This is a genomic window from Mycoplasmopsis gallinarum DSM 19816, assembly GCF_000621085.1.
GTDB lineage: Bacteria > Bacillota_I > Bacilli_A > Mycoplasmatales > Metamycoplasmataceae > Mycoplasmopsis > Mycoplasmopsis gallinarum.
Genome location: NZ_KK211211.1, coordinates 1 through 57,671, shown reverse-complemented (window position 1 = coordinate 57,671; position 57,671 = coordinate 1). Strand labels below are relative to the sequence as shown.

Annotated in this window: 54 protein-coding genes, 2 tRNA genes and 1 other RNA gene (1 of these 57 running past the window's edge); 42 read left to right on the top strand and 15 right to left on the bottom strand. The window is 25.6% G+C overall.

Annotation, left to right across the window (positions count from 1 at the left end; genetic code table 4):
• On the bottom strand, positions 1 to 917 hold the beginning of the coding sequence (gene topA / locus Q346_RS0103210) for a type I DNA topoisomerase (RefSeq protein ID WP_027333036.1). Its footprint begins 955 nt before the window's first position; the window shows 917 of its 1,872 coding nt (coding positions 1-917); its start codon is at positions 915 to 917; its stop codon lies off the left edge, out of view.
• Between the two features lie 185 nt (positions 918 to 1,102).
• Between topA and rpsF the strand changes: the two genes are divergently transcribed.
• The 4 genes from rpsF (at position 1,103) to Q346_RS0103190 (ending at position 2,931) form a co-directional block, all read left to right on the top strand.
• Positions 1,103 to 1,498, top strand: coding sequence for a 30S ribosomal protein S6 (gene rpsF / locus Q346_RS03945; RefSeq protein ID WP_051521812.1), 396 nt, complete (start codon positions 1,103 to 1,105; stop codon positions 1,496 to 1,498).
• Between the two features lie 41 nt (positions 1,499 to 1,539).
• On the top strand, positions 1,540 to 2,073 hold the full coding sequence (locus tag Q346_RS0103200; protein ID WP_027333035.1) for a single-stranded DNA-binding protein: 534 nt from the start codon (positions 1,540 to 1,542) through the stop codon (positions 2,071 to 2,073).
• 11 nt (positions 2,074 to 2,084) lie between these two features.
• Positions 2,085 to 2,360 carry a 30S ribosomal protein S18 gene (rpsR, locus tag Q346_RS0103195; RefSeq protein WP_027333034.1) on the top strand — a complete coding sequence of 92 codons (276 nt, stop codon included), beginning with the start codon at positions 2,085 to 2,087 and terminating at the stop codon, positions 2,358 to 2,360.
• Positions 2,361 to 2,475: 115 nt separating this feature from the next.
• Positions 2,476 to 2,931: a Sua5/YciO/YrdC/YwlC family protein gene (locus tag Q346_RS0103190; RefSeq protein WP_027333033.1), complete on the top strand. Its 456-nt coding sequence runs from the start codon at positions 2,476 to 2,478 to the stop codon at positions 2,929 to 2,931.
• A gap of 84 nt (positions 2,932 to 3,015) precedes the next feature.
• On the opposite strand, the gene Q346_RS0103185 is transcribed toward Q346_RS0103190, so the two are convergent.
• Together Q346_RS0103185 and Q346_RS0103180 are read right to left on the bottom strand one after the other, a co-directional pair.
• Positions 3,016 to 4,626 carry an ABC-F family ATP-binding cassette domain-containing protein gene (locus tag Q346_RS0103185; protein WP_027333032.1) on the bottom strand — a complete coding sequence of 537 codons (1,611 nt, stop codon included), beginning with the start codon at positions 4,624 to 4,626 and terminating at the stop codon, positions 3,016 to 3,018.
• Position 4,627: 1 nt separating this feature from the next.
• The gene (locus Q346_RS0103180) at positions 4,628 to 5,869 is read right to left on the bottom strand and encodes a trigger factor-related chaperone (protein ID WP_027333031.1); all 1,242 of its coding nucleotides are present in this window, start codon (positions 5,867 to 5,869) and stop codon (positions 4,628 to 4,630) included.
• 105 nt (positions 5,870 to 5,974) lie between these two features.
• Between Q346_RS0103180 and Q346_RS0103175 the strand changes: the two genes are divergently transcribed.
• From Q346_RS0103175 to Q346_RS0103125, 11 genes are all read left to right on the top strand, one after another.
• Complete coding sequence (locus tag Q346_RS0103175; RefSeq protein WP_027333030.1) at positions 5,975 to 8,572, top strand: coiled-coil domain-containing protein; 2,598 nt, start codon at positions 5,975 to 5,977, stop codon at positions 8,570 to 8,572.
• Between the two features lie 37 nt (positions 8,573 to 8,609).
• A complete protein-coding gene (locus Q346_RS0103170; protein WP_198763699.1) occupies positions 8,610 to 9,548 on the top strand; it encodes a nucleotidyltransferase in 939 nt (312 codons plus the stop codon).
• On the top strand, positions 9,532 to 10,134 hold the full coding sequence (locus Q346_RS0103165; protein WP_027333028.1) for a hypothetical protein: 603 nt from the start codon (positions 9,532 to 9,534) through the stop codon (positions 10,132 to 10,134). Before Q346_RS0103170 ends, Q346_RS0103165 begins: the two co-directional genes overlap by 17 nt.
• A 159-nt stretch (positions 10,135 to 10,293) precedes the next feature.
• A complete protein-coding gene (gene infC / locus Q346_RS0103160) occupies positions 10,294 to 10,869 on the top strand; it encodes a translation initiation factor IF-3 (RefSeq protein ID WP_051521811.1) in 576 nt (191 codons plus the stop codon).
• A gap of 140 nt (positions 10,870 to 11,009) precedes the next feature.
• A complete protein-coding gene (gene rpmI / locus Q346_RS0103155; RefSeq protein WP_027333026.1) occupies positions 11,010 to 11,198 on the top strand; it encodes a 50S ribosomal protein L35 in 189 nt (62 codons plus the stop codon).
• Positions 11,199 to 11,248: 50 nt separating this feature from the next.
• A complete protein-coding gene (gene rplT / locus Q346_RS0103150) occupies positions 11,249 to 11,599 on the top strand; it encodes a 50S ribosomal protein L20 (protein ID WP_027333025.1) in 351 nt (116 codons plus the stop codon).
• A 45-nt stretch (positions 11,600 to 11,644) separates the two neighbouring features.
• Positions 11,645 to 12,502 carry a tRNA pseudouridine(55) synthase TruB gene (truB, locus tag Q346_RS0103145; RefSeq protein ID WP_027333024.1) on the top strand — a complete coding sequence of 286 codons (858 nt, stop codon included), beginning with the start codon at positions 11,645 to 11,647 and terminating at the stop codon, positions 12,500 to 12,502.
• Positions 12,503 to 12,510: 8 nt separating this feature from the next.
• Positions 12,511 to 13,359, top strand: a complete 849-nt coding sequence (locus Q346_RS0103140; RefSeq protein ID WP_036438090.1) for a YcsE-related riboflavin metabolism phosphatase — start codon at positions 12,511 to 12,513, stop codon at positions 13,357 to 13,359.
• 138 nt (positions 13,360 to 13,497) lie between these two features.
• Positions 13,498 to 13,815: a cupin domain-containing protein gene (locus tag Q346_RS03940; protein ID WP_036438087.1), complete on the top strand. Its 318-nt coding sequence runs from the start codon at positions 13,498 to 13,500 to the stop codon at positions 13,813 to 13,815.
• A 10-nt stretch (positions 13,816 to 13,825) separates the two neighbouring features.
• Positions 13,826 to 14,710: a UTP--glucose-1-phosphate uridylyltransferase gene (locus tag Q346_RS0103130; protein ID WP_027333022.1), complete on the top strand. Its 885-nt coding sequence runs from the start codon at positions 13,826 to 13,828 to the stop codon at positions 14,708 to 14,710.
• A gap of 18 nt (positions 14,711 to 14,728) precedes the next feature.
• Positions 14,729 to 16,255: an endonuclease/exonuclease/phosphatase family protein gene (locus tag Q346_RS0103125; protein ID WP_027333021.1), complete on the top strand. Its 1,527-nt coding sequence runs from the start codon at positions 14,729 to 14,731 to the stop codon at positions 16,253 to 16,255.
• Between the two features lie 39 nt (positions 16,256 to 16,294).
• Here the strand turns inward: Q346_RS0103125 and Q346_RS0103120 are convergent, their stop codons facing one another.
• The 6 genes from Q346_RS0103120 to Q346_RS0103095 form a co-directional block, all read right to left on the bottom strand.
• Positions 16,295 to 16,597 (bottom strand): Smr/MutS family protein, encoded by a 303-nt coding sequence (locus Q346_RS0103120; RefSeq protein ID WP_027333020.1) that lies wholly within the window; start codon positions 16,595 to 16,597, stop codon positions 16,295 to 16,297.
• Positions 16,597 to 17,415, bottom strand: a complete 819-nt coding sequence (gene mutM / locus Q346_RS0103115) for a DNA-formamidopyrimidine glycosylase (RefSeq protein ID WP_027333019.1) — start codon at positions 17,413 to 17,415, stop codon at positions 16,597 to 16,599. The genes Q346_RS0103120 and mutM overlap by 1 nt, the downstream gene beginning before the upstream one ends.
• A gap of 91 nt (positions 17,416 to 17,506) precedes the next feature.
• On the bottom strand, positions 17,507 to 18,820 hold the full coding sequence (locus Q346_RS0103110) for a glucose-6-phosphate isomerase (RefSeq protein ID WP_036438084.1): 1,314 nt from the start codon (positions 18,818 to 18,820) through the stop codon (positions 17,507 to 17,509).
• On the bottom strand, positions 18,813 to 19,583 hold the full coding sequence (locus tag Q346_RS0103105) for a hypothetical protein (RefSeq protein WP_027333017.1): 771 nt from the start codon (positions 19,581 to 19,583) through the stop codon (positions 18,813 to 18,815). Before Q346_RS0103105 ends, Q346_RS0103110 begins: the two co-directional genes overlap by 8 nt.
• A 23-nt stretch (positions 19,584 to 19,606) precedes the next feature.
• Entirely contained in the window at positions 19,607 to 20,068 is a 462-nt protein-coding gene (locus Q346_RS0103100; protein WP_027333016.1) for a hypothetical protein, read from the bottom strand.
• 5 nt (positions 20,069 to 20,073) lie between these two features.
• Positions 20,074 to 20,406: a S1 RNA-binding domain-containing protein gene (locus Q346_RS0103095; RefSeq protein ID WP_027333015.1), complete on the bottom strand. Its 333-nt coding sequence runs from the start codon at positions 20,404 to 20,406 to the stop codon at positions 20,074 to 20,076.
• A 303-nt stretch (positions 20,407 to 20,709) separates the two neighbouring features.
• Here Q346_RS0103095 and Q346_RS03935 point away from each other — a divergent pair, with 303 nt between their 5' ends.
• The 8 genes from Q346_RS03935 (at position 20,710) to Q346_RS0103055 (ending at position 32,435) form a co-directional block, all read left to right on the top strand.
• Entirely contained in the window at positions 20,710 to 22,122 is a 1,413-nt protein-coding gene (locus Q346_RS03935; protein WP_051521810.1) for an MAG3090 family protein, read from the top strand.
• 73 nt (positions 22,123 to 22,195) lie between these two features.
• Positions 22,196 to 23,557, top strand: coding sequence for a glycine--tRNA ligase (locus Q346_RS0103085; RefSeq protein WP_027333014.1), 1,362 nt, complete (start codon positions 22,196 to 22,198; stop codon positions 23,555 to 23,557).
• Positions 23,558 to 23,604: 47 nt separating this feature from the next.
• Complete coding sequence (gene dnaG, locus Q346_RS04045) at positions 23,605 to 25,683, top strand: DNA primase (RefSeq protein ID WP_051521809.1); 2,079 nt, start codon at positions 23,605 to 23,607, stop codon at positions 25,681 to 25,683.
• Positions 25,684 to 25,735: 52 nt separating this feature from the next.
• Complete coding sequence (locus Q346_RS0103075; protein WP_051521808.1) at positions 25,736 to 27,283, top strand: RNA polymerase sigma factor; 1,548 nt, start codon at positions 25,736 to 25,738, stop codon at positions 27,281 to 27,283.
• 1 nt (position 27,284) lies between these two features.
• The gene (locus Q346_RS03925) at positions 27,285 to 28,070 is read left to right on the top strand and encodes a Nif3-like dinuclear metal center hexameric protein (protein WP_051521807.1); all 786 of its coding nucleotides are present in this window, start codon (positions 27,285 to 27,287) and stop codon (positions 28,068 to 28,070) included.
• A gap of 52 nt (positions 28,071 to 28,122) precedes the next feature.
• The gene (locus Q346_RS0103065; RefSeq protein ID WP_027333012.1) at positions 28,123 to 28,614 is read left to right on the top strand and encodes a dUTP diphosphatase; all 492 of its coding nucleotides are present in this window, start codon (positions 28,123 to 28,125) and stop codon (positions 28,612 to 28,614) included.
• Positions 28,615 to 28,629: 15 nt separating this feature from the next.
• Positions 28,630 to 31,344 carry a magnesium-translocating P-type ATPase gene (mgtA, locus tag Q346_RS0103060; RefSeq protein WP_027333011.1) on the top strand — a complete coding sequence of 905 codons (2,715 nt, stop codon included), beginning with the start codon at positions 28,630 to 28,632 and terminating at the stop codon, positions 31,342 to 31,344.
• 8 nt (positions 31,345 to 31,352) lie between these two features.
• Complete coding sequence (locus tag Q346_RS0103055) at positions 31,353 to 32,435, top strand: M42 family metallopeptidase (protein ID WP_027333010.1); 1,083 nt, start codon at positions 31,353 to 31,355, stop codon at positions 32,433 to 32,435.
• Between the two features lie 74 nt (positions 32,436 to 32,509).
• Here Q346_RS0103055 and Q346_RS0103050 read toward each other — a convergent pair whose 3' ends face one another.
• Positions 32,510 to 33,316, bottom strand: a complete 807-nt coding sequence (locus Q346_RS0103050) for a TIGR00282 family metallophosphoesterase (RefSeq protein ID WP_027333009.1) — start codon at positions 33,314 to 33,316, stop codon at positions 32,510 to 32,512.
• Positions 33,317 to 33,398: 82 nt separating this feature from the next.
• Here Q346_RS0103050 and whiA point away from each other — a divergent pair, with 82 nt between their 5' ends.
• From whiA to Q346_RS0103015, 7 genes are all read left to right on the top strand, one after another.
• Positions 33,399 to 34,232 carry a DNA-binding protein WhiA gene (gene whiA / locus Q346_RS0103040; protein ID WP_027333008.1) on the top strand — a complete coding sequence of 278 codons (834 nt, stop codon included), beginning with the start codon at positions 33,399 to 33,401 and terminating at the stop codon, positions 34,230 to 34,232.
• A complete protein-coding gene (gene holA, locus Q346_RS0103035) occupies positions 34,232 to 35,179 on the top strand; it encodes a DNA polymerase III subunit delta (protein WP_027333007.1) in 948 nt (315 codons plus the stop codon). Before whiA ends, holA begins: the two co-directional genes overlap by 1 nt.
• Positions 35,180 to 35,196: 17 nt before the next feature.
• An RNA gene (gene rnpB, locus Q346_RS04110) (RNase P RNA component class B) lies at positions 35,197 to 35,472 on the top strand.
• Positions 35,473 to 35,576: 104 nt separating this feature from the next.
• A complete protein-coding gene (locus tag Q346_RS03920) occupies positions 35,577 to 37,280 on the top strand; it encodes a M28 family metallopeptidase (RefSeq protein ID WP_051521806.1) in 1,704 nt (567 codons plus the stop codon).
• Between the two features lie 198 nt (positions 37,281 to 37,478).
• Positions 37,479 to 38,291, top strand: coding sequence for a hypothetical protein (locus Q346_RS03915; protein ID WP_036438081.1), 813 nt, complete (start codon positions 37,479 to 37,481; stop codon positions 38,289 to 38,291).
• A gap of 9 nt (positions 38,292 to 38,300) precedes the next feature.
• Positions 38,301 to 39,404, top strand: coding sequence for a redox-regulated ATPase YchF (ychF, locus tag Q346_RS0103020; protein ID WP_027333006.1), 1,104 nt, complete (start codon positions 38,301 to 38,303; stop codon positions 39,402 to 39,404).
• Between the two features lie 15 nt (positions 39,405 to 39,419).
• Positions 39,420 to 40,061, top strand: a complete 642-nt coding sequence (locus Q346_RS0103015; protein WP_036438079.1) for a DUF6037 family protein — start codon at positions 39,420 to 39,422, stop codon at positions 40,059 to 40,061.
• A gap of 195 nt (positions 40,062 to 40,256) precedes the next feature.
• Here the strand turns inward: Q346_RS0103015 and Q346_RS0103010 are convergent, their stop codons facing one another.
• Together Q346_RS0103010 and Q346_RS0103005 are read right to left on the bottom strand one after the other, a co-directional pair.
• Entirely contained in the window at positions 40,257 to 41,090 is an 834-nt protein-coding gene (locus tag Q346_RS0103010; protein ID WP_027333004.1) for a deoxyribonuclease IV, read from the bottom strand.
• Entirely contained in the window at positions 41,083 to 41,907 is an 825-nt protein-coding gene (locus Q346_RS0103005) for an HAD-IIB family hydrolase (RefSeq protein ID WP_027333003.1), read from the bottom strand. Before Q346_RS0103005 ends, Q346_RS0103010 begins: the two co-directional genes overlap by 8 nt.
• A 113-nt stretch (positions 41,908 to 42,020) precedes the next feature.
• On the opposite strand from Q346_RS0103005, the gene Q346_RS0103000 reads away from it, so the two are divergent.
• Positions 42,021 to 42,107 (top strand) — tRNA-Leu (locus tag Q346_RS0103000).
• Between the two features lie 4 nt (positions 42,108 to 42,111).
• Positions 42,112 to 42,187, top strand: a tRNA-Lys gene (locus Q346_RS0102995).
• A 76-nt stretch (positions 42,188 to 42,263) separates the two neighbouring features.
• Here the strand turns inward: Q346_RS0102995 and Q346_RS03910 are convergent.
• Together Q346_RS03910 and Q346_RS0102985 are read right to left on the bottom strand one after the other, a co-directional pair.
• Positions 42,264 to 45,884 (bottom strand): DEAD/DEAH box helicase, encoded by a 3,621-nt coding sequence (locus Q346_RS03910; RefSeq protein ID WP_081774431.1) that lies wholly within the window; start codon positions 45,882 to 45,884, stop codon positions 42,264 to 42,266.
• A gap of 38 nt (positions 45,885 to 45,922) precedes the next feature.
• Positions 45,923 to 46,645 (bottom strand): phosphotransferase, encoded by a 723-nt coding sequence (locus Q346_RS0102985; RefSeq protein ID WP_027333002.1) that lies wholly within the window; start codon positions 46,643 to 46,645, stop codon positions 45,923 to 45,925.
• Between the two features lie 107 nt (positions 46,646 to 46,752).
• Between Q346_RS0102985 and lepA the strand changes: the two genes are divergently transcribed.
• The 10 genes from lepA (at position 46,753) to Q346_RS0102935 (ending at position 56,741) form a co-directional block, all read left to right on the top strand.
• Positions 46,753 to 48,543 carry a translation elongation factor 4 gene (lepA, locus tag Q346_RS0102980; RefSeq protein ID WP_027333001.1) on the top strand — a complete coding sequence of 597 codons (1,791 nt, stop codon included), beginning with the start codon at positions 46,753 to 46,755 and terminating at the stop codon, positions 48,541 to 48,543.
• A gap of 1 nt (position 48,544) precedes the next feature.
• The gene (locus Q346_RS0102975) at positions 48,545 to 49,021 is read left to right on the top strand and encodes a hypothetical protein (RefSeq protein ID WP_027333000.1); all 477 of its coding nucleotides are present in this window, start codon (positions 48,545 to 48,547) and stop codon (positions 49,019 to 49,021) included.
• A 90-nt stretch (positions 49,022 to 49,111) separates the two neighbouring features.
• A complete protein-coding gene (locus tag Q346_RS04255) occupies positions 49,112 to 49,243 on the top strand; it encodes a hypothetical protein (protein ID WP_272936439.1) in 132 nt (43 codons plus the stop codon).
• A gap of 39 nt (positions 49,244 to 49,282) precedes the next feature.
• Complete coding sequence (locus Q346_RS0102965; protein ID WP_027332999.1) at positions 49,283 to 50,884, top strand: type 2 periplasmic-binding domain-containing protein; 1,602 nt, start codon at positions 49,283 to 49,285, stop codon at positions 50,882 to 50,884.
• A 9-nt stretch (positions 50,885 to 50,893) separates the two neighbouring features.
• On the top strand, positions 50,894 to 51,049 hold the full coding sequence (locus Q346_RS04180; protein WP_155946939.1) for a hypothetical protein: 156 nt from the start codon (positions 50,894 to 50,896) through the stop codon (positions 51,047 to 51,049).
• Positions 51,050 to 51,091: 42 nt separating this feature from the next.
• On the top strand, positions 51,092 to 52,471 hold the full coding sequence (locus Q346_RS0102955) for an ABC transporter ATP-binding protein (protein ID WP_027332998.1): 1,380 nt from the start codon (positions 51,092 to 51,094) through the stop codon (positions 52,469 to 52,471).
• Positions 52,455 to 53,294, top strand: coding sequence for an ABC transporter permease (locus Q346_RS0102950; RefSeq protein WP_027332997.1), 840 nt, complete (start codon positions 52,455 to 52,457; stop codon positions 53,292 to 53,294). Before Q346_RS0102955 ends, Q346_RS0102950 begins: the two co-directional genes overlap by 17 nt.
• On the top strand, positions 53,287 to 54,189 hold the full coding sequence (locus Q346_RS0102945) for an ABC transporter permease (RefSeq protein ID WP_027332996.1): 903 nt from the start codon (positions 53,287 to 53,289) through the stop codon (positions 54,187 to 54,189). Before Q346_RS0102950 ends, Q346_RS0102945 begins: the two co-directional genes overlap by 8 nt.
• Positions 54,182 to 55,807, top strand: coding sequence for a type 2 periplasmic-binding domain-containing protein (locus Q346_RS03905; RefSeq protein ID WP_051521805.1), 1,626 nt, complete (start codon positions 54,182 to 54,184; stop codon positions 55,805 to 55,807). The genes Q346_RS0102945 and Q346_RS03905 overlap by 8 nt, the downstream gene beginning before the upstream one ends.
• Positions 55,808 to 55,892: 85 nt before the next feature.
• A complete protein-coding gene (locus Q346_RS0102935; RefSeq protein WP_027332995.1) occupies positions 55,893 to 56,741 on the top strand; it encodes a hypothetical protein in 849 nt (282 codons plus the stop codon).
• Positions 56,742 to 56,830: 89 nt separating this feature from the next.
• Here Q346_RS0102935 and Q346_RS04210 read toward each other — a convergent pair.
• Positions 56,831 to 57,671 (bottom strand): MAG3240 family lipoprotein (locus Q346_RS04210; RefSeq protein WP_027332994.1); only part of this gene is annotated, 841 nt, incomplete at its 5' end.

The following is a 57,671-nucleotide window of genomic DNA, read 5'->3' as shown; positions in this document are numbered from 1 at the left end:
CTATCGGTTCTTGGATAACTTATTAAACCTCCATTGCCATAACCTTCATATAATTTTTGAGCTGCCATTTGAGTAGCCAATGAAGTGTATGGCGACTTACGATATAACATGGCTTGTTTTAAAGGTGTAATGCTTGCCATTTTTCTTTGAGAACTTTTAATACCAGTTACTATTAATTCTTTTTGTGGTTGAATTTCTAGTTCTTTTTTTATGCTTTCAATTTGCTCTGAACTAATTCATGTTTTTTCATTAGCATTATTAGATTCAATATTTAAATAAAGTTCAATTGATTTATTGTCTTTATTAACTAAAGCATGTAATTTACTATATTGAACTGGAATGAAAGCTTCAATTTCTTTTTCTCTATCTACGATTAATTTTAAGGCAATTGATTGGACTCTACCTGCACTTAATGTGGTGGCTGAATTTTTAATTTTTTTCCTCATTAAATTAGAAAGATCAAAACCAATTAAACGATCAAGCATTCTTCTAGCTTTTTGTGCACTAACTAAATGATTATCAATTTTGCCTTTATTATCAATTGCTCTTAAAATAGCATCTTTTGTAATTTCGTTATATTTAATACGATAATATTTATCTTCAATTTTTAATTCAGTGATTAAATTTTCTCCAATTGCTTCCCCTTCCCGATCGGGGTCAGTTGCAATTAAAACTTCTGATGCGTTTTTAACGGCTTTTTTTAATTGACTAACTACATTTTTTTTGCTTGGATCAAGAATATAAATCGGTTCTCAAGTATCTAAATGAATACCAAATTTAATATCTTTAGTAGAGTTAGATCTTGTAGAAAGTTTAAAAATGTGGCCGACTGAAGCCATTACTTCGTATTCATCACCTAAATATTTTTGAATAGCATTTATTTTATTTGGAGATTCGACTATTACTAGTTTATTCATAAATATAAAGATACCACAAAAAGATAAAAGCTTTAAAACTTAATTTTTAATTATTAATAAAAAGTTGATAAATTTATTAGTCAAAAAAGAACATATAAATATAATAATGAAGGTATTTAATTATATAAATACTTAATTAAATGCTTCTTGGCTTAATTAAGCCCATAGACCAAAAGGAGAAATAAATGAACAAATATGAAATTATGCTTCTTGTTGACATTAAAGCAGATCCAGAAATTGGTTTTTCATTAGTAAAAAGTGTTTTTGGTGAAGCTAATGTAACTAAAGCAGAAAAATTAGAATTGACTAATTTAGCTTACAGAATTCAAAAATCAGAAAAAGCTCACTATTTATTATTCGAAGTAAATTCAGAAAGCAAAAATATTGCTGAATTTACACGTCGTAGCAACATCTTAAAAGAAGTTTTAAGACAATTAGTAATTAACTTAGACACAGAAAAAGGTTATGGAAAAGTAAGAAAAGTTCGTGCTAAAAAATCTTTTGACAAAACTAACTTACGTCCAAGAACTAATTCACAAAATACAAAACCAGCTGAAAACAAAGAATCAAAAGCTGAATAATTTAACAATGATTAATTTATAGAATAAGGAAACAAAGTATTATGAACAAAGTTATTTTAATCGGCCGTGTTGCAAATGATGTAAGAATTTTTACTACTCCAAGTGGTATTAAATACGCAAGAACTTCAATTGCTGTTTCAAGAAGAACAGATGCAACCAATCCAATCACTGATTTTATTCCAATTATTGCTTGAAGATTTAATGCAGATACTTTAAATAATTATGCACCCAAAGGTTCATTAATTTGTATTGAAGGATCAATTAATGTTTCAAGATATGAAGGTAAAAACGGTTTAACTACTAGTTATGATGTAGTAGTAGACAATATTACTTTATTAGAATCAAGAAGAATGAGAGAGGAAAGAGAAAAAGAAAATTTACAAGCTAGTGGAGCAAATAATTTTTACTCTGAACCTAAAACATCTCAATATGAAGCAGTCAAAAGTCCTACTAAAAATATCAAACCAAATTTTGAATTTCCAAAATTTGAAGATGATGAAGAAGAAGTTGAATTTGATGGCAGAAATAACGGTTTCTTTATTCCTATGAATGACGATGACGATGACATCAATTAAGGAGAATTATAATGGCTAAAATACAAAAAAAACCTGGTTTTATTAGACGTCGTAGATGTGAATTATGTGAAAACAAAGTTAATTATGTTGACTACAAAGATGTAGAATTTTTAAATAAATTTGTAACTGGAACAGGTCAAATTAAAGCACATTCAGCTACTGGAACTTGTGCAAAAGATCAAAGAAAAGTTGCAACAGCTATTAAAAGAGCACGTTTTATGGCTTTAATGCCTTATTCAAAAGATCGTGTTCGTGTAGTTAAAAGTCAAGTTCAAAATAATAATTAATATGAAAAAAAGACAAAATGAGCGATCATTTTGTTTTTTAATTCATTTTAATTGATGTTTAATACATTTATCATATAAAATAGTTTATAAATTTGAGATTGAAAGACAGTGAATTATGAATGATATATTTATTTGTTCAACAGATACAGTAACAGGCATTGGCGGACCTATTAACCAAAACACTTTAGATAAAATTTATGAATTAAAACAAAGACCTAAAAACAAAAAAATTATGATTGTGGTTGGTTCAATTGAACAAGCCAGAAATTTTAAAGAATGAAATACTGAAGCAGATCAATTTGCACAAAAATATTGACCTGGCGCTTATTCAATAGTAATTAATAATCAAGGATTCAGAATGCCTAATAATAAAATGCTTTGTGATTTTTTATTAAAAAATGGTCCAATGTATTTAACTAGTGCAAATATCTCAGGCCAAAATCCAATCAAACTTTCTGAAGCTTCAAAAGTTTTTCCAGAAGTAAAAAATATTTATGATTTTGGAGAAAGTAAACAAAGTAATGAGGCAAGTAAAATATATAATTTAGATATAAATGAATGAATTAGATAGTGAGTTAAATCTTATTAATCATTTTTTAGAAATTAAAAACCAAGAAAATCTTGGTTTTTAATTTTATGTTTATATTTTGAATTATTAATAATCCATAATTTTTTCATATTCATCAAGTGTGCCATGATAAATAAAACTTTTATCAGGAGCAATTTCTAAAATTACATTTGCTACTTGATTTACCAAAGCTCTATTATATGTTGTAAAAATTGCACCACCTTTATATTTTTTGAGCCCATCGATAACACTATCGATACTTTCAGCATCTAAATGATCTAAAGGTTGGTCTAAAATTAGGAAATTGGCTTCAAGAAGCATCATTCTTGAAAACATCAATCTAGCTTTTTCTCCTCCAGAAGTTACAGCAACTTTTTTAAAGACTGTGTCATTAGAGAAAAGCATTCTACCTAAAAATCCACGCATTCTTGAATCACTAACATCTTTAGTCTCTTCAGTTGAATTTTCTAATGGTCATTGTGAAATTCAATCTAAAATAGTCATATCTTCTTGAAAATATTCTTTATTATCATTTGGAAAATAAGTAAATTTAATTGTTTGACCTCACTTAATTTCTCCACTGGTAGGTTGTATTTTACCAATTAAACATTCTAAAAATCTAGTTTTGGCGATATCATCTTCACCAATCACTACCATTTTTTCACCCTTTGATAATGTAAAAGAAACATTCTCAAACAAAGTTTTTCCATTTTCTTTATAAGTTAAATTTTCAACACTTAAAATATCTTTTCCAGGCTCACGATTAATATCTCAATTAATGTATGGATATTTTCTATTAGAAGGTTTAATTTCATCTAAAGTAATTTTTTCTAGAGATTTTTTTCTACTTGTAGCTTGTTTAGATTTAGAAGCATTAGCAGAGAAACGTGCAATAAACTGTTTCAATTTCTCGATTTGAACTTCTTTTTTAGCATTTGATTGCTTCATTAATTCACGTGCTAATTCACTACTTTCTTTTCAGAAAGAATAATTACCGGTGTAAATTTTTGCCTCATTATAATCAATATCAACAATATGGGTACAAATATTATCTAAAAAGTCGCTATCATGACTTACAACAATAACAACATTTGGATAATCTGCTAAAAAGCTCTCTAATCATTTAATTGCTCTTAAATCCAAATGGTTAGTTGGCTCATCCATAATTAAAATGTCTGGATTGCCAAATAAAGCTTTTGCTAACAACACTTTAATTTTTTGATTAGCTGTTAAAGTTGACATTTGTGCATCTCATTTTTCTTTAGGAATTTGCAAACCAGATAATAATTCTTGAGCATCATTTTCTGCAGTTCAACCGCCTAGTTCGCCATATTTTTCTTCTAACTCTCCTGCTCTAACATAGTCCTCTTCAGTTGCATCAGGATTGGCATAAATAGCATCTTTTTCTTCTTTAATTTTATATAAATCTGTATTACCCATTACAACAACATCAGTAACGATCATATCATCATAAGCATTATGATCCTGGCTAAGCACACTTAAACGACGATTTTTTTCAATGATAATTTGGCCACTTGTAGGTTCAATTTCGCCGGCTAAAATTTTTAAAAAAGTACTTTTACCTGCGCCATTTGCCCCAATAATTCCGTAGGTGTTACCTTCAGTAAACTTTAAGTTCACATTTTCAAATAGTTTTTTATCACTAAAAATTTTGCTTAATGATTGTACTTCTAACATTTTATTTTTCCTCCCCTTTTATTTTCGTTTCTAAATTTAAATAAATTTCATCCTTTAAATAGTTATAAAAAAGTTCATTGTATTTTCTACATAAAAATAAAGCAATTTTTTGACTTTTCAATAGATTTAAAAATCTGTTTGAATCTAAATTTTGACTAAGATTTTGTGTTCTTTCTAAATATTCCCAATTTTCTCTTAATTCTTCATTGCTAATAGTCATATTGTTTTCTTTAAAAACAAAATACTCAACTAAATTTTCAAAAATTTGTAGTTTAGTATTTTCGTCAATTTTGTCGACAATATTTTTAATTGCTAAATCTGAACTTTCTCTTAACTCAGTAATATTTTTTCCTGCAATTGGTGTATTTCTCATTTGCTCTAATTGACTAATTCTTGATAATTCTAAATTTAAATTTTCAATTGAATATTGCACAGAATTATTTAAAAATAGCTTGTTTATAGTTTCTTTGTAAAAATAAAGAAGTTGATTTAAGTCATATTCTAATCTAAAATCTTTGAAAATACTATCTCTTAAATCTTCAATGTTATCTAAATTCTGAAGATTCATATTTTTTAATTTTTCATCAGTTAATTCTTCTTTTTCTTTTCTTTGAATATCACGGACAAAAATTTTTCAATGTCTATTTTCTGGGTCATTGATTGAAAAAGTTTCGCCTGTCTTTTTACCAATTAAAAAATTTGCAATACTAAAGTTATTAGTCTTAACAATATTAACTGCAAAATTGCTTCTTCTATCAACCACTTTTTCTTCTTTAGTAACTTCAAAATCAATAAAGGCTAAATCATTTAACTCTGCTTCAGTCGAAATTGACTTTAAAATAGGATAATTTTTAATAAATTCTTTGAAATTTTTATCTAAAATTTCAGTTGATAAAGGCTCATAATCAAAGTTAATTGTTATATTGTCAAAATTTAATTTTTGAATCTCTTCATATGGGTAAAATGAAATAGAAATTTTAGCTACAAATTCATTATTATTAATTTTTTCTACCAAAACTAATGGTTGGATGGGATTCAAAGCCCTAGGATAATCGTTATCGATTTCAGTCTTCAAATTTTGCAAAATTTTATCTACATAAGTTTTAGTTGCAAGTTCTAAAATTTGATTTTGATTAATTTTTCTTTTTTCAAGTAAAGCTTTACTTAAAACTTCATTTTGAACTTTTTTTCATTCACTATTTGATAAATTAATTTCAATGGTTTTTGTAATATTATTAATCATTTATAACTCCAGTAAAAAATAAAATTCTTATTTTTTATTATAATAAAATAGTATATAAATAAAGAAATTATATTTATAAAAAGAATAAAAATTGTGGAGAAAAAAATGAAAAGTAAAAAAGCATTACTTACTACACTTGGTGTTTTAACTGGGGTAGCAGGAATAGGTGCAGTTGCTGCATTATCAATCTTATTGGCTAAAAATAATAACGCTAAATCAAAAGAACAAGCAAATGAAACAAATGCTTTAAAATTGAAAAAATTAATCATTGAAGCAAATGATGAATTGCAAAGACACATTGTGGTTAATGCAAGCCAAATAGAACAAAAAAATCTAAATAATGAATTTAGTCAAGCTATTAATGTTGCGGAAAATGTTTTAATTAATACCAAAGATGAAGCCAAAATTAAAGAAGCTTTAGATGCTTTAAATACTGCATATACTAATTATGTAAAAGGAATCGCAAAAATTAAAGGCGATGAAATTAAATCAAGAATTTTTGCTGAATTACAAGCAAAAATTGCTAGTGCATTAAACAATTTTGAAAATGAAGAAATTAAAAATGAACCAGAAGCTGAAAAACAATATCAAAGTCTTTTGGAATTTTCAAATAGCAGTGATGCTAATCAAGTACCTAATGAAAACATTCAATCAAAATTGGCAAAAATTGAAAAAATGCAAGCGGCTTTAGACAATTTCAATAATTCAATTAAAGAAATTAATAATCAAAAAAATGCTCTTGTTAATACCTATGATACTAAATACAACTTTTTAGTAAATGATTTAATAGGTTCAATTTTAACTAAAGAAATTTATGCTGATGTTTTAGCAGAAGCTAACGAATTCAAAGATTCATTAACTAAATTAACAAGAACTGAAAATACTATTGCTCAATACCAAGAAGAAATAGCAAAAATTGAAGCTAAAATTACTAAATTAACAGAAGAAGTTCGTGCAATTGATGAGAAAGAAGCACAAAGAATTGAATTGTTAAATTCTCTTAAAAGCATAGTTTCTAATGTTGAAACTTTAATGCATGACTATGAAATACCTGAAGCTACTGACCCTAAAGACCAAGTAGTAGTTGAAATTTTAGCTAAATTAAATGAAGGTGTTGAAGATGCAAAAAGTGTTTATGAATCAAAAAATAATGATGATATTTCTACAAGATTGCGTTTATTAACTGCATTATATGATGAAAAGAAAACTGCTTTAGAAACTAACAAATCAAGCATTGCAACTAAAAAATCAGAATTAACTAACTCAGTAACACAAGCAAATGAATTAATACAAAACAATGAAAATGAAGATGATGCAGAAATGAAAACTAAAATTGATGCATTAAAAGAAAAAATTCAAGAAGCAGAAACTGCAGTTGCTAATCAATATATTTCATTAGAAGCTGCTACTTCAACTATGGAAGCATTAACTGAAAAACTTAATGATTTAAATCAATATGTTGAAAGTTACAACAATAAAAAATCATTAATTGAATCAGTTAAAGCTCAATTAACTCCATTGAAATCAACATCAGAAACTCTTAATTCAGATGCAGAATCACTTAAAAATTTACCAGAGGGTGATGCAAAAAATAAATATGACCAAGAAGTAAGTCCAAAAATCACTCAATTAAATGAAAAATTAGCTTCTCTTGAAGAATTAGCAAATAAAAAACCTTCAGAAATTGAAGATACATATCAAAATGATTCAACCACTTTAGTAACCGAAATTTCTAATTTAGAAACCGAGCTTCAAAATGCAATTGAAGAAGTAAAAAGATTGAAATCTGAATCTGAAACATCTGAATCTGAAACAAATGATAGAGAACAATTACTTAATGCACTTAAAGCAACAGTTGCAAAAACACAATCATTAATTCAAGAATATCAAATTCCAGAAGATACTGAGAATAAAGACCAACTTGTAGTTGATAGCTTAACTAGATTGCAAGAAGGTGTTACTGATGCAGAAAGTGTTTATAATTCAGAAGATAATGATCAAATTTCAACCAGAGAAAGATTATTAAATTCATTATATGAAGAAGAAAAATCTGCTTTGGAACAAAATAAAGCAAATATTCAATCTAAAAAAGATGAATTAAATACCTTAATCACTGAATCTGAAGAATTAGTTAATAGATATAGTAATCCAGACGAAGAAGATGAAGGATTAAATGCAAAAGTGCAAGAATTTAATCATAGAATTCAAGAAGCAAAAGGCGCTAAAGATAATCAATATATTTCATTAAATGATGTTGAAGCTAGTTTGTCTAATTTAGATTCTGCAAAACGTGAATTTGAACAATATGTTGAAAAATATGAATCTAATAAAAGACTTATAGAAGAGGCTAGAGCAAAATATTCACAATTAGAACCAGAAAAACATTCACTTAATGGAAGAATTCTTTCTTTAGGTGAAGATCTTAAAGAAGGCGGCTCAGCTAAAGCTAAATACGAAGAATTACAAGCTAAATATCAAGAATTTGACAATGAAATATCTAATTTACTTAATTTATCAACTCAAAAGCCTTCTCAAATTAATGATTCATATCAAGATGAAGTAAATAGTGCAGAAAATAACATTAATGCTAAAAAATCTGAAATTGAATCTTTAATTAACGAAGTTGAACAATTAAAACAACAAGAAGCAGAACAACCAACTGAAAATTCAGAAGAAACACCAGGTGAACCAACAACTAATTAATTAGATAATTAAATTTAAAAAGCACAAAATGTGCTTTTTATTTTACAATAAGTATATGCCAGTTGGAATAGTAGTTGAATATAATCCCTTTCATAATGGCCATTTAAGACAATTAAATTGAATTAAAAGAAAATGACCAAATGAAAAAATAATTATTGTAATGAGTGATAAATTTACTCAAAGAGGAGAATACAATGTTCTTTCCTTTCGAAAGAGAAAAAGTATTGCCCATAATTTTGGTGTTTCAAAAGTACTTAAATTAAAATTTGAAGAAAGTTGTCAAGCGGCACACATTTTTGCCCGAAACTCCATTTTAAGATTAAATAAGTTTGGTATTGATAAATTAGTTTTTGGTTCTGAAACTGATAATGTTGATGAAATGATTTATTTAGCTAAATTTTTAAAATCTAATCAAAATAAATATAATGAATTAGTTAGAAGTAAAATGAAAAAGGACAAACTAGCATATCCAAAGGCAACTTCTGAAGCTTTAAAAGAATTGACTGGTAAAAATTTTACTTTACCAAACGATATTTTAGGGTTCGAATATATCAAAACAATAGTTGAATTTGATTTGCCAATTACTCCTTTTATAATTCATAGAAATATTGGTTTTCATAGCACAGAAACACATAATAATTTTGCATCTGCTTCTTTAATTAGACAATTAGCTTTTAATAATAAAGATTATCAAAACTACATACCTTATAAAAAAATTAAATTAAAAAATAAAAATGAGTACTTATATAAAAAATTTAAGAAAAAAATCCTGAAATTAAAAACCGATGATTTTAAAAAAATTCCTTTAATTTCAGAAGGAATAGAAAATTTATTAATTAAAAATTTGAATGAATTAACATATGAAAATTTTATAAATAAATGCACTTCCAAACGCTATACAGCAAGTCGAATTAAACGAATAATAGCTTGAATAGTGAATTATAGAAAAGGAAAAAAATATGAAAAAATGAATTAAAAATAATCTAATTGTTTTTGGAACTGTTTTCGCTTCTTTACCCATTGTTTTTAGTTTTTCATGTCGAAATAATTCAAGTGCTAAAACTGATTTTGACAATGATATGAACAAATTAGAAAATGAAAAATCTTATGCCATAGAAATAAATCAAACAAAATTAACTGAAGAAGTAAATCAAATACAAAATTTAGCCGCAAATAATGAATTATTGTTTAACGGACAACATTTAGTTGACGCAGAAAACAAAATTCCAATTTTACCGGCAAAAATAGCAGATTTCACTGCTGATTATTTAGTAGCAAGAAAATTAATTAGTTTTAAATTTACTAATGAAGAATTTAGTCAAAAATATGACTGAAAAATTAGTGATTTTTACGAAGATAGATTTAAACCAATTTTAAAAATTGAAATTTGAAATAAAACTAATAGTTTCTATAAAAAAAGAATTGCTATTGAAATAACAGGAACAATCAATTATGGTCAAAAACATAATCATATGGCTTACAATGAAATTAAAAAGAGAGATTTAACTATAAATGAGGCATATTGATACAATTTAGACCAAAATGGAAATTATAAAAATTAATTTTAAATAAAAATAAGGAATGTGCTAAAATACAAGAGCAATTTTTAATTGCAGAAAGTGGAATTATCCCACCTGATGTTCAAAAGAACTTGGGTCAATCGCTACAATTAAATTTTTAATCGTAGTTAAAAGTTAATTTATCTATTTAAGGAGTCGATTATTTCATTTAACAATAAATCAAAAAAGCCTACAGCAGAGCACTACATTAATGAAAACATTCCCTTCAAAAAACTAATTGTTGTTGACAATGAAGGAAATAAAAAAATAATGGAAACTCATGAGGCGCTTACTGAAGCTAAAGATCAAAAATTAGATTTAGTTTTAATTGCAGTAGAACCAAAACCTGTTGCAAAAATTATGGACTACGGGAAGTTTAAATACGAAAGAAAGAAAAAACAAAAAGAACAAAAAGAAAAACAAACAACTATTCAAAATCGTCAAATAAGATTAACTCCAATGATTGGAGATCATGACTTAATGACAAAAGCAAAAAAAGCTCGTGAATTTTTACTTGATGGTGATAGATTAAAAGTTAGTTTGAAATTCCGTGGGCGTGAAATGACACGTCAAGAATTAGGACATGCAACTTTACAAAAATTTTATAAATTTGTAGAAGACATAGCTGATATTACAAAAGAACCTTCTTTAACCGATCGTTTTCTTGATATGTATTTACAACCTAATAAAGTCAAAATTGTTAAATATAAAAAAGAAAGTGAAGCATCACAAGAGTAATTTATTTTGTGATATTCATACATATTTAATAAAAATATGCATAAAATATTAATTCAACTTTTTAATAACAAACTTCTAATATTTAGTAGAAATTAAACAATAAGATTTAAATAGTTTAGTTAAAAATTAAAGGAGAATTTATGCCTAAAATGAAAACCAAAAGCGCTTTAAAAAAGCGTATTAAAATTACTGGAACCGGTAAAGTTATGCGTGAACAAGCATATCGTTCACACTTGGCACAAAATAAATCAACCAAACAAAAACGTCATGCACGTAAATCTGCATTAATGCATGCTTCTGACATTAAAAGATTCAAACAAATGTTCTAGTTTTTTATTGTCGTACTTTAAATTTATTTAAAACAAAATAAGGAGAAATTATGAGAGTAAAAGGCGGAACAGTTACTAGAGCAAGACGTAAAAAATGAATAAAATTAGCTAAAGGTTATTTTGGCCACAAATCAATCGGTTTTAAAGTTGCTAAACAAGCAGTTGTTAAATCTTGAACTTACGCATTTAGAGATCGTAAACAAGTAAAAAGAAACTTCAGAAAATTATGAATTGCTCGTATTAATGCAGCAGTTCGTGCACAAGATTTATCATATTCAGTATTTATTAATGGTCTTAAAAAAGCAAATATCACAATTAACCGTAAAATGTTATCAGAATTAGCTATTAATGAACCATCAGTATTTAACCAATTAGTTGAAATTGTTAAATCTGGAAGATAATCTTAATAAGAGAGCATTAGCTCTTTTTTTTAACCCTATATTAAAATGTTCTATTTAATAAACAAAACTAAAAACATTTCATCATTTAAAGCAATTCGCGATTTTGCAAATAAACTTAACATAAAAAAAATAGGTCATAGTGGTACATTAGACCCTATGGCAACCGGGCTATTATTAGTAGCTACTGATGAAGATACTAAATTAATTTCTTATTTAAAAAATAAACAAAAAACTTATCTGGCTACAATTCAATTCGGAGCTCAAACTGACACTTATGATGCCGAAGGTAAAATAATTAAAATTTCAAATGAGAAAGTCAGAGAAGAACAAATTGAAAAAATAATTAGTTGATTTTATGATCAAAAATTACAAAAACCTCCAATTTATAGCGCTAAAAAAATAAATGGACAAAAAGGCTATGAATTAGCAAGAAAAAATCAAACAGTAGAGTTAAAAGAACAAGAAATTAAGGTTTCAGAAGTAAAAATAAATGAATTTGATTTTGCTAAACAAGAATTAAAAGTCGAACTTGAAGTTTCAAATGGAACTTATATTCGCTCTTTAGCCAATGATTTAGGTTTATATTTAAATACTTTCGCCTATTTAAGTGGCCTAGAAAGAACTAAAATTTCAACTCTAGATAAAAAATTATTAAATGAGAGTGAATTTGTTAAAATTGATGTTGAACCTCTTTTATCTTTGCCTATTTTAAAACTTGATTTTAAAATTATTCAGAGATTAAAAAAAGGTCTTTCTCATACATTTATTAATAATAATTTTTCTGATAGCAAATACTTTCTTGTAGATGAAATCAATCCAAAAGAAATATTGGGAATAGTTAATTTAACAAGCAAAGAATTGAAAGCAGAAAAACTTTTCGGAAATAAATTACAAAAATATTAGGAGTATTAATGAAACTCTCAAAAAATGAATTAAAAAGCAACATTAAAATGGCAGCTTTTGATGTTGATGGAACCATTATGGCATTCGGCCATCCAGAATTTACTGTTAAAATGAAAGAAACTTTCAGTGATTTAGCAAAAAATCATATTTATTCAATTATTGCATCAGCTAGAGAATTTGTTACAATTGGAAACTTTCTTGAACAATTACCTACTTTAGATTATTTTATTGGTGCTAATGGAATGTTTATTTATGACTATAAAAATAAAAAAATGTTATACGAAAAACCAATGAAATATGATGAAATGATGCTAATTTATCAAAATATTTTAAATGATCCAAATTGCGAAGGTTTTAATATTGTTGATTTAAAAAACGTTTATTATAGCGATGGAATGAATATTGATACTTGATTTTTAAAACCACATCAAGCTAAATTGAAACCTATGTCTCAAATTGAAGAAATAGACAAGGAGCATATTCATATTATTACCCTCAGTTCTTATGATGAACAAACAACAGAAGCATTAGCACAAAAAGTAGAAAAAATAATTGCTGAGCATAATTTAGATTTAGAAGTTAATTCAAGATGACATAAAGGATTATTTGTAGCTCCAAAAGGAATTTCTAAATTCAATGCTTTGGAAATTTTGGCTCAAAAATTAAACTTAAGTGCAAGTAAAAATTTAATTGCTTTTGGTGATAGTGGTAATGATTATGAAATGATTGAAAATGCTGCTTATGGAGTAAGAGTTGGAAATCATGATGAACATTTAAAAACAATTGCTGATGATGCTGCGATGAATCCAATTGATGATGGCGTTTATTACAAATTAAAAGAATTAAACTTAATTTAACAAAACATTTATAAAACAAAAACTTATAAATGTTTTGTTTTTTTATTCATTTAGATCTAATATTGCTATTTGATTAATCGTTCTTATTTACTTTATTAGCTTAAATAAATCAATTTAAAATAAGGTAAAATTTAATTAATGAAAAATTTAGAAGTACATAATTTATATAAAATAGTCAAGAAAATTTCTAAAAATCAAGAAATAAACTATTTAGTGACTAAAAAAGATGATTTTGAATTAGAACTAATTTTTTCTAATCATACTAAAACTACATGATTAAGCGATAAAAGGTATGAATATGTGTTTTTGATTAAAGGTAAAGCTGAAATTGAAACCGAAAATAAGCAAAAAATTAAATTAAAAAGTGGAGATTTTTTCTTAATTCAACCTAATTTAAAACATCAAGTTGTGAAAACTTCTAAAAAAGCCATTTGAATTGCAATTTATCATAATTAAAGGAATTAAAATGAATAAAAAAGTTAAAAAATTAATTATTCCAGCTGCAGGGTGAGGAACTAGATTCTTACCCATGACTAAAATAATTCACAAAGAATTAGTACCAATTTTAAATAAACCAGTTATTGATTTATTAGTTAATGAAGCTATAGAATCTGGAATTGAGGAAATTATCATTATAATTAGCCCACGTAAAAAAGATTTATTAAAATACTTTGCGGTAGATTCAGATTTACAAGATGAATTAATACATAAACATAAAGAAGAATTATTAAAAATTGTAAAAGAAACCAACAAATCTCAAATTATCACTAGAGTTATTCAAAATGAACAACATGGTCTTGGCCATGCATTGGCAGTAGCAAAAGATTATGTTAATAATGAACCATTTGCTGTTATTTTAGGTGATGATTTAATTAAATCTGAAGTTCCTGTAATAAAACAAATGATTGATTTTTATAATGAAAATAATCAACCTAATATTTTAGGAGTGCAAACTGTTGAAGCAGAAAATGTTCACAAATATGGAATTGTTAAACCATTGAATGAAAATGAAAAAAATAACAAATATTTTGAAATAGAATCTGCTGTTGAAAAACCAAAATTAGCAAATGCGCCATCACATAAAGCAATTTTAGGTCGTTATATTTTTAATCCTGAAATTTTAGATATTTTAAGTGCAATTGAATATGATGGCAAGAACGAAATTCAAGTAGTAGATGCCTTCAAAAAATTGCAAAATATGTACAATCAAAAAATTTATGCTTTTGAATTTGAAGGCACAAGATATGATCTCGGTTCTATGGAAGGTTTTGTTAAAGCGAATATTGATTATGCTTTAGCTAATCCAGAAATTAAAGATAAAATTTATGATTTTATAAAAAATAAAATTTAATCCATAGGAGTCTCAATTATGTCAAAAAAATTTAATTTATTTATTTCTGCTTTATCAGTTAGTTCTTTGCCTTTTATTGTTCTTAGTTGCAATAAAAATGAATCAAAAGAAGAAAGTCCAAAAGAAGAAAGTTCAAAAGAAGAAAGTAAAGCTTTAGTTGATCCAGGTACAACCGAACCTTCTACTCAACCATCTCAACCAGCTCAACCTACTATTCAACCTGAAACTGAGAAAAGTGTCAATCAACCAACCGAAGAAAATTTGAATTCAATGCAAGTCAATTTCACTTTGAAAGAAGAATTTGCAGATGAAAAAATTCATTATTTAAATTTATCTAATCCATTGACTTATTTAGATTATTCTTTAAATAAAGAAAAATTTGATATTAGTATTGATGGCAAACCATCATTAAATAATGAAACTAAAAGTATTAATTTTAACTATAAAATAGTTAAAAAAATTGATAATACTTTTTCTGATATCAAATCTTTTGATTTTCATGATCCTATTTTCTTTGAAAAATATTATTTAAATAAAATTAGAATCGGACTTTGAAATGTGCTTAATTTTAGTTTAACTAACACTAATCGTAATTGAGTGGCTTTAAAAACAAAAGCAATCTCTGCATTAATTAATTATTTACAAATTGATGTGCAAGGTTTGGTTGAAGTTGATAATGAAGAAGCTGTAATTGAATTAGTTAGACAATTAAATGAATTAAATGAAAATGCAAAATGAGATTATTTAATTTCGAAAGATGATGAAGGCGGAATAAATGTAAGAAATCAAAATAGAGGTCAACACGAAAAGGTTGCTATTTTGTTTAAAAGAACTAAAGTTAGACCACAAAAATTTAAAAATAATAAAGTTGGGACTTCATACAATAATGAAAATTATGAACAAAAATGGTCTAATTTTAATATAGGTTATGTTCGCCCTCCATACGGTGCTAAATTTGAATCAAACGGAATCAATGTTGAAGATTTTACAGTTGTTTTCAATCACTTTGACAGTCCAGATAATAACACCAAATTTGGAGAAGGACAAAGAGAAAACTCAGTAAAACTGGAAAATGCACGTCTTAAACAAGGTGGACAAGAATTAGATGAAGCCTATAACTTAGTTAATTTAATGACATGATATGATGATTTGGATGAAGATAATGATGATTTAATTTTTTCTGGCGACACAAACATTAAAACCGGAAATGAAGAAGTTGCTTTTGATTCTATTAAGAAAAAAGGTTTCAAAAGTTTAATTCCTGATATTCCAGAAAATAACACTTCTTTAAATACTAATTGAGGCTATGCAAATGCCTATGATAAAATTTTCTACTCTGGAAATAAAAGAACAGAAAATGCCAACTTTTTCCCGTTATATAATTATTTTAAAGAAATTGCTAAACCAATAATTGAAAACATAAACACCTTTGAAGAATGAGTGGAATTAGCAAAAAGTGTTAATAAGAATTACAAATCAGAAAGTTCATATATTAGATCTTTAATTAGCGATCATTCGCCTGTATATTTTGACTTTGTTTATTAATAATAATTAAAAAATATGAGAATTAAAATCTCATATTTTTTAATTATATTTATCATCTAAATCCAAAACAGGATATTCATCAATTGCATAATTTTCAAAATCAGTATTCTGATTATTTAGATGGTTAGTAATTAAAATGGCTCCACCATCATTAACAACTTCTCAAGTTAAATTACTATAATTACTTAATTCTTCAATAGCTAAAATTCTTAAAGCTCCAGTGCCTTTGCCAGTTATTATAGTAGAAAAAACTATTTCATTTTCAATAATTTCTTCAATAAATAAAACTATTTTGCTTATTGCTTGTTCACGTTTTAAACTATGTAGATCCAAAGTTTTCATTATTTTTGACACACAGGACAAAAATAAGTGCTTCTTTGTCCAATTTCAACTCTCTCTATTTTGTTATGACAAATCTGGCATTCTTGATTTTCACGCATGTGAACTTTGAGTTCATTTTGATATTGACCTTTTATTCCATCAACAGATGAATAAGATTGAATGCTTGAACCGCCTAATTCAATTGCACGATCGAGAATCATTTGACTATTTTTTAAAATAGTTTGAACTTCAGTCAATGATAATTCATTTGCTTTTTTAAATGGATTAATTTGTGAAGCAAAGAGAATTTCATTAGCATAAATATTCCCAATTCCTAAAATAATACTTTGATCTAATAAAGCATTTTTAATAGGAATTTTTCTTTTTTGTAATTTTTGATAAAACTCATCCAAAGAAGTTTTATTTGGTTCTTTAGCTAAATTTTCTAAAGGCTTACCAACAAATAAATCATCTTGTGTTTTTATATAAAATGTTCCGAATTGACGTGCGTCATTGTAATATAACGCTGAATCATCGTCAAAAATAAAAACTAAATAATCGTGTTTAGTTAAATTGCGTAAATATTTATGAGTGAAATATTTTCCAGTCATTCTTAAATGACTGAGTAAATATTTCTCATTACTTAATTCAAAAATAATATGTTTTCCTAAATTTTTAATATTCAAAATTTTTTCATTTTTTAAAAATGCTGAAAATTCTGCAATTGATGCATTTTTTAGCATTTTTTCACGATAAACTTGAACATCTTTAATTGTTTTATTTTTAATTTTGCTTTGTAAAGCTTTTGTAACGGTTACAACTTCTGGCATTTCTGGCATAGTTAATTAATTATAAATAATAAAATAAAAAATAAATAGAAACATGAAAGTATAAATAAGAGCAAAATAAAAATTCGCTTTTAAGCGAATCTTAGTTTAAATCTTTTAATTTTCTAAACATATTTGTTTTATAAACTTCAACTCCAGGTTGATTAAATGGATTGATACCTAATAAATAAGCACTCATTGCTAGAGCACGTTCAAAAAATTGGAATAAATAACCTAAGGTATATTCATTTTTATTTTCAATTTCAATTCAAATATTTGGAACTTCACCAACTTCAAAATGTGCATCGATTGTACCCTCAAATGCAGTTTGATTGACTTCTGACATTTTCTTGTTATTTAAAAACTTTAGTTGATCAAGATCAATATTATTACTTTGTAAAGTTATATCTTCATTACTATTTTTAAAAGTTAAAACCGTTTCAAATAAAATTTGATTATTACCTTCTTGAATTCATTGACCAAGAGAATGTAAATCAGTAGAAAATAAAGCACTTGCTGTGAAAAGACCTTTTGAATTTTTGCCTTCACTTTCGGCAAAAAGTTGTTTTCATCATTCAGCAAAATAAATTAATTTTGGTTCGTAATTTACAAACATTTCGATTAAATAATTATATTTTGATGCCAAAATATATCTTGCAACTGCATATTGATATGCATTATTTTGACTAAGATCCTGTACATTTGCATCAATATTAGCGGCTCTAGCACCATTTAAAATTTCTTCAATATTTAATCCTGCTAACATTAAAGGGAAAAGTCCAACCGGGCTTAAAACGCTAAATCTGCCACCAACATTATCAGGGATAACTAACGTTTCATATTTCATTGTTTTAGCAATATCAAATAGAACTCCTTTTTTAGCATCCGTAGTTGCTACAATTAGTTCTTTTGAAACATTAATTCCCACTTTATTCTCAAGCACCTTTCTAAACTCGCGAAAAGCAATAGAAGGTTCCAAAGTTGTACCACTTTTGGAAATTACATTAATAGCAAAATTTTTATTTTGAACATATTTTAAAGTTTCTACCAATGCTTCTGCACTTAAAGAATTTCCTGCAAAAACTAATTCCATTCCATTTAAATTTTGTCCATAATTACCATAAAAATATTCATATCCTGCTTTGGCTCCTAAATATGAACCACCAATTCCAATTACAACCACTGTATCAATTTTCATTAATTTTCATTTGTTGTAAATTTCTTGCATTCTTTTAATTTGTTCCAAATTAAAAGAATCGGTTGGTAAATCCAGTCACCCTAATCAGTTATTTTCAGCTACATTTTTGGTAATAAGATTATTATGTATTTTATTTACTTCTGTTTGATATTCCATAATTTCATTAAGAAAATTGGTTTTAACTTTATTTAAATTGATTTTTAAAATTGATTTACTCATAATCTATCCTTTCAAAAGTAAAGGGACTGTAATTTTTCAAGTAAGCTTGAAAAATATTATTTCAATAAATAAAAGCAATTAAATTTCCTAGACTTTTTTCGCTTTTTTCTTTAATTTCAATTGATATTATGGGGCATCTAGCAACATTTCTTAATACTTCAAGCACACTTAGATTAACTAAATTATTAAAATTAGAAAATAAATTAACATTTGTTTTAACTTCTAAATCTTTCAATAGCAGTTCATCACTCAATTGATAATCAAAAAATTCTTTGTTTAAGGCAAAATATGTCACAAAATAATTTTGATTTTCCATAATTTTTTGTCCATAAGTTTGCAAATCTTGATTAACCAAAATAGAAATTGGAAAAATTCGATTTAATTGATTATTGAAATTCAAAAAGGCCTGTCATTTAGTGAATTTAATAGTTGCTTCTTGATTATTTAAAACTAAATTAATTTTTTTATTTTTCACAATTTGATTATTTATTAAAGCAAATTGTAAAGCTTTGTTAAATTTAATTTCATAATTTTGTCAATAAGTGTTGGATTCAATATAACCAGTAATTAAGGCATCAATATTGATTCCTTTTAAATAAAGCAAAATTAAATTAATTGGATTTAATAAAGCAAAATTTGAATTAAAAATAGAAGGAATGAAGAATTTTTGCTTCTTTGATAAATCAAACATTTCAAATTCGTTTTGCAAATTTTCTTTGGTAAGATAAAAAATTTTTTGATTTAAATTTGTAATTTTATTCAAATTTTTAATTAATTTAAAAGCATTTAAGATAAATTGTTTAAAATTTTCAGCAAATTTATCAAAACTAATAATGAAAATAAAACATTATTGTTTGAAAAAAGATTTTTTTTAGTTTTTAGTTGCTTGATTAACTGATTAGTTGAGTAAGTATTAGAAAAAAAATGAAATTTGATGCGATTATTTTGCAATAAATCATTATTTAATAAAAAAGATTCGATAACTTGAAAATTATTTTCACTAGTTCCATCGCTAAAAATTACAATATCTTTTATTGGATAACTTAAAATTTCTTTTACAAAATTTTTAATCGGTTTGATTGTTTGTTTATTGTAATTAAGGTACATTTCATGAAAAATAAAATTTTCATAACCTGGTAAATTTCGATTACTCATTTTTTTGAATAAAAGATTTACTTTTTCTTGCAGTCATTCGTCTTCTAGATTTAAATTAAAATTGTATGCCTTAAGTTTTAATTGATTTGACATCTATATTACTCACTTTTTAAATCTTTTTCAATTGAATTAAATAAAGTTTCAAAACCATGTTTAGTGTGATTTAATCGATCTGTAAATGGAGAATTACAATACCTAGGATGATTCAATTTAAAATTACCAAGTCCAAAATTCTTTTCTGGATAAAAAGCTTGTGCAACAAAGTTGATTTTTTCATTTAATTTAAAATCACTTAAAACATGAATTTTTTTACTATCCGAAATATTGGCTAAAGGAATAAAAAAAGTTACATTATGTCCAATTTTTACACTTAAGCCCGTATCTGCTATTTTTTTAATTTGTCCAAATAAAATATCGCCTTTTTTATACATAATGTATTTAATTATAATAGTTAGTAAACTAATTTTTTCAAAATAACTAAAAGTCTTAATTGAAAAAACTTTTTTGAATAATTCTTTTGATTAAAAAAATCAAAAAAATAGGAGTTAAATTAGCTTATCTGCCTATAAAAAAGCAAAAAACAAAAATTTAGTTTTTTTGTTTTATTTTTCAAATTATTTATATATATTTAATAAACTTAAAAAGTTTTTACTTTATAATTAAAAACATAAAGTCAAATAAAAATAAAATATTCAATTTACCTATAAAATAGGCATTTTTTCGAAAGGCAAAATATGAAAAGACTTAATTGTACTTATGAAGTATCAAAAGATGCACAATATCCTTGATTACTTAAACACCCAAAAATTAAATCAGGTTTAGCAAAATTTAAAACTAGACAAGAAGCACTTGAATGATATATGTTATTAAATTTTGAAACTGCAATTTGATTCCAAAATGAAAAAAGAATTTTCGCAGGTCAATTAACTATTGATAATGATGATAAAAAATGATTCTACTACATCAAAACAGCAGGTTTTGATGGTGGTGCTACTTATGAAGGAATGTGTGAGGAATTAAACATTAATCCTAAAAAATTTACTCACAATAATGATGAAGCAGCAAAAAGATTAAAAAATCTTGATTTTGTATTGTTACATGATCCAAACACTTATTTCCCACCAGAATTAGAAATTGCCAAAAAAGAACGTAAAGATGTTGTTGATGTTGAAGCACTAAGATCAGAAATTGAAGAATTAAAATCAGAGTTACAAGCAAGAGAAGAACAAACTGCAGAAATTTCATTATTAAAAGAAGAACTTGAAAAATCAAGAATTCACACAAATGAAGTTGAAGACAAAGTAAATATTACTGAAAAAACTATTGTAAAAACAATCTATGAATATGATTTATCAAAAGCAAAAGATACAGTTGAATATAGAGAATTTATTAATTTAGATTCAAATGATTATATTGCTGCTTTGGTTTTATATTTAAACAAACTTGAAACAGTTAGAGATAATTTAGTTGAAACTGTTGTATCAAAAGCTGAATACGCTAGAATTGAGAAGAATTTTAATGATTTAGCTCACCAAATTGTTTCATTAAATGACAAAGAATTCAAAAATAAACCTTATTTACAAAAAATTATTGAAAAATTAAATAATGTTGAAACAGAAATTTTAAACAGCTTAACTGTAAAAGAAGATTTAAATGATGAACCTGTAAATAATGCATACTATTACAATAAATCACGTAGTTTAAATATTCCTGTTTCTTATGAAACTTCATTTGTTTTAGTTGGTTTAATTCATGCTGGTTTTGTTCCAAGATCAGAATATCCTTATCCAATTGATTATGTAGCAAATGATTTTAATTATGGAATTGTGGTATTAGAAAAAGAACCTACAACAGTTACTAAAGCTTCTGTTTGTGAATCTAAAAAAGAAGAATGCAATGGATGTGAATCTAAATGTGCATGTGCTGAAAATTGCAAATGCGATGACAAAGACTTTTGAAATAATCAAGCATTAGCACAAAGATTAGACGGGGAAGCAAATGAAAATGCACTTGTTAGTGAAAAAGAATCTGGTTGATTTACTTTCTGAGTAATTTTCTTGTTATTAATTCTTATCGGTTTAGTAGTAATTGCAACATTAGCATTATTACAATACTTCGGCGTAGGATTATATTTCCCAGTAAACTAATTTAATGGTAAAAAAGCCCATTGTAAAATAGGCTTTTTTACTTTTTTATATATAGAAATCATGTGAGGAAAAAATGAAAAACACTGATAAAAATGTAGTTAAATTAATTAATCATTTAAAAGCCACTGGATTTGTTTTTCAAGGTAGTGAAATTTACGGAGGTTTAGCTAATACTTGAGATTATGGACCATTAGGCGCGTTATTAAAAGATAACATTGAAAATTTTTGAAAAAGAGAATTCATTACAAAAGAAAAAAATAATTATCTTTTAGATTCAAAAATTTTAATGAACCCCCAAGTATGAGTAACAAGTGGACATGTGTCAAATTTTAACGATCCTTTAATCGAAAACAAAATTAATGGCAAAAGATATAGAGCTGATAAATTAATTCAAGAAATTAATCCGGATTTGGTGCCTGAAACAATGTCTTTTGTTGAAATGAAAAATTTTATAGTTGAACATTTTCCAACTTATGAAAATGCTAAAACTAATTGATCTGACGTAAGAACTTTTAATTTAATGTTCGAAACTCGGCAAGGTGTAACAGAAGAAACTAAAAATAAAATTTATTTACGTCCTGAGACTACGCAGGGAATTATGGTTAATTTTAAAAATGTCCAAAGAGCAATGAGAGCAAAAATGCCAATGGGAATTGGACAAGTTGGAAAAAGTTTTCGTAATGAAGTAACTCCTGGTAATTTTATTTTTAGAACAAGAGAATTTGAACAAATGGAATTGGAAGTTTTTTGTAATCCAACCGAAGCAAATGATTTACATGAATATTACATTCAGAAATCTGTTAATTTTGTTAAAAAGTTAGGACTTCAAAATGAAAATATTCGTTTAAGAAAACACGAAAAAGAAGAATTAGCTCATTATTCCGACGCTACAAGTGATATTGAATATTTATTTCCATTTGGTTGAGGTGAACTTCTTGGAATCGCAAACAGAACTAATTTTGATTTAAAATCACACATGGAAGCAACTGGTGAAGCTTTAGATTATTTAGATCCAGTAACTAATGAAAAATATATTCCATATGTTATTGAACCTTCAATGGGATTAGATCGTTTAATGTTTGCTATTTTAATTGATGCATATGATGAAGAACAAATAACTGAAAATGACACCAGATTAGTTTTAAAATTAAATCAAGAATTGGCACCATATAAAGTTGCTATTTTACCTTTAGTTAAAAAACTAAATGAAAAAGCCCAAGAAATTTATAATGCTTTATTAGATAAAAATATTTCAGTTGCATATGATGAATCTGGTTCAATTGGTAAAAGATACAGAAGACAAGATTCAATTGGTACACCATATTGTGTAACTATTGATTATGATACTTTAAATGATGGATGTGTAACCATCCGTCATAGAGACACAATGGAACAAAAAAGAATAAAAATTGAAGAAATATTTAATTTTTTCTAAATTTCATTTAAAAACTAAATATTTCTAATTAAAAATAAAGGGGTACAATGAAAAATATTTCTTCTTTAATAAATGAAATATTATCAAAAGCAGACATTGTAAAAATCATTGAAGAATATATTCAGTTGAAAAAAAATGGGCGCAATTATGTGGCAATTTGTCCTTTTCACAATGATACAAGTCCTTCAATGCAAATTTCACAAAGTAAACAAATTTTTAAATGTTTTGCTTGTGGTGTAGGCGGTAATGCCATCGCTTTTATTTCAAAATATAAAAAAATCCCTTTTTACAGTGCTTTAAATTATTTAGCTGATAAATATGGAATTAATTATGATTCAAATTTATTTGCAGTTAATGCACAAAAAATTGAATATACAGAACAACAAAAAAAGATAATTGAACTTTTAGATAGAGTTAACAATTTTTACAAGATTAAGTTTCAATTAGATAAAACATTAGTCAATGAAAAGTTAAAACAATTTGCTGAAAAAAGACAAATAAGCGAAAAAATTGCTGATTATTTCAATATTGGATATGCAGATGAAAAATCATTTACCGATTTTTTCAATGATGATTTAAAAGAAAATATTGATGTTTTTGTAGGTGCTACACTTTATGATTTGAATACAAAAAAATTAACTTTCAGAAATAGAGTTACTTTTGCGATTCAAAATGAAGAAGGACATGTTGTTGGTTTTAGCGCTAGAACTTTAGAAAAAGAAGAAAAACCGAAATACATTAATAGTGCAGAAACTGAGTTATTTCAAAAATCAAAAATTTTATATAACTTTTATAATGCGAATCAATCTTTAAATAATAATACAATCATTATAACTGAAGGTTTTTTTGATGTAATTGCTTTGTATAAAGCAGGTTTTGATAATGCAGTTGCTTTAATGGGTACTGCATTAACTAAAAACCATTTAGAATTATTAAAAAATAAGCAAGTAATTTTATTTTTAGATGGAGATAGTGCCGGACAAAATGCTACATATAAGAGTTTATTATTTCTTTTAGAAAACAATATTTTGCCCAAAATTGTTAATAATAAAAGTACAAATGACCCAGACGAACTGTATGAAGAAAAAGGGGCAGAACATTTACAAAAATTGCTTAATAAAACAATTACAGCCTTCGAATTTGCATTTTATTATTTGATTAATAAACACCAAATTGACTTTAGTCAAATGAGCAAAAATATAACAGGGATGGAAAGTTTTATTAATTTCAAAATTGAATTAGTTGAAGTTTTAAAATATGCAAATGATGAAATGAAAATGTATTTTCAAGCTTATTTTAAAAACAATTTTGATTTTGATTTAGTCATTCCGAAATTAAATCACACAAATCAGATTTATAAGATTAAAAAAGATCAATTTACAATCGGTAAAAAGAATATTAATAAAAATTTTAGTTATAAAAATAATGTTGTTAGTTATACAAAATCTAATTTTAATGTAATTAAAGAGCAAGAAGAGATGATCAATGTTTTACAAACATTATATTATATGGTATTAAATCATCCTGATTTATATAAGATTTTTTATGAAATGGAATACCCTAGATTACAACTTAATGATGGGATTCAAATTAATTTATTTTTAAATAATAATGATGATTGAGAATTGTTTGAAGATAATGAAAGTGAAGGAAAAGAATTTTTATTAGCAGAACTTTACGCAAGATTAATGACTAATAAATTTTTAAAAGAGGAAGAACTTACACTTTTAAAAATGGAATATCAAAATTTATTTGATTCTATCTCAGAACAAACGAAAGAAATAATTAATTCATCATACGAAAACGCCAAAATAGATAACGAAAAATGATATCAAGAACAACTTTTTGAATTAAATACAAAACAACATTTAGCTAATTTTTTAAAAAATGAAAAAAGTGAAAATGATGAAAAAGATCTAAAAGAAATAAATAAATTAAAAGAAGAAAGATTACTAATTTTAAAAAGTGCTCTAATTGACAAAATTTATAATGAAATAGATAGATTAACTGCAATTTTATATAAAAATATTGAAAAAAAATATAGTGCAGATTATACAAATGAAAAAATGTTAAAAAGAACAAAAGATTATCGTGATAAATGGGAAAAAATTTATTCAAAAAAATAATTTTAAATTTAATATATTAAAATATTTAAATTGATTTTAATAAGGAGTGATCATGGGGAGACATAAAAAGGAAGTTAAATCAACTATTAATTTAGTTGAAAATAGTTTGGATGATGCTATTCAACTGGTGAAAAACTATGCTAAACATGAAGGTTTTGATAAATTACAACAAAGTGAAGTTTTTGACTTTTTAAATAAAAATAATTTAGAAATTCCTGATGAAAATATGGATGAATTTTTATCTTCATTAATCAAAGAAAATGTTTTATCAGATGAAACAGATGAAGGTGATTTATTCAATGTTTCTGAAGAAGATCTTGATGCGGAATTAAATGCATTGAGTGAGGAAGAATTAAATCTTGAAATAGAAGATGAAGATGATGATTTTTCTGATGAAAATTTAGAAGAAGAAAACGAAGATTATAAAAAAGAAGAAAAAGAAAATGCAAAAAAGAATGACATAGAAGAAGACTTCGACACAGAAGATTTATCTTTATCATTGGATTATGAAGGAGACGATTTTGAGGAATATGATTCATTTGGTAGCGATGAATATTCTGATGAAAGTTCTTATGCAGAAGATGAAGATGATTTTCCAGTTAAGAACAAAAAAAATTCTAAAAATGATGATTTAGCAATTATTGATTACGATACAGAAGAAATTAATATTGATGACTTAGGTGATGGTAGAAAAAGTGCTAAAGAATTAAAAAACAAGTTAACTGAGACTAATGACATTGTCAAGTGATATATGCGTTGAATTGGTAAATACGGAAAATTATTATCACAAGAAGAAGAGCAACAACTAGCTCAACAAATGGAACTTGGTGGTCTTAGAGGTAAAAGAGCAAGAGATAAATTAATCAAAAGAAATTTACGTTTAGTTATTAACAACGCAAAAAAATATAAAAATAGAGGGTTAAGTTTTATCGATTTAATTTCAGAAGGAAATTCTGGAATTGTTAAGGCAGTTCAAAAATATGATGTTTCTAAAGGTTTTAAATTTTCAACCTATGCAACTTGATGAATTAGACAAGCTATAACAAGAGCTGTAGCAGATCAAGCTAGAACAATTAGAGTTCCAGTTCATATGGTTGAAACCATCAATAAAATAACCAAAATTGAACGTGAATTGCAACAAGAAAATGGCGTAGATCCGACTGATGAAGAAATTGCTGAAAGATATGGTAACGGATATACTGCTGAAAAAGTTAGATATATAAGAAAAATTAATATTGATCCAATTTCACTTGATAAGCAAATAGGAAAAGAAAATGATTCATCTTTTAGTGATTTTGTAAAAGATGAAAATGTTATTAATCCAACTGAATATGCATCACAAAAAGAATTAAATGAAACTTTAAACATCATTTTAAAAGAAACTTTAGATAAAGATGAATACGTTTTAATTTGTAAACGTTATGGTGTAGGCGAAGATCCTGATAATAACAATGAAAAATATAAAATCCATTCTTTAGATGAACTAGCCAAGGAACGTGGGGTTTCTAAAGAAAGAATTAGACAAATAGAAAACAAAATTTTACGTAAGTTGAAAAATAACAATAAACGTGGAAGATACTTAAAAGATTTTTTTAGATAAAATGAGAATTAATACATTAACAAATTATTTATTAGGAAAATTTCCCTTAAGTGAAGCTGAAATTTGAGATCCTTCTGGTTTTTCTCTTAAATTTAATACAAATCAAAGATTGACTGGAGTAGTTTTATCAATAGATTTAACTTCTGATGTTTTAGAATTTGCAATCGCTAAAAAATGTAATTTAATAATTACTCACCACCCTTTTAAATTTTTAAAAACTTGAGATGATGAATTTAAAAGCTGTCCATATAAAAAAGATTTAGTAGCTAAATTAAGTCAGCATAAAATTTCGGTTATTTCTTTTCATACTAATTTTGATAATGCTAAATTAGGAACTTCAAAAGTTATTGCTCAAAAAATGGGATTTAATAATTTCAAAACTTATTCTGAAAATTATCCTTGCATTGTACAAGAAAAAATTAAGGCTTTTGAATTAATTAATTTAATTAAAAATAAACTAGATTTGACAGCTTTACAAATTAATTTTGATAAAAACAATTTAATTAATGAATTTGCAATTTTAGCTGGTAGTGGACCAAGTGATTTATTGTTGCAAATTCATCAAAATTTAAATATAAATTATTTCATCACTTCAGATGTGCGTTGAAATCAATGAATTTTATATGAAGAGGAAAAAATTAATGTAATTTGTATTCCACATTTAGTTGAACAAATTATGATTAATGAGTTTGAAAGATTGATTAATTACTTTTTGAAAATTGAACAAAAAACAGAAAGTATTCAAATATATTCATATAAACAAGAGGAAAAATATCACAATGTTTAAGAATGTCATTGCGATATTTTTTTATTATTAATTTTATTTATATAATAAACATATGAATTTAAAAAATATTTACGAAATGCAAAAAGAATTGGATAAAAAAATCGGCGAAAGAACTGATTTAAATTTACCTAAACCAAAAAAATCAAAAAAAGCCCAAGTTTTGGCTTTATTAGTTGAAACAGCAGAATTTGCCAACGAAGTGCAATCTTTTAAATACTGAAAAGCAAATAAACAAATCAATGAAAACAAAATTTTAGAAGAATTTGCTGATGTATTACATTTCTTAGGATCACTAGGGTATCAATACAAAGTCGATAGTGATATCGAACCTCTTGTTGCTTCCGAAGATGTAAATGATCAATTAAGTGTGTTATTTTCAAGTATTACAAATGCAATGCACAATTTAAATAAATATGTTATAGCTGAAATAATTGCTTTAGCTTTGGGAACTGTAAAAATTTTAGGATATTCTAATGAAGAAATTTTAAAATGATATGAAATAAAAAATAAAATTAATCACGAAAGAATATTAAATAAATACTAATTTATTGGAGGTCATATGTTTAAATTTGTTAAAAAAAATAACAAAAATGATCTTAATAATAATGAAATAAAGAACAAATTAAAATATTTTTCAGACCAAAAAATTTCAACTGTTTTTGAAGAATTAAATTCAAGTGATAAAGGTCTCAAAGATAGTCAAATTGAAATTAATCAAAAAAAATATGGCTCAAATAAATTGATTAAAAAAGGAAAAGGAAATATTTGAAAATTAATTTGAGAATCATTTTTTAATCCTTTTTCAATTATTTTAATTATTTTGGCTTTTATTTCAGCAATCACCAATATTATTATCCCTTTATCAAAACATCAAAGCATCGAATATTCTGATTATGCAACAGTTATAATCATTACAATTATGGTTTTGGTAAGTGGCATATTACATATAGTAAATGAAATTAGATCATCTGCAAGCGCAGAAAAATTGGTTAAATTAGTCCAAACCACAACAAGAGTAGAACGTGATGGAATCTTTTATGAAATTCCATTAGAAGAAGTAGTTGCTGGTGATATAGTAATTTTAGCAGCCGGAGACATAATTCCTGCGGATGTTAGAATTTTGAGTGCCAAAGATTTATTCGTATCTCAATCTTCATTAACTGGAGAATCAGATGCTATTGAAAAACATTCTCGAAACCAAAACAGAGATGCTGATGCGAACATTACTGATGCTTCAAATCTTGCTTTTATGGGTTCTAATGTTATTTCAGGCTCTGCAAGAGCAATTGTTATTATGACTGGAAATAAAACTTATTTAGGACAAATTGCACAAAAAATAAGCGAAAAAGGACCTAAAACAGATTTTGAAAAAGGAATTAGAATAATATCATTAATTTTAATTTCAATTATGTTAATAATTGCTCCATTTGTATTTTTAATTGTTGGTTTTAAAACTAATGACTGAATTAATGCGCTTTTCTTTACTATTTCTATTGCAGTTGGTTTAACACCAGAAATGTTACCAATGATTGTTACAAGTACTTTAGCTAAAGGTGCTTTATCTATGTCAAAAAAACAAACAATTGTTAAAAATTTGAATTCAATTCAGAATTTTGGGGCAATGGATGTTTTTTGTACCGATAAAACCGGAACTTTAACAATGGATCAAGTTGTTTTAGAAAAACATTTAGATATTAATGGTCAAGAAAATATCAAGGTTTTACAATATGGATTTTTAAATAGTTTTTATCAAACAGGACTTAAAAATTTATTAGATATTTCAATTATTAATCGAACAGAAGAACTATCTGACAAAAATCCAATTTTGCAAAATTTAGAAAAACAATACACAAAAATAGATGAAATACCTTTTGATTTTCAAAGAAAAAGAATGTCTGTTTTAGTAAAAGATAAAAGTGAAAAGATTCAATTAATTACAAAAGGTGCCATTGAGGAAATGCTTAGCATTTCTAAATATATTGAAATCGACAATAAAATAGTTGAGATTAATGAAGAAACCACAAATAAAATTTTAAAAAGAGTAGATAAATTAAATGATTCCGGAATGAGAGTTTTAGGAATTGCACGCAAAAATACTGAAAATTTAGCAGGCAATTTATCAATTAATGATGAAAATGAAATGATTTTAATTGGTTATTTAGCCTTTTTAGACCCACCAAAAGAATCAACTGCAAGTGCAATTAAAAAACTTCATGATTTAGGTGTTAATGTAAAAATTTTAACAGGCGATAACGCTAGAGTAACAAAAGCAATTTGTGAAAAAGTTGGAATTAAAGCAGAAAAAATCTTACTTGGTAAAGACTTATTAAAAATGAGCGATGAAGAATTAAAAGCGATTGCTTATGATTACGATATTTATGCCAAATTAAGTCCAGATCAAAAGGCTAGAATTATCGAAGCTTTAAAACAAAATAAACATGTTGTAGGCTACATGGGAGATGGAATTAATGATGCTCCAGCTATGAAAGTAGCAGATGTATCAATTTCTGTAGACACCGCTGTAGATATTGCTAAAGAAACTGCAAATATCATTTTGCTAGAAAAAGATTTAAATGTTTTAGCGACTGGAATTATTGAAGGACGTAAAACATATACTAATATGAATAAGTACATTAAAATGACAATTAGTAGTAACTTTGGAAATATTTTAAGTATTTTATTTGCTACTTTCGCAATTAATTGATTTCCATTTTTACCAATGCTACCTATTCAAATTTTATTTTTAAACTTAATTTATGATATTTCTTGTGGAGCAATTCCGTGAGACAATGTTGATGATGAATTTATTACTAAACCGCGAAAATGACAACCAATGTCAATCGTCAAATTTATGCTATGTTTTGGTCCAGTATCATCAATTATTGATATTAGCTTCTTTTTACTAATGAGATTTGTATTTATTCCTAACGTAATGCATATTACTAATATTAATTCAGCAGAATTCGCAATTTTATTCCAAACAGGTTGATTTATTCTTTCAATTTGAACTCAAGCATTAGTAGTGCATTTTATTCGAACCAAAAAAATTCCGTTTATTCAATCAAAAAGTTCAAATATGTTAATTTTATTAGGATTAAGTGCAATTTCTATTATTACGGTTAGTCCTTTAATTCCTGGATTATCAAGTGCTTTAAAATTGCAACCTTTACAACCATTATTTTATTTAATGCTAATTGGTTTAGTAATTAGCTACATAGTATTAGTATTATTAGTAAAATGAATTTATGTTCGTAAAACGAAAGAATTATTATAGGAGAAATCATGTCAAATTATGAAACTTTAAAAAATAAATTGAAAAATTATATGGCAATTGAAGCAATGAGCAGATATGAAGAGCCTGTGGCTCAAATGCTCAAAGAGAATACTAATCATCCTAATTTTACTTATTCAAGAGATAATTTAGGTTCATTAATTATTAAAAAAACTTCTCAAAAAGCTAATGCGCCTAAAATTATGATTGCAGCGCATATGGATGAAGTAGGTTACTTAGTTCGTTCAATCGAAGAAAATGGTGATTTATTACTTTCAGTAGTTGGTGGTGTATGACCTGCTGCTATAATTGGAACCAAAGCCAAAATTGTGACTAATCGCGAAAATAAAATAATTTATGGAGTTTTTGGTCACACTTCAATTCATATTATGGAAAGAGAAAAAGTATCTAAAGTTCCAAGCACAAAAGAAATGTATGTTGATTGTGGTTTTAAAAATAAAGCAGAAGCAATTGATTTCGGAATTGAAATTGGTGATCGCGTTTATATTTCTGGCGAATATATTGAAATGCCTAATGATTTAGTTGGTGGAAAAGCAATGGATAATCGTGCTGGAGTAACTATTGTTGATATGTTAGCTAATAATATTGCTAATTTAAATTTAGATAGTGAGATTTACTTAGTTGGAACTGTGCAAGAAGAAGTGGGCTGTAGAGGAGCAAAAACTTCAGTTTCTTTAATTGAACCTGATTTGGCTTTTGCGATTGATACAGGTGCTTGCCACGACACAACAGGAGCTATTAAAGGAACTCCAGTTTTAGGCAACGGAGTGGCATTATTAGTTCAAGATGGTGGAATTATCACTAATCCTAAATTCACAGAAATGTTAATGTCAATTGCAAGAAAACACAATATCCCAACTTATAAATATATTGCAGAAGGTGGTTCAACCGATGGTGCAGCTTTACAATATGGCAAAGGTGGAGTACCAACTATTACCCTTTCAATCCCTCAAAGATACTTACATTCACCAATTGGAGTTGCTTCTTTAAAAGATATTCAAGCAACATTAGATTTAATTACAGAATTTGTCAAAGAATTTAACCAAGAAAAATTGCAAGAAATTTTAAACTAAAAATTGGCCTTGAGCCATTTTTTTATTGAATTTAAATATTGTAAAAAATGACACATTAAATCAATAATGTATCATTATTTAATATTAATTGCCTTAATTGAATTATTTTGTTTATTAATAGTGTTAAATTTCATTAATACAGCATTAAATTGAGATCTATTTTTAGAAACAGTAAATCGAACATTAGCACCAAAACGCATTTTTTGATATACATCATTAAAATTTGCACCAATAGCACTATCAATTGGCCCACACATCCCAGCATCAGTAATATAACAAGTCCCTAAAGGCAATACGTGTGCGTCATTAGTTTGCACATGAGTATGTGTGCCAGCAAAACCATCTACTTTACCATCTAAATATAAGCCTAAAACATATTTTTCACTAGTTGTTTCAGCATGAAAATCAACAAAATGAAAATCAGCTTTTTCCTCATTATTTAAAATAGAGTCTATTTTATCGAAAAAATTATTCGCTTGGTTTTCTTTTCAGGGGCTTAAAAGCGGATTAAAAGAAAGCCCCATTAAAGATGTAATTCGTAAAGTTTTGTTTTTTAAATTAACTATTTTTGTACCAAAACCCGGATAAGAATTTGAAACATTAGCAGGTCTAACTAAATCACCATTATTTATAAATGAAAGAATTTCGCTATTGGCTCAAACATGATTACCCATAGTAAAAAAATCTACACCTGCCTCTTTTAAAGTTAAATAATCATTTTTATTTAAACCTTTTCTTCCGGAAACATTTTCACCTTGAGCAATCACAAAATCAATTTTGTATTTATTTTTTAATTTAGGTAATGTTTGTTGAACAATTTCAATTCCAGGAGCGCCAAAAATATCCCCAATGAATAAAATTGTTAATTTTTTATTTTTCATTTTAAAAATCTTTTCTACTTATATATTTTTAATATATTTTACATTTAATAAATATAATAAATTATATTTAAAAGGATAAAAAATGAATTTTACAACTGAAATAAAAAATGAAATTATAAGTATCAAGAGAACACAAAAAGAAATGCTTGAATTTTTAATTGGTTTATTAAGCGCTAAAGCCGTCAATGATTTAGAACAAAATTTAATTTTAAAATTTTTAAATAACACCTTTAAAGAAGAAACAATTAAAATATTGGAAAAATTGAATTTAAAATTTATTTTGGACAAAAGCAGTATTTTAATTTATAAACATCAAGTTAATTTTGCTTTGCCAATGAAAAATTTATCGCATTTTTTTGCAGGTTTTTTCTTTGGTTCAGGATCAGTTGCAAATTTAAATCAAACTTCTTATCACTTACAATTATCCAGTCCATATGAAAATATCATTAATGAAATTTTGGTGAAATTAAATTCTTATAATTTAGGGTTTTCTTTAGTAAAACATAATAATAAATATGTAATTTTTGTTAAAAAAAGAGAAAAAATTTCTGAGTTTTTAATGAGAATTTTAGCTCATAAATCTTTTTTACGTTTCGAGGAAGAATATATTGAAAGAGATTTCAATAATTCTTTAACCAGATTAACTAATATGGATATTTGCAATTTAGAAAAAGTTGCTCAAGCCAATGTAATTAAAAATCAAAATTATGAAATTGCTCTTAAAAATAAATTGTTAAGCGATTTTAGTGAAAAAGAAATAAAAGCGTTCGAAATACTACATGAAAATTTAAATTGAAGTATGTCTATGATTCTTGAAGAATTAGAAAAAAATAATATTAAAACTTCCAAAAGTTCATTAAATTATTGATTTAATAAGTTAGCTAAAAAGGTTGAATTATTTAAAAAAGGAGAATAATGCATTTAATTATCGGAGATTCATTATTTTTGATTAATCATAAAATTAAACAAATCAAGGAAACGAAAAAAATTAAAGATCTTGAAAAAATAGACTGCAGTGAAAATTTTGATTTAAATGATTTATTTTTAGCAACTAATTCTAATTCATTATTTAATGAAACCAAAATTGTTGCAATTTGAAATTTTCCATATTTTGTTAATAAAATCGCAGAAACAGTTAAAAAAGATCTTTTATCTTTTATTCAACAAATAGAAAATAATGAAAATGAAATAATTTTTGTAATTCCTGATTTGATTGAATTAAATAAATTAAATAATAATTTTTTTACTAAATTTATTTTGGAAAATGCCAAAATAATTGAAATTAAAATTCAAAATGAACGTGATTTAAGTAATTTGATTATTGATTATGTAATTTCTAAAAAAGGAACTATTGATTTTTTAGCAAGTAAATTATTAATTGAAAAACTAAATGGAAATATTGATTTAATAATAAATGAAATTAATAAATTATTACTTCTAAACCCCTTAATTAATTCTAAAGCAATCGAAAACAGTGTTCAAGCAATCATAAAAGACGATCCTTTTGCATTAGTTAATGCACTTAAAACTAATGATTTTTCGACAATTTGAAAAAAATATAAAGAACAGCTTTCACTTGGTTCAGAAATAAATTTACTAATTTCTCAAATAGCTCAAACTTTAATTTTGGCGCATCAAATTTATGGATATAGTAAAGTTCAAAAAAAATTAGAAGATTTAGCAAGAGATCAGAAAATTAATCTTTATCGCTTAAAAAATATTAACTATCTTTTAAAAAATTTAGGAATTAGCAAAATTAAAAACTTATTAAAAGATTTAGCTAAACTAGATTTAAATATCAAAAAAGGAATAATAGATGCCAAAATTGGATTTGAAAGACTTTTGATAAAAAATTTCTATTAAATTAGATATAATGAAAAAGCATTGGCCAACAGCTGCTTTTTAAGTAGAGGAAAGTCCACGCTAGCACAATCTGAGATGATTGTAGTGTTCATGTTGGATCTAATAAATCCAAGCTTAGACGACTAGTGCCACAGAGACGAGAATTGTGAAACGCGGTAAACTCCATGAGCTAGAAACCCAAATTTTGGTAGGGGAACTTTTTCAAGAGAATTCAATTAAGAAAAAGAATTATCTTTTTTGATAATTAGATAAATTGTTGGCGCTCTTAAGAGTACAAAACGTGGCTTATAGATGCAAAAGCACCATTTTAGGTGCTTTTTTTATTTCTTTTTTTCAAATAAAGAAAAGAGAAAAAAATAAAAATTTATAATTTATATAAATGTTTTGAAGGAGAAATATGAAAAAAAATGTAGTTTTAACTCTTAGTAGTTCAATTGCTGTTTTTGGAACAGTTGCTATTGCAGTAAGTTGCAATAAAGATAAGGAAGAAAGTAAAAATACTATTTCAAATGTAGATTATGAAAAAACTGATGTAGGAAATTTTTATAATAAATTTGAATTAGAAAATCACGGACGTATTGCTGGAAATATTTCTAATGTTTCTAATTATGATGAAAGTACATACAAATTTAGAGATTTACAAGATCCAAATAAAAAAAGTTTAGATTCAAATGATATTGTTTTTAAATATGATTTAAACACTACAATTACAAATGATGTAAACAATTATGGTAGTTACCATGCATTTTTATGATTAAAAGAACAAGTAAAACAAATGAATTATGCTAATTTAAATAGCACAGATGTTATTACTTATCCTGAATTGCAAGATGTTCAATTGCAAAGTGAAAGTAAAATCTATAAAGGAAAAACTTATCAAAATTACAAAATGGCTACTAATGAAAATGTAGTTAATATTTTAAAAGAAGCACGTTTTGAAACTCAATCAAGTTATTATGAAACTGGAATTACTATTCGCAAAAATGAAGAATTTAAAAATCAAGTAATTGAAAATATGTTAAATAAAACAGGATATCAAGGACAAGGATTTTTATTCCATGCAAAAGATAAATTAAGAGATGGCAAATATATGGCGAATAATTTGGGAAATAATTTAATTGTTTCAATTCAGCCAGAAAATCCAGGAATTACAGAAGAAAACAAAAGTCAATTAAAAGATTTATATATTGTTGCTCACTATGATTCAACAACCTCAAGCACCAATCACCTTTCTTGAGGGGCTACCGATAATGCAACTGGAGTTGCTTCTGCTTTAGCATTATTAAAATATTATTCAACTGCTGAAAATAGAGCTAAATTAGGTACAAGATTGCATGTGATTTTTGTAGATGCAGAGGAATTAGGCAAATATGGTTCAATTGCGTTTGTAAAAGAATTTATGGAATCTAAAAAAGAAACTTCAGGAGAAAATGAAGTTGAAACCAACAAATTATTATTAAGTGCTGCTGGAATGATTAATTTCGATACAGTAGCCGGTGGTGATAATATGTATGTTCATTCACCAAATTCAAACCCTGATGTTGATGTGGTTAAGGGCAATATTTCTTCTTCAATTAGAGATCAAATTAATGCAATTTCAAGAATTAGAGCCAAAGATAAAAATGATATTGAATTAGAGTTAGAAATTCACCCACAATTTGAAAAAAATAGTTATCGTGCTGGAGAAACAGGCGATTGATCAGACCATATGCCATTCTACCAATATGCTAATATTCCAATTGCCTATGTTGAATCAACTAATTTTAATGTCTTTTCAAAATTTAATGAATATGATGGTTATGCTCAAACCAACAATCCAAATGCTTGAATAGATAAAGATGGAAATAAAATTAATTTAGTTCCAAAAGCTAAAAATGGTTCAAATATTGTTTTATGAGACTTACCTGAAGGCGTTAGCATGGAAAATGTGGTAATTGCAGGAGACATTTGACACTCAGATTTAGATAGATATGATTGAGTTAAAGAAAATGTTGGTAACAAAATTTATAAACAATTAGACACTGTTGTTGAAACAGTTAAAGAATATTTAACTTCAGTTTGACATATTTCTTCAAATCAGACAATAGAATTAACAATTTAATTTTAAATAGACGAGATACATAATGTATCTCGTTTTTGTATATAATTTTTTTATGAAAATTAATAAAGAAAATTCTAAACAAATTTTAGATTTTTTGAATGTCACTAAAGTTAAAAGGAATTTATAACTTACTTAGTATTGCAAAAATTAATTTTCAAAAATGACAATTTTGAATAATTTAGGACTAAAATAGTTTTAATGAAAATAATTAATGATCAATTTTATACTAAAGAAAATGTTGTTGAATTATGCAAAAAATCTTTATTGCAGTTTAATAATTATGATGTTTTTATTGAACCCAGTGCAGGAGAGGGTGCATTTTTAAATATATTTGCTAACACTTTAGCTTATGATATCGATCCAAAACAAACAAAAATAATGAAACAAGATTTTTTAGAATTAGACTTAAATTTTAATAATAAAAAAGTGTTAGTTTTTGGAAATCCGCCTTTTGGTTCGCGTTCAATTTTAGCTAAAAAATTCATAAAAAAATCTATTTCATTAGGTGCAAATGCAATAGCTTTTATTCTTCCAAATATTTTCAAAAAAGCAATAAATCAAACATATAGGTTGTTTCCGGAAGAATGAAAATTAATTAATATTATTGACTTGCCTAAAGAAAGTTTTTATGTTTATGATAAGAATCAATATATAAATTATCATGTGCCTTGTTCATTTTTTGTTTGAATCAAAAATGATATGTCAAATTTACCTAATTTGAGAAAAAATAAGATCAATTTAGAAATCAAAGAATTTATTTTTGTTAAAAGAAATAGTTCAGAAGCAGATTTAACAATTAATGGAAATAGTGGAAAAGTTCGTTTTCCACATGAAATAACTAATCCAAAATCCGAACACTTTATTAAAATTAATACAAATTTTGATTTAATGGAAATTAAAGAAAAATTAAATAATTTAATTTATCCAAAATATTCATCAGTTACTGGTGGAAACTATTGAATAAATCAAGATCAAATTAAAGAAGCTTGAATTGAAAAATATTATAAATAAGGAGCAAATATGTCATTAAAAGCAGGAATTGTAGGATTACCTAATGTAGGAAAAAGCACTTTATTTAGTGCATTAACTAAATATCAAGTTGAATCATCAAATTATGCCTTTACTACAATTGAACCAAACATAAGTAGTGTGCCATTAAAAGATATTAGACTTAATCAAATCGCTCAAATTGTGAATCCTGAAAAAATAGTACCAGCTACTTTTGATTTTGTTGATATTGCTGGCTTAGTTAAAGGTGCTTCAAAAGGCGAAGGGCTTGGAAATAAATTTTTAGGCAATATAAGACAAGTTGATGCAATTATTCATGTAGTAAGATGTTTCGAAAATAAAGATATTATGCATGTGCATGATAAAGTCGATCCAGTTGCAGACATGGAAGTTATTAACTTAGAATTAATTCTGGCTGATTTAGAAACAATTAATAATGTTTTAAATCGAATTCATAAAAAAGCCAAAAGCGGCGATAAAACTGCAATTTTAGAAGAAAATTTAGCTTTCAAAATTAAAGAAGTGTTAGAAAATAATCAATTTGCCTATGAAATAAGCAAAAACTTAAATGAAGAAGAATTGAAATTAATTAAGGGTTATCAATTATTAACTGCCAAACCAATGATTTATGTTGCTAATATGTCTAGTGAACAAATTGCAGACTATGAAAATGATAAAAATTATCAAGCCTTAAAACAAGCAGTTAATAATCAAAATAAAATTATTCCAATTTCAGTCCAATTAGAATCAGAAATTGCTCAAATGGATGAAAATGAAGGCAAAGAATGATTAGATACTTATTCAATCAAATATAGCGGTTTAGATTATTTGACAAGAGAAGCATTTGATTTATTAAAATTAAAAACTTATTTTACGGCAGGACAAATTGAGGTAAGAGCTTGAGTATTTAAAGACGGAATGCAAGCTCCTCAATGTGCTGGAATCATACATACAGATTTTGAAAAGAAATTTATAAAGGCTGATGTGATTTCTTTTGAAGATTTTATTAATTTTGGTGGCGAATTAGGAGCAAAAAACGCAGGAAAAATAAGATCTGAAGGCAAAAACTACATTATGCAAGATGGCGATATTTGTCATTTTAAATTCGGGAAGTAAGTGAGGTAATTAAATATGTCTACATTAAATAACTTGAAATCTTATGTAGATGATATGAAACAAAGAGATTTAAATTTATCAGTTTTTACATTTATTTATAAAAACAATAAATATTTTGTTTTTGTGGAAAAATTTTCTTCAATTGAAGAGAAAAAGAATAAATACTCGATAGCCAAATTAGAATTTTTAAAACAAAAAAATAAAGATGAAATTGATTACAATACTTTAATAGCAGAAGCTACTAATTTTACAATAGATATTGATCCTAAAAGTTTGAGAGAATTCTTTAATATTGAATATAAAGACAATCTAGGGGATATTTTAAAGCAATTTACAAACTATTTTAATGAACAAATTCCAACAATTATCAGTGAAAATTCACTAGAAGAAAAAATTGCAATTTCTTATTATTTGAATAAAAATAACGAAGAAGAACCAAATAAAATTTATTGTTATAAACTAAAATTAAATCCAGAAGGTTGAAAGAGAAGTGAATCTAATACTAGAAAATCGCAATTATTGAGACCTTTGTTATTCGAAAAAATAAAGAAAGAAAAAAGAATCAGTTTTTGCTATTCTGATGATCCGAAAAAAGAGGCTACAGATACCAAACTTCTTGAAGATTTTGCAAAATTGTTAATTAAATTAAAAAAATAAAATATTGTTTTAGTTGTTTCATATATTCTTTTATACAAAAAACTCGAAATATTAATTTCCTATATTTTGTATTTGATTGTTTTATGTAAATAATGATACTTAAATATAAAATTATCCCATAAATAAGTATTTTCTCGTTGAAAATGACGTTTAACTCTAAAATCCAATAGTAAAATTATTAAAAAATGCATCAAACTAAGATGCATTTTTTAATAACATTTCAATTTCTTGTTTATATATACTTCCTGTTTCTGGAATAGGTGTTTCTAAAATAATAGGAATATTGTCAAAATCAGGATCATGCACAAATTTGGCTAAAGTTTTTAACCCGATATGTCCCTTGTCAATATTTTCATGTCTATCTTTATGTGAAGCTAAAGCATTTTTTGAATCATTTAAATGAATCACCTTAATGTGTTTTAGTAAATCATATTTAATTAATTCTTGTTTGAAATTTTCATATTCCTTAATGTTATATCCAGCATCTCAAATATGACAAGTGTCTAAACACATTTGAATTCTCTCATTATTTAATGTTTTAATTAAATAATGCATTTGATCAAAATTAATACCAATTTCAGAGCCTTTGCCTGCCATTGTTTCAATGCAAATAACAACATCATTAGTTTTAGCTAAAACTTGTTTTAAAGTATCAATTAAAGTATCTAAAGCAATTTGTGGACTAAATTCTGTAAATGAGCCAGGGTGTAAAACTAAATATTTAGCTCCAATATAATTCATTCTTTTAATTTCTTGACTTAAAAAACTAACTGCAAAATTTTGTTTAGTAGGATTAGCGGGATTAACAATGTATGGAGCATGAACTACAATATCCATTGGTTCAATACGATTACCGAAATATTCTAAATATTCATCTTTTTTATATTTTTCAATTTCAATTCTTTTAGTATTTTGCGGAGCACCCAAATAAATCATGGCACAATTAGCACCATTATTTAAAGATTCACTAATTGCTCCCAATAAGTAATTAGGACTTTTAAAAGAAACATGAGAACCTAGTTTAATCATTCTTTTTCACCTTTGACATAAAATATTTATAAATTCCTCCATTTTTAGCTTTAGGAGCAATTTCATCAGCTACAGCTTTTAATTCTTTAGTTGAATTACCCATTGCCACTAATTTATTAGCAATACCTTTAACAGAAGCATCAGCCATTGAATCGCCAATATGAATTGTATTTTTCAAATCGATATTTTTATAATCACAATATTTTTTTAGCGCAATACCCTTATCACTTTTTGAATCAGTAATTTCAATTACATAATTTTTACTTGCTGCATAAGCATTAATAGTTTTAGGAAAAGCTTTTTCTAGTTCTTTAATTAAAGTTAAATTTTGATTTGGATTTTTAACAATAAAAGCAATTTTATTTATGTCACCCAATTTTTCTAAATTGAAATTTTTTGCATATCTAATCTTTTTTAATTTTTTTGATAATACCAATTTAATAACCGCATATTCAAATCAATTATGGGTATAAATTAACTCTCCAATTTCATCAAATAATACAACGATAATTTTTCTTGCAAAAGCTCATTGAACAATTTGATTTAAAACTTCTTTATCAAAAAGATTGTTATATATACATTGTGAATCTACAAAAATATGGCTTCCAGAACAACAAATAATATCATTAATTCCAGTTTGTTTTAAAGTCTGTTTAACTCTAATATCATCAAACGATCTGCCAGTCGAAAAAACAATATTTGCAAATGGTTTAATTAATCTTAAAATTTTAAGATTTTTGGAACTAATTCTTGAAATACCATTTTTATCAAACAATGTTCCATCCAAATCAATAAAAAGCGTTTTCTTATCCTTCATACTTTATAATTTTATATGTAAAAAATAAAAATATGTTTATCTTATAAAAAAAATAAAAAAAATATTTTTGACTTTCATTTTTTTGTCTATAATAAATAAGCATTTTAAGAGATGCCCAGGTGGCGGAATAGGTAGACGCAAGGGACTTAAAATCCCTCGAACGTTAGTTCGTGCTGGTTCAAGTCCAGTTCTGGGTACCAATGTGCGTCCTTAGCTCAGACGGTAGAGCAAATGGCTTTTAACCATTGGGTCGGAGGTTCGAATCCTCTAGGACGTACCAAATCTTTTTAAAGTCCAAAAAGAAGCTTCAAGCTTCTTTTTTTATTTTAAAAAAAGCATCAACTTGTTTTTGATGCTTATTCTAAATTTTCTTTAATTTCTTTTTCTATTTCTTCTCAAATATCCGGAGCTAAAAAATTACTGTTTTGACTGCTTGAATTTTCTTCAATCATTTCTGATTCAATTTCTAAAACTGGTTTTATTGAATTTGATAACATTTTTAAATTTGAATCATTTTCAAGCAATAATGGCGAATTATCAATTTGATTATCTTTAATTATTTCAATAGTTTCTTCTTTTAAATTATTTTCAGAAAAAACATTTTTTTCTGAAGTTAAATTTTCATGAGCAATTAATAATTGCGGAGTAGATAAAACAGGTTGATCTAATTGAGTATCAATTAATTCAACTTCATTTTCAACTTTTGTTGGTAATTCAGTATTTTGATCAATATTATTGATAATATTGTCAAAATATGAACCGGCATTTTTTTCTTCTTTAACTTCTTGAATTAAAGTATCTCATAAATCAAACGGCTTGATTTGATTGATTTCATCCAAAATTTGTATTTTATTTTTTTCTCATTTAAAACGATCAAGTAAATAAATATTGTATCTTTTAGATTCAATGTATTTTTTCAAGTCATTAATTTTAATGTAATTTTCAATTTGATTTTGATAATCGTAGTTATCTATAATAAAACAAATGGTATTAATTCCTTTGTTTTGAATTACCAAATCTACACTTAAAGTCCCAATTGATTCATTAAATTTGAGTTCTAAATAATCTTTGTTTTCAATAATTTTTTCAATTTCTGCTTTTATTTCTTCAAATAAAACTGATTCACTAGAAGAAAAATAAGTAGTTTGTTGTTGCTTTAGGACATTTTGAAAACTATATTCATTAGTTACTTCTTGACTTAATTCTTGTTTGTTTTTATTAATATAATTCTTCTTCTCTTTATTGCTTAATTCTAAAAATTGTAGTCATTTTTTAAAAATTAATAAATCTTCATTATCATTGTTTACATTAACTTCTTCTGCCCTCAATGATTTAAGAACAATCATTTTTTCTTTTGCTCTACTAATTGCGACATTTAAAGCATTTTTTCCGCCATTACGCCCAACAAAAGTACTATGTAAAGCAGTATTTTTATCATAAGAAATAGAAACAATTACTAAATCAGCTTCATCACCTTGAATATTTTCAATATTTCTTAATAATAATTTTTCATCATTGATTGCTTGTTCTAAATCTGGATGATTTTTGACAATTTCTTCCAAAATATAATTATGTTGTTTAACGTTTAAACTTAACAAAATGATTTTTCTGTATTCTTTTAAATTAATTTTAGCTAACTTAATGGCATATAATGCTTCTTCAATGTTTTTATTGTCGTCTCATAAACCGTTTATTTCATAAACTTCGATTGGTTGATATTTTAAATTTTCATTATACGAATCAATTACATCCAAAGCGCTATCATAAAAATATTTTGAGCTAAAAGTCATCAAGGCAGCATAATTAGAACGATAATTTTTATCTAATAAAATGTTATAAACTCCAAGAGATTTAGCGAAATCAAGTAATGAATCAATTTTGCCATACACAGAATCTTCATCAACATAGCGCGCATTGAATCAATTACTTGGACGCATTTGTTGATCATCACCAGCCAAGATTTTGATTTTTGCTAAATATAAAACTGGCAATCCTTTTTCAATGAAAATTTGACTTGATTCATCCAAAATTGCGTAATCAAATTCTTCCTTATTTCAGGCAGATAAATCAATTTCTGGCGTAACAATAATAATTGGAAATAGCTTTTTAATCATTGAAGAAAATAGTTTAATAAACTTATAAGGTTCAATTGTCATTAGACGAATTGCAGCTGAAAAATCAGCATATTCTGATTTTTCCTGTGAATTAAAATTATCAATTTTATTAATAATTAATTTAGTAATATAAATTCTTAAACTATCAATATCACTTAATTGATTAATATTTTCTTCTGGCAGAATATTAATTAAATCATTGATATATTCAAAGGCGCTTGCATTTAAATTTTTAACTAATTGTTTTAAATAATTTAAATTAAGATTTAAATTATTAAATTTTTCAAACAAAATTTTGCCAATTGAATTGTTGATTTTTTTATAATTTTGATTTCAAAATTTAAATTCTAAATGATTGAGCCTTAAAAGATAATTTTTTAAGTCCTTTTCATCTTTAAAATTAAAACTTTCTGGATATTTTAAATCATTAGGCAAAGTTAAAATAAAGTTTCATAATTCTTGAGTAAATAAATTTCATTTATCTTGTAAATAAATAATTACTTTAGCTGCTGATTCAAATTTAGAATCATTACAAAAATTATGAATATTTTGAACAAAATTCAATTGAGATTGATTAATCAATTTCTGTGCTTTTAGAGTTCCAGTTTCTTCAAAATTTTCTAAATAATCAATGTATTTTTTTAAAGGACGATAAAAGTCTTTTTTGCTCATTCCTCTAGAATTAAGCATAAAAAGTCCGAAAATATTTAATTTATTTAACCTTTTTTTAATAACGTCTAAGGCAGCTTTTTTTTGTGAGCAAACAACAGCTGTTTTTTTATTTACTAATATGTTAGTTAATAAATTAACAATTGTCTGACTTTTGCCTGTACCCGGAGGACCTCAAATAATGGTATTTTGATTCAAACTACTTGCGATAGCTTTATCTTGTGAAAAATTAGATGGAGAAATTTTGAAAATGCTGACTTTTGGATTGTCAATAACACTTTTGACTTTATTTTTATAAATAGTCTTATTAAATTCAATATCAAAAATTTGATTTAATTCATTATTTTGAATAATTTCCAACATACGATTTCTTAAATATCCACCTGAAGGTTGGAATAATCCAAGTACAATACCTGGCATAAATTCTAAAGCTTCATTTTCAACGCTTTCGCTATCTATTTGAATAAAAGGACTATTTAATTTAACATTAAAATTAAAAAAATCACGTCATTCATGCTTTAAATAATTAAATAATTTTTCAATTGATCAACCATTAAAATCAGTATTAATTTCTAAGTTAAATTTATGTGTTTCTAATAAAAATAATAATTTTTCATTAATTTTAATGTCGCTATCTGAAAATAAATAGGGCTTACCGTTTCTAATGGCCATATGCACTTCTTTTAAAAATAAAGGTGCATAAACAGGCTTTTTATCTAAACTAACTTTGATATAAACAAACCCCAAATGCATTGGTCAAATGTTATTTTGCTCATTAATTTCATTAGCTTCATTTAAAAATAATTTTCATTTGATAGTTTGTTTTTGAAATTGTGACTTAAATGTGTTAACGTAAAGAGATTTTGAATTTTCAAAATCGCTTTGAATTTTTTTGATTTGATTTTGACTAGTAATTAAATTATATTCTTCCAAGATTTTGATCAATTCATCACTCTGTGTAGATTTTTCAATTTTTTCATAAATAGTTTTTAAATTAGTTTCAATAATTGGAATATCGAAGTAAGAATTTTTAAAAACAAAATTTAAAACTTCAGAACCAAAAACTGTGTAAAAATCAAATCATTTTTTGTTATTAATTGAAGTAAAAATGGACGCATCTCTTGCTGAAACATCCAATAAATTATTTAAAATTGCTTTGTATTGATTTGCATATTCTTTTTCATTATTTTTCATTAGACCTCTTTAATTAAATTTTATTGAATTAAATTTAATTAATAATTTTTTAATTCTTTATCTAATTCATAAATTTTTTGAATATATTCATCAACAGGGAAAGGCAAAGTTTCTTGAGCATAGGCTCATAAAATTACTAAATAATTAACTAAAATTTTGTGTCTTAAAATAAATTTATAATTATATTTTTCATAGTGATTTAAAAATAAAGATTCTTGCGCTTCATTTAGCTTACTTGCTTCTATAAAATAGGCTAATTCAAAATGTTTGTCACCCAAAGTTGCATATTCTCAATCTAAAATGTATAAGTGATTATTTTGATCAACTAACATATTTCGAGGTCATAAATCATTATGTAAAGGAGTGCCTTTTTCCATTTTGGCCAAAGTCATATTAACTTGACGATAATAATCATTCAAAACCGGTAAATTGATATTTTTATTTTTTAAAATTTCTCTATATTTTTTCACTCTTGCTGCATGATTTGAAGCAGGAAATTTAATTTTAGAATTGTGCAAAATTTTAAGATTATTAGCAATACGAATCAAATTTTCATCTGTCATTTCTGGAATAGAACCATTGATAAAATCTCAAACAATTTCTTTTTCATTATTTGAAATTAATTTAGGTACAAAATCAAATTGTGCAAGCAATTCATAGTTGATTTTGTGATTAAATCCTGTATAAACCTTTTCTTGAATGAATAAATTTTCATCTTGAAAACTACGATTAGTATGTCCACCTAAAATTGGTTTTTTCATAAAACTCCTTTATTTATTTTCATTCATTTAATATTCTTAAAGTAAAATAAGTATTATTAATTATATATTTAAATTTTTTATTATTTTTTTAGTTTGAGGTAGAAAATATGGATAAGTCAAAAATTCGCAATTTTTCAATTATTGCTCATATCGATCATGGTAAAAGTACATTAGCTGATCGGATTTTAGAATTAACTAATACTGTGAGCGCCCATGATATGGACGATCAATTTTTAGATCAAATGGATTTAGAAAGAGAAAGAGGAATTACAATCAAATTAAATGCGGTGCAAATTAAATACAAAGATTATATTTTTCACTTAATTGACACTCCAGGCCATGTTGACTTTACTTATGAAGTTTCTCGTTCTTTAGCTGCTTCAGAAGGAGCATTATTGTTAGTTGATGCAACGCAAGGAATTGAGGCACAAACTTTGGCTAATGTTTATTTAGCGCTAGAAAATAATTTAGAAATTATTCCGATTATTAATAAGATTGACTTACCTTCTGCAGACGTTGAAAGAACTAAACATGAAATTGAAAGTGTAATTGGTTTACCTACTGATAATGCAGTTGCTATTTCAGCTAAAACAGGATTAAACACAGAACAAGTTTTAGATGCAATTATTAATTATGTGCCTGCACCTAGAGACGCTGATGATTCTAAACCTTTAAAAGCTTTAATTTTTGATTCATACTTTGATGAATATCGTGGTGTGATTATGTTAATTAGAATTTTTGAAGGTAAATTAAAACAAGGCGATAAATTTAAATTTATGTCTAATAATAAAGAATACCATGTGGCTGAACTTGGGGTTAGAAATCCAAAAGAAACAAAAAAACCTTATTTAGAAGCTGGAGAAGTTGGTTGATTAGCAGCTACTATTAGAGACGCCAGAGAAGTCAATGTTGGAGATACAATCACATTAGTTGATAATCCAGCTGAAAAAGCTTTACCAGGTTATAAGAAAAAACAACCAGTAGTTTTTACAGGTTTTTATCCAGTTGATACTCGTGATTATATGGAACTAAAAGAAAGTTTAGAAAAAATTGCTTTAAGTGATAGTTCAATTACTTGAGAACAAGAAACTTCAAAAGCTTTAGGTTTTGGTTTCAGAGTTGGATTTTTAGGTATGCTTCATATGGAAATCCTTCAAGAAAGATTATCCAGAGAATACAAAATTGGTATTATTGCAACTTCACCATCAGTTGAATATAAAGTATTTAAAACCAATGGAGAAGTTGAATTAATTTCGAACCCATCATTATTGCCAGATCGCACTTATATCGATCATATTGAGGAACCTTATATTTTAGCTACCATTATTTTACCTAATGCATATATTGGTAATATTATGGAATTGTGTCAAAATAAACGTGGAATTTATAAAGATTTAGAATATATTGACGACAACAGAACTAAATTAACCTATGAAATGCCTTTAGCTGAAATTGTAATTGACTTTTTCGATCGTTTAAAAAGTTTATCAAAAGGCTATGCCTCATTTGAATATGATGTAATTGGTTATCGTGAAAATGATTTAGTAAAAGTTGATATTTTATTAAATGGAGATAAAATTGACGCTTTTTCAATTATTAGCCACCGTGATGATGCTTATCCAAAAGCGCGTGATTTATGTGAAAGATTGAAGAAAGAAATTCCAAGGCAAAACTTTGAAATTCCAGTTCAAGCCACTATTGGTTCAAAGGTTATAGCAAGAGAAACAATTAAAGCTTATCGAAAAGATGTTACTTCTAAATTGCATGCAGCTGACGTTTCACGTTATAAAAAATTATTAGATAAACAAAAAGCAGGAAAGAAAAAAATGAAAATGCTTGGAACAGTTGAAGTACCTCAAGAAGCATTTTTAAACATTTTAAAAACTAATATTAAATAATATGTCTTATTTTTTTAAACAAAAAATAACTACTGCTTTTAGTTCATGAAGAAATTGAATTCACTTAATAATTTCTAATACAATTGCTCTAATAATTGTAGTTGCATTCATTATTTTAAAATATAAAGAAGATAAGTTTTGAATTGCTAACTCATTTCTAATTTTTGGAGTTACTAATTTATTTTATGCAATTCTTTGATATATAGGGAAATTGGGATTTGGTTCAACATTTTTTAGATATCGCAAACAAAGAAAAAATGATTATTTATCTTTAAAATTAGAAGATGCAAAACATAAAAAACAGACACCAGAGCAAAAAATTAAAGTCAAAGAATTAACTAATAGAATTGAAAAAATAAAAAAAGAACAACAAATGAGTAAATTAAGTCGAGAAACTAATAATTGAATTCTAATTATTTTATTTTCTTGAGGTCTAATCATAACTATAATTGGCATAATTTTGTCATATGTAAAATAAACATTTTTTATAAGAAAAAACATAAAAAAATGTTTATTTTTTTATCTTAAAAATTTAAAATTTAAGAATTATTTAAACATTTAGGAATATATGAAATTTGTGGTGATAGAAGAAGCAAAATTACGATGAGTATTTATTAAAAGAAAGCACAATGGAGATGTGAATTTTCCATTACCTTTTACTTTAATTAATCTTGATGTAGATACCAATGAATGATTTTAATTATTTAGAAGTTTAAATAATTAAAACAAAGGAGTATTTATGTCTTTTTTTAAAATAAAACATTTTTTAAAAACTAAAATTTTTACCAAAACAAGCGGATTAATTCTCTTTGGTGCAGGAATTGCCGGAGTATTAACTTCAGCTTTAATTTATAAAAATACTAAAAAGTTTAAACCTTCATTTTACAATTTTAAAAATTATATTTCAGAGAAGAATTGAGAAATCATCTCTGAAAATTTTGACTATAAAGAATTTGACACAGTTAACCAATTTACCAATGCAGTTTTAACTAGAAAAGCTGCAACCGGAATCGGAAATGATTTTTTAAGTGTTGATTTAATTAAACAAAACAAATTAATTCCTTTAGATTTTCAAAAAATCTTTAATTTTAGTGATGAAGATGTAAAAACAAAAAGGAATTTGGCTAATAAATTAAAAACTATTTATACAGAACAAATGTGAGAACATTTAAGCTCATATGACATATCTTTAAATGAAAATATAGATGATGCAAATTTTGAAACTAACAAGCATTTATGAGAATATTTTGTGCCTTATTTTTCACAGGATATGATTGTTGTTTATAACCCAAGCAAAATTTTAGGTACCGATGATTATGAAAAATATTATGAGTTTGATAAAGCTTTAGTTGCTAAGTTAACTCAAGAAAATCCTGAGGATAAAGCTTGAACACCTAATAAAATTACTGATTATGATGCCTTAAAAACTGTTAAAGAAGCAGGTTTTAATAATTGACAAATTACAGATGCTGTGCGTGATAATATGATTTATGGTTCTTCATTTTATTATGATAAAAATACAGCAAGTTATACTGATCAATACACCACAGGAAGTGTTGTAAATCCTGATGGAAAATTAATTTACAAAGATTTAATTGATCAATTTAGTAACATGATTCAAAAATCACTTAATTATAGCTTAACTAACCCAAATTTAAACTTTAATGGTAACGGTCTTGAATTGGTTGAGTGAATTTCTAATCCAGATTGACCAATTAATGCTGGAATTATCTATAATGGTGATGCATACGATGCTTTCTTTTCAGAAGATAATTTTGAAAATGTTAGACCAGGCACAATTAGATATATTAAGCCAAAAAATAACATTTTATTAGTGGATGGATTAGTAATCGCTAGTGATACCACTAAAGAATATGTTGACATTATTTATGATACATTGCGTCGTACTTTCTTAGAAGGTATAACCGATCAAAATGGAAATTTACTTGATTTGAGCACGGTAGAAAATGTTGATGAATTAGGTTCAGTTGACAATTTCTATTCAGTTGGTTATGTGCCAGCTTATAAAAATGTTTATCAATACATTAAAGATCACCATTTTGATGAACAATTCAATGAAGAATTTAGAAATCGAATGAAAACAAGATATCCAAATATTTCTGATACAAGATGAAATGAAATTTTTGAATATGAAATTAATTATGTAAAAAATCTTTACGAAATTACTTCAGAATATACACCATTAATTCCGGGAACTAATCAAAAATTATTAAGTGTAAATGATGGAAAATATTCTGTACAACATCATAAGGTGGAACCAGTAAATCAAAAAGAAATTACTGAAATTGAAACATATTGAAACTTAAAAATTAGAAAATAAAAGGTTAAAATGACAAAAAAGATTACTCAAAAAATTACTAATTTAAAATTAGAGAAATTTAAATCTAAGTTTATCTTATTGTTATTTAATGATGATCAAAATCCATCATTACCTTTTTATGCAATCGAATATAAGCAAGATCTTTATGATTTAGCCTCCCTTTAATTGAGAAATTAAACAGAAAAAAATATGAAAGGAGAGACTATTATGAGTCAAAAACAAAATCAACACATTATTGAATTAAAAAATGTAGTTAAAGAATTTGATGGTAAAACTGTTTTAGATAATGTTAATTTAAAAATCAACAAAGGTGAATTTGTTACCTTATTAGGACCATCAGGTTCAGGAAAAACCACTATTTTAAGACTTTTAGCAGGTTTTGAATGAGTTACTCGTGGAGAAATTAAATTTAATGGACTTGATATTAAAGATTTACCATCTCACAAAAGAGACTTATCTACTATTTTCCAAGATTATGCTTTATTTCCACATTTAAATGTTGAAGGAAATATTCGTTATGGTCTTAAGTTAAAGAGAAAACCAAAAGAACAAATTAATGATAAATACGAGCAAATTTTAAAAGAGAAAAAAATTATATGAGATGCTAAGGCGAAAAACAAAATTGCTAAATTAGATAAGTTGCAAAAAGAATATGAAGCTGAAATGTCTAAATTAAAACCTAATACCTTTGCTTATAATAAAAGACAAAAATGATTAGATGATTCTGATTTTCACTATTCATATTGAGAAAATTACGTGCAACAACAAACTGAACAGTTTGAGAATCGTTATTTAACCAGAAAATTAACTAGCGAAGAAATTGATGAAGAAGTTAAAAATATTACACGTTTAGTTGGTTTAGAAGGCAATGAAAATAAAAGCATTTCTGAACTTTCAGGAGGAATGAGACAAAGAGTGGCTTTGGCTCGTTCATTAGTTATTGAACCTGAAATTCTATTATTAGACGAACCATTAAGTGCTTTGGATGCGAAAATCAGACAAAGAATGCAAGTATTATTAAGAAGTATTCAAAAGAAATTAAATTTAACTTTTATCTTTGTTACTCACGACCAGGCAGAAGCCTTAGAACTTTCAGACAGAGTGGCTGTTGTAAGAGATGGAAAAATTGAGCAATATGATACACCTAGAAATATTTATGACTATCCAATTAACAAATGAGTAGCCACCTTTATTGGAGATTCAAACATTTACAATGGAACTTTTAATGCTGATGGAACAGTCAGTGTATTAAATACTACTTTTAAAACTGTGCATGAAGAAACAGAATTTCAACCTAATCAAGAAGTTGATGTTTTAATTCGTCCAGAAGATATTGATATTTATGAGTACAATAGTTTAGTTACTAAAGAGAATAAATTAGAAGGTGTAATTGTAGACAGCGCTTATCGTGGTAGTTATTACTACTTAAAAATTAAATTAACTGAAACTCAAAAAATTATTTATGTTGAAACAGCTAAAAAATTCAACATTAATGACAAAGTTTTATTGAATTGAACTATTGATTCAATTCATTTAATGGCAAAAGATAGTAAATGAGATTATTCATCAGATGAATTCAAAAATTAAAAACGCTTTAGCATTAAATAAAAGATTAACCTTATTAATTCCTTTTGCATTAATTGCTATCTTTTTAATTATTTTGCCAATTATTTTAATTATTGTCAACGCCTTTATTCCACGTGAAAGTTTTGACTCTTTCCAATTAGTTAAAGAAACCAAAACCTGAGTGCAAATTTGAAGAAGCCTTAAAATAGGGATTGTTTCCTCAATTATTTGTTTAATCATTGGCTTACCATATGCTTATTTTGTAGCGACAAGTAAAAACAAATTTTTACCAATTTATGGAATTAGTCTTATTTTAAGCCCAATGATTATTTTCACAATTGCAAAAATTTATGCGATTAAAGGTTTCTTTTTAGCAATTACTCCACCTGAAAATCAAGATTCTTTAAATGCTGAATGATTTATGATTTTGGCTTTAGTATATTTAAATTTACCTTATATAGTAATGCCACTTTATTCAGTTTTTAGAGATATGCCACGTAATATTATTGAAGCAAGTTTAGATCTTGGTTACAATAAATTGCAAACTTTTTTAAAAGTGGTTATTCCTTATTCTTTAAAAGCAATTATTGGTGGACTTGGTTTAATTTTCTTATCATCAGCTACAACCTTTGTAATTAGTGATAAATTATTATTAAATAAAAATCAATTGCAAACTATTGGTGCTGTAATTAATGAATATACAATTCCTTCAAATGAATTTAAATTAGCTTCAGGTTCAGTGTTAGTTTTAGTGGTTTCATTCATTTTTATCGGTTCATATTTTGTTATTTATGCAATTCCAAGAATCTTTATCAAACTAAAGAAAGGATGAACAAATGAGTAAATTTACAGCTTTTTTAAGACAAACTTATATTTATTTTATTTTAATCCTTGTTTATATTCCTTTAGTTTTTGCCACAATTTTTAGCTTTAATAAAGAAAGTGATAGAGGTTTTTTAAGTACTTCTTGAAATACTTTTTCAATTGAAGCTTGAAAAACATTTGGTGATGGTGGAAGATTAGACGCATTAGTTAATTCTGTAATAATTGCCATCTTTACAGCACTTTTTGTAGTTTCAATTTCACTAATTACTGTTTTTGCAATGTGAAGACAAAGAAACAAAAAATATGGCAACATTGTAAGATCTGTTAATAATATTCCTTTGATTAATCCAGATAATATTACTGCCATTGGTTTGGTTTTAGTATTTAGTATTTTATTTGGTGCTTTAGCTAATACCAAAGAAGGAATGGTTAGAGGTATTGTTGGACACACCGTGATGGCCTTACCTTATGGAATTACTTTAATGTATCCAAGAAGTGAAAAATTTAATGCTTCATTATTTGAAGCTAGTCAAGATTTAGGTTATTCTAAATTGCGTTCATGATTTAAAACTTACTTTATTTATATGATTCCTTCAATCATTTTCGTTTCAGTTGTAGCTGCCTTTTTATCATTTGATGACTTTATTATTTTGAGTACTACAACTAATGTTTCTACTTTAGGTACCAAACTTTATGCAGGGCAATTTAGAGCCTGAGGTTTAGTTGTTGGAGCATTCTTACTTTTTGTAATTTTCCTTGCAAATATAATTTATGTTTCATACAAAATTATTCAAGTGAAGAAAAATGAAAAAATTATGAAACAATTGAGTAAACAAAATGAAGCTTTAAATAAAACTAATCGAGTTAATGAAACAATTCCAAATGAGGTTGAATTTACATTAAAAAATGAGTAAATTTTGAACAAAATTTAAAAATCTTGTTTTTAATAAAACTACAGGATTTTTATTTTTCGGTTTAAGTTTAACTTCAGTTTTAACAGTTTCATTAACTTATAAATATAAAAATAATTTCAAACCATCTTTTTATAATTATCGTAGTTATATGTCAGAAGATTCGATTGCTAGAATGCAAGAAGATTTTGACTATAAAGAATTTGATGAAATTAATCAATTTACAAATGCTTTACTAACAAGAAAAGCAATTGCGGGAATTGGAAATGATGCTTTAGCAGTTGAATTGATTAAACAAAATAAATTGGCTAAAATTGATTATCAAACTTTATTTAATTTTGATGAAGAAACAGTAAAAGATAAAAACAAATTAGCTAATAAATTAAAATCTTTATACACTGAACAAATTTGAGAACATTTAATTAGCTATGATGAAGATTTAAAAACCGATAATAACGGTAAATTAGTTGCCGAAGAAAGACATTTGTGAGAATATTTTGTTCCATATTTTTCTCAAGATATGGTAGTAGTTTATAATCCAAGTAAAATTTTAAATAAAGACGACTTTGAAACTTATTATGAATTTGATACACAAATTTTAAATCAATTAATTAGTGAAAAAAATGATGATTTAAAATGAACTACTCGAACTTTCAGCGATTATGATGTATTAAGAACTATTAAAAATATGGGCTTTGATAATTGAGAAATCACTGACGCAGTGCGTGACAATATGGTTTATGGATCTTCTTATCGCTTAAATACTGAAACTAAACAAAGAGAAGATTCACAAGCAACTGGTGATGGATATGATAATAAGAACGATGAATCAATTCACAAAGAATTATTAGATCAGTTTGAAGAGTTAATTCGTGATTCTCTTGATTATTCACTAACTAGTAAAAAAGTGAATTTTATTGGCGACGGTTTAGAACTAGTTGATAAAATAATCGATCCAAATTCACAAATTAATGCAGGTATTATTTACAATGGTGATGTAATAGATGCTTATTTATCAGCGGATAATCACCCAAGTGTTAGAAATGGTGCAATTCGTTTTATTCGCCCTAAAACTAATATTTTATTAGTAGATGGTTTAGTAATCTCATCTGAAACAAATAATTATTATCGTCAAAAAGTGTTTCAAGCAGTAAAAGAATCTTATTTAAACGGTTTATTAGATGATAATGGTAATCAAATCACCAATTGAGATGAAACAGAAGAAAAAGTAATTGATACACTTGAAAATAATATGTTCGTGCTAAATTTTGATGATACTGGATATATTCCGGTTTATAAATATGCTTATGATTTTATTAAAGAACACTATTTTGATTATCAACTAGATGAAGCATATGAAAATGAAATGAAAGCAAGATATCAAGATTTAAATATAAGCGATGAAAGATGAAATGAGATTTTCGCTTATGAAAAAGACTATATGAAATCTCTATATGATATTACTAATGAATACACATTAAAATTGCCAGGCACCAATCAAAATTTAATTACTGATTCAACTAAAATTTCTTATCATGTAGATCATTTACCAATTAAACCAGTTAATGAAAAAACCTTAACTGACATTCAATTTTATTGAGGTCAAAAGATTAAAAAATAAGTTGAAAACTAGAATTTGCATTCTAGTTTTTTTAAAAATAATGATTAAAATTTAATTACTTTAGGAGTTTAAATAAGGAGTAAAAATGGCTAAAAATAAAAAAATCTGAATTTCTTTAGGAACAATTACTGCTATTGCGGGAATTAGCACAATTGGAACTTTAACCTATTTACTTGCAAATAACAAAAATAAAATTGATAATACAAAACAAAATGAAAATTTGGCCAAAATGAATCAATTAATTGAAAAAATCAAAACTGAATTAACAGCAAATAATGATTTAAACGATAGTCAAATTACAGCTCTAAATTTAAGTTTTTTTAATTGATTAAACAATGAAAAAAAGATTTTGGATAATACTAAAAATATTAATGATCTAAATTTAGAAGAATTAATTACTAAACTTGAAACCCATTTTTCAACTTATCAAAATCAATATAATGCATTAGTTAATTTAAAAAATAAAATTTTAGCAGTAACTAATTTAGTCAATGAATATTCAATTCCTGAAGAAGTTGAAGATAAAGATTTAATTGTCGTAAATGCCTTAGCTGATTTAAATAATGCTAATGATGAAGCTAAAGAAAAATATAATTCGCAAGATTTATCAGCGCTTGAAGATGGACTAGTAAATTTAGATCATGTTTATCAAGATCAATTACAAATTTTAAATAATAATAAACAAAAAATTCAAGCCGAAAAAACTAATTTAAACCAAATCATTGCTGAAGTCCAACAAATAATTGATTCAAATCCAGATACTGCAAATAATCCAGAAGCTACTGAACAATTAGCGAAATTAAAAGAAATTTTATCACTTGCAAAAGAAAGTTGTGCGAATAATTATGTGAGTTTAAGAGCTTTAGAATCAACTAAAAATAATTTAAGTACTGCAAAATCTGAATTTGAAGCATCAATACAAAATAATAATTAATTTCAATAAAAAAACAAATATGCCTATAAATAAGGTATATTTGTTTTTTTAAATCTAAAACTTTGAAAAAAATAAACAGATTGTTCATTTTAATTTACATTAAATTTAGATAAATAAGGGATGGTTAAATCTTTAAGCGGTTCAATTTTTCAATTTGGATTATTTGTTCTTTTTAACTCTAATTCCTTTTGTAATCTAACTTCATTATTTGAGCCAACAAAACCGGAAAGAAGAAAAATTTGCTGTCTATTTTGCAAATTTAAGAGCTCATTACCATTTTCATCAATAAAACTAAAACTGATTGGTAAATTACCTAAACCATATTTTTCAAAACTATAATCATTTAAAGGATCAATAAATACATTGACTTTTTTAATTAAAGTTTTGTTTTGATTATCACCGATAAAATAAAGTAAAATAAATTGATTTAATAGCAATTCTAATTTTTTGGTTAATTCCTCTTTGTAATTAATTACAAATTCAACACTTAAATCAGTCATAACTTTATTTTTTCATAAATTTAAATTGTTAATATTTTGATTAATCAAAAAATTAACAATATCAATTAAATTTTCATTCATAAAATCATTTGCATCTATAAATTGGGGTTTAATAATGTTGCCATTTGCATCCAAACCTGAATTATCTTGATTTTTTGGATATGAATAATATGAAAAATAGTTTTCACTATTTCTTGGTTTATCATTAATTAATCCTAGTTCATTGCTAATAAAAAAACCTTCAAAAATATGGTGATGTAAATTGAAATTAATTGTAAACCAAGGTAAAATTTGTTTATTTCCATCATTTTTATTAGTGATTTCAATATTTAATTTGCCAATTGAATAACTATCATTTAGTAAATTAGAAATTTCAAAATTATGAAATTTATAATCAAAATCTTCGGATACATTTGATAAATAAAATAAT